The following is a 41,264-nucleotide window of genomic DNA, read 5'->3' as shown; positions in this document are numbered from 1 at the left end:
AGATGAAAGTATAACTAAGATTGTTGAAAACGGGAAGAAGCATGTTGTTGAGAATTTTTCACTTGATAAAATGGTAAATGCTTACTTTGAGATATATAAATCATTATTAAATAGATCTTAAAAAATAATTAATATTAGTATTTTTTAAGAAAAATGAGGAGGAATATTTGGATAAAATTGCACTAGAAGGCGGAAAGCCTCAAAGAGAAGATTTTTTGGTTTTTGGAAAACCTAGAATTGAAGAAGATGAAATTGAAGAAGTAGTTAAAACACTTAGATCTGGATGGATTTCAACAGGTCCGAGAGTAAAAGAGTTTGAAGAAAGGTTTTCTGAGTACGTTGGTATAAAAAACTGTATTGCTCTTAATTCGTGCACGGCGGGTCTTTTTCTTGCACTTTTTCTTGCAGGTATTAAAGGCAAAGATGAAGTTATTACTACCACACTTACCTTTGCATCAAGTGCGAACGTTATAGAGCATTGTGGTGCAAAACCTGTGTTTGTTGATATAAAAGAATCAGATCTCAATTTTGATGAAGATCTCATCGAATCGAAAATAAATGAAAATACTAAGGCAATAATTTCTGTGCATATGGCTGGAAATTCTTGTAATATTGAGAAGATTAGTACTATTGTAAAAAAATATAATTTAATCTGGATTAATGATACAGCCCACGCTATTGAAACAGAATGGGATGGCAAAAAAATTTCTCATTATGGAGATTTCTCAAGTTACAGCTTTTATGCTACAAAAAATATTACTACAGCTGAAGGCGGTATGTTGGTTGTAAAAGATGATAACCTCTATGCGAGAGGGAGAATATTATCACTGCATGGTATATCAAGAGATGCTTGGAAAAGATATTCTTCTGAAGGTTTCAAACATTATGAAGTTGTTGAGCCTGGATTTAAATACAATATGACCGATATTCAAGCTGCTTTAGGCATAAAGCAATTGGAAAAGATAGAGAAATATTGGAAAATTAGAAATGAAATTGCAAATATGTATATCAAAAAATTTTCGGAAGTTGAGGAAGTAGAACCTATTGAATATTCATTTGATAGAAGAAGACCTTCTTATCACCTTTTTATTTTAAAACTTATTGATAATAGCATTTCAAGAGATTTTATGATGGATGCCTTGAAACATGAAAATATTGGAACTGGAATACATTATTTGCCGCTTCATATGCAAAGATATTATAAAGAGAAATACTCTTTGAAAGAAGACAACTTTCCTATTGCTACAAAGATAGGCAAACAAATCTTTTCTGTTCCGATAGGTGCAAATATTACAGAAAAAGATGTAAATGATGTGGTTTGTGCTATCAAAAAGATTATTTATTTTGCTAAGAAAAAGGTATTTTGATATTTTAAACTAGAAAGGAATATTTAATGTTTTCTAAGATCAACAATTTCTCTCTAAAATTTAATACTTCAAAGAAAATTTTGGTCATTGGTGACATTATGCTAGATGAATATTGGTTTGGAGATATGGAAAGGATTTCTCCAGAGGCACCAGTGCCAGTTTTAAAATATATCAATAGTGAATTTAGACTTGGGGGGGCTGCAAACGTTGCAAAAAATTTAACTGCTTTGGGAGCAAATGTTTCAATTGTTGGAATTGTAGGGGATGATGCCCAATCCAGCAAGATTAAAGAGCTTCTGTGTGATTCAAATATAGATACTTCAGGCTTGATTGTTTCTAAAAAGAGACCAACAACAAGAAAACTTAGATTAATTGCAAGGAAGCAACAAGTTTTGAGAGTGGATAGTGAAGACTCAAGTAATATTGATAACGATGAACTTGAGGAGGTAATAAAATCCTTAAAGGAGCAGATACTTGATTCTGGTGCTATAATAGTTTCCGATTATAGAAAGGGAATTATTACTAAAGAGATAATTGATTTTTTAGTAAATTCAATTGATGATAGAATATGTGTAGCCGATTCAAAAGCCAAAAATTATCTATTATTTAAAGGATTTACGACAGTTGCCCCGAATCTTAAAGAAGTTGAAGCTATTTTTGATAAGAAATTAGTCAGTGAAGAAGATATTGTTAGTTGTGGTCGAGAACTTTTAAGGCTTCTTGGTAGCAAAGCTGTGCACATTACAAGAGGGGCAGATGGCATATCTCTTTTTACTCAGGATCTAACTGTGAATTTTCCCGCTTTTTCGAGCGAGGTATATGATGTGACTGGTGCTGGAGATACCGTTACAGCAGTTTTGACTTTATCTTTAATGTCTGGTTTTGATATGATACATTCAACATTTTTGGCAAACGTTGCTGCTGCAATAGTTGTGAGAAAAGTGGGAACGTCGACTACTAATATTCATGAGATAGAAAGATATCTTAGAGAAGAGGAAATTAAAGATTTATATAATAAAATTGTTTTAAATTCTCAAACAAATGGCTAAATTTAAATATTTTATAAGTATAGACAAGTTTGAAAGGGAGTTTGAAATTGAAAAAAATTTCAGATATTTTTAGAACCTTTGATGAGATATTGCCTTTAGTAGAGGATAAAAAAGTTGTCTTTACTAACGGATGTTTTGATATCATTCATGAGGGACATATTAGACTTTTTGAATTTGCCAAGAGTTTGGGAGACTGTTTGGTTGTAGGGATAAATTCTGATAGTTCAGTACGAGCCTTGAAAGGTAATTCAAGACCGATAAATAGTGAATCAAGTAGAGCCTATACGGTAGCCTCGATCAGGTTTATAGATTATTGTTTTATATTTAATGAACTTAATCCAATATCTTTAATTGAAAGATTAAAGCCCTTAATTCACGTAAAGGGTGGAGATTATAAAATTGAAGAATTACCTGAAACTGAGGTAGTACGTCATTATGGTGGTAAAGTAGTAATATTTCCATTTTATAGAGATTTTTCTACGACAAATATTTTGAAAAAGATAAAAAGCCTTTGAAAGAGCTCTGTTTATTTGCATTTAGTTTATAAATTATTTATGATAATAAGGAATAATTTATTTCTGAGGTGATAATGAAAGTTTTAATTTTTGGTGGAACCGGATTTATAGGTAAAAGAGTTGTAAAGTTGTTGCTTGAGAAAGGAAATAGGGTGATTATCTTTTCTCATAAAAGAAAACTTTATGAAGAAAAGGGCGTCGAATATATAAACGGAGATATATTAGATAAAAATGCTATAAAGGAAGCTTTAAACTTAGACCCAGATTTAGTTATTAATCTTGTTGGTATAATTAGAGAGATTCCAAAAAGAGGAATTACTTTTAAGGCAATGCACTTTGATGCTGTAGAGAAATTAGTAAATTCTTTATTAGATTTTAATAACAACATCCCTCTGATACAAATGAGTGCTAATGGGGTTGAAACTGGAAAAGATATTACTGATTATTTTAAGTATAAATATAAAGCTGAAGAAAAAATAAAATCTAGCGGTTTGAAATATGCAATTATCAGACCATCAATTGTAATTGGTGAGGACGAAGGTATTGTAAAGGATCTTTCTTCTATTTTGAAATTTGGTATATTCCCTTTACCAAAGATTAATGTAAAATTTTCTCCAATTAGAGTAGAGGTAGTTGCGGAGAGGATTGTAGGAATAGCAGAAGATATTTTGAAAGGTAAATTAGAATCAAATGTAATAAAGTTATGCGGCGAAGAAGAGATGAATTTTAGAGAACTTATTGAGTATATAGCAAGTATTAATAAAAAAAAGGTTATCTTTATTCCAACCCCTCTACTTTTATTTAGAATAGTAGCCTTTTTGGGAGACAAGTTTAGCTTTATACCATTAAACACAACTACTTTAAAAATGCTTCTTCAAGGAAACATTTGCTCAAATAATACAAATTATGTAAGATATTAAAAAATTTAGTTCATTTGAGGAGGTATATTATTTGTGGAAGAAATTTCAAAGTTTAAAATTACGAGAAGAGGATATGGTCTTGACGAAATTGCTTTAAGGCCAACAGAACGGACTATTGATCCAGAAGATGTTGATATATCTGTTAAAATTGGTTGCTATGAATTTGATATTCCTGTTATTGCTTCGGCAATGGATTCTGTAGTAAATCCTCATATTGCTGTTGAACTTTCAAAGTATGGTGCCTTAGGCGTAATTAATCTACAAGGTATTCAGACGAGATATGATGATCCAGTTCCTGTTCTTGAGGAAATTGTTGCTGCCTCTACGGATGATTTTGTAACTGTTATGCAAAGACTTTATGAAGAGCCTATTAAACCAGAATTAATAGTAAAAAGAATCCAGGAAATAAAATCTCAGGGTGGAATTGCTGCTGTATCAAGTGTTCCACAAATGGCTGCTGAATTTGGTCCAATCGCAAAGGATGCTGGTGCCGATATATTTGTTCTTCAAGCGACTGTTATTGCTCCTAAACATATAAGTAGTAGGGGTAATGTTTTAAATATAAAGGAATTTTGTTCTATGATGGAAATACCTGTAATTGTCGGAAATACAGTTGGATTTTCCTCTACTATTGGTCTTATGAGACAAGGAGCGAGTGCAGTTTTAATAGGGGTAGGGCCTGGCGCCGCATGTACTACGAGAGGAGTGTTAGGCATCGGGGTTCCTCAGGCTACTGCTATAAGTGAAGCTGCAGCTGCAAGGGATATGTTTTTTAATGAAACTGGAAAGTACATACCTATAATTGCAGATGGAGGTATGGTAAATTCAGGTGATATGATAAAGGCTCTTGCTGTTGGTGCTGATGCAGTGATGATAGGTTCACCTATAGCAAGAGCTCAAGAAGCTCCTGGTATGGGATTCCACTGGGGTATGGCTACGCCTAATGCTGTCTTACCTAGAGGTACAAGAATAAGAGTTGGTACTGTTGGTACGCTTAAAGAAATACTTGTTGGTCCGGCTAGGTTTGATTACGGTTGTCACAATATAGCAGGGGCTATGGTTTTGTCATTGGCAACTCTAGGGGTAAAGACTATTAGAGAATTACACAATGTTGAAGTAATTGTTGCACCATCTCTTCTTACTGAAGGGAAGGTTTATCAAAAAGCTCAAAAGCTTGGGATGGGTAAATAATGTCCTCGGATAAAGACTTTATAGCAGTTTTAGATTTTGGTTCGCAATATAGTCAGCTTATAGCAAGAAGAATAAGAGAATGTTCTGTTTATTCAGAACTCTTTCCTCCAACTATAAGTGCTCAAGAGCTTAAGAAGTTAAATCCAAAGGGTATCATCCTTTCAGGAGGACCAAGTTCTGTTTACGATGAAGATGCTCCAAAGATAGATCCAGAAATATTGAATATTGGCATACCGATTTTAGGTATATGTTATGGTATGCAACTTATTTCGCATCAACTTGGTGGTCAAGTAGAACAGGGACAAAAACATGAATATGGTAGGACAAAAATAAAGTTTGAGGCTAATAATTTACTTTTTAAAAATGTTACAAACGAAATTAACGTATGGATGAGTCATGGGGATGAAGTAAAGGTTTTACCAGAAGGATTCTTCTCTCTTGCTGTTACTGAAAACGAAAAACTTGCAAGCGTGTATTCTCCTGAAAGAAATATTTATGCAGTTCAATTTCATCCTGAGGTAGCTCATACGGAACAAGGACAGATAATTATAAGAAATTTTGTGTTTGATATATGTAAAGCCAAGCCTACGTGGTCGATGACTACTTTTATACAGGACTCTATATCTCAAATTAAAGAGATGGTTGGTAACCAAAAGGTTATATGTGCGCTATCAGGTGGGGTAGATTCTAGTGCTGCTGCTGTTTTGGTACATAAGGCTATTGGTGATAATCTAACTTGTTTTTATGTTGATACTGGACTTATGAGAAAAAATGAAAATAAAGATATAAAAAGAATCTTTGATGAGCAATTCCACTTAAATGTTAAGTTTATAGATGCCAGAGAAAGGTTTTTGACAAAGCTGGAGGGAGTCGCAGACCCAGAACTTAAAAGAAAGATTATAGGCGAAGAATTTATAAGAACATTTGAGGATGCAATAAAAGGAATGGGAGATTTTGATTGGTTAGTACAAGGAACTCTTTATCCTGATGTAATAGAAAGCGCTGTAAGCGTGGGTGGCAAGGCAGTAAGGATCAAATCTCACCACAATGTTGCTGGGCTACCTAAGGATATGAAATTTAAGCTTCTTGAGCCATTTAGAAATTTGTTTAAGGATGAGGTAAGAAATCTTGCCCTTAAACTCGGTTTGCCAGAAGAAATTGTATATAGACATCCATTTCCCGGTCCAGGTCTTGCTATAAGAATTGTAGGGGAAATAAGTAGGCAAAAATTAAGAATTTTAAGAGATGCTGATGCAATTGTTAGAGAAGAGATTTTTAACGCAGGGTTGTATAGAGATGTATGGCAAGCCTTTGCAATATTGTTGTCGATAAAAAGCGTAGGTGTTATGGGTGATAGACGCACATATTCATATCCAATAGTACTAAGAATTGTTTCGAGCGAGGATGCTATGACTGCAGATTGGTCGAGAGTTCCATATGACTTGCTTGACAAAATCTCTAGAAGAATTGTAAACGAGGTTGAAGAAGTGAACCGAGTTGTTTATGATATATCTTCTAAGCCTCCAGCAACAATAGAATGGGAATAATGGAAATAAGTTTAATTCTTTTATTAAGAAATATTTTATAATATAGATATGTTTATATATCTTAATGTAGGGAGTAGAAAAAATATGTGTATTTTAAAGGAATTTAATATATGAATAAGTTTATTCTTAGTTTTTTTGTACTGTTTATACTAGTTTCTTGTGCATATGCACAAGAACAGACTCCAGTAAGTGCTTCAAAAATATTAGATGCAGATATTAGTGTTGCAAAAGATTTAAAAATTATCGTTGATGGAAAGGAAGTAAGAAGTGACGTTCCTCCTGTGGTTAGGTATGGGTTAATTTACGTTCCAGTGAGATTCGTATCAGAAGCACTGAATGCGACTGTAACGTGGGATGAAAGGCATAGAACTGTCAAAGTTTCGTTGGGCGACAAAAGCATAGAATTTTATATTGAAAGCTCGCAAGTTAGCGTAAATAATAAAGAAGAGAGAATGCTCGCTCCGGCTTTTATCTATCAAGATAGAACGATGGTGCCACTTGAGATTACAGCGCTTAACCTTGGTGCAAGTGTGGAAAAGATTAATAATACAATAAATATCGGGCTTAATAAGGGGCAGCAGCAAAATCAGAGTGCCGTGCCTAACAATGTATCTCTTAATATGCCAAATCCTCCAGTAATTGAATATGGGATACCGTTATTGTGGTTTATGGGTGTTTTATTCTTATTTTTTACAATTTTTAAAGAATGGTTAAAAAAAAGGAATTCTTAAACTTGTAAAGATAATTAATTTTTGCTATTAGTATCATATTAGATTACAATTTAATTTGGTGAAAGGTGAATTTAAATATGAGAGAAGCGAGTTTAAATACAAAAAAAACTTTCTTGTCAGGATTTGTGAAGGAAAGAATAGACCTTGTTATGATATTCTTTTTGCTCTTAATAGTAACTCCTTTAGTTTATTTTGTTGCGCGGAGTACTGTTTGGGCAGCAATAGTTCCGGTTGGTGCTGGATGGGCTGGTCTGATTTCAAAAGAGACGCCACAGGAAAAACTTATTACAATGGGCGGAGTAGCTCAAGGTTTGGGGCTAGTTGTAACTTTGTATGGTTTGGGACAGGTTATTGGACCTGCTATTGCTGCACATAATGTTGAAATGGTAGGGTATGGTGTTTCTATTAAAATTGAGGCGACAATTACTGGTCTTTTAATATCAGTAATTTTGTCTGCTGTTTCAGCTCGACTTAGTTAAAATGGCCTCATCTAAGAGACGTATCACGTTCCTTATGCCCTTTATCGATTTTGCATTTATGTTGGTAATTGTATTTGTTGCTTTGTTATCTATTGCTTATTTTAAACCTCAAGAAACTTCACAAAATAATCTTGAACAACAACTTCAACAAAGTCAAGAAATGATTGCAGCTCTTGTGAAAGAAAATAATATGTTAAGAAGTAAGCTTCCAGTAAAAGAACAAAATGTTTATGAAAATCAAAACCAAATTACTCAAGGGGAAAGGCAAAAACTTTTGGCACAGATCGAGCAGCTGCAAGCAAAGGTTGCAGAACTACAAGCTAAAAATGAAGTCCTTCAAAAAGAATTGAAGGGGAAATTTGGTTCAAGTGAATATATCGATATAAGAAAATAACTAAATTTAAGGGGTATGAGATATTATAAAATTTAGAAATTTAAACAATAAAAAAATATGCGAATTTTTGTTTGTTTTTCTTTTCTTCACTAGTATCATTAATTTACATAATTTTGCATATGCTGATGTAGTAAATCTATCTCAGGAGATTATTCAAATTTGGGAAAAGAAAGCAGATGATCTTTCTTACAAATATTTTTATTCATTTTCGAGAGGTAATTTACCGAAATTAAAGCCTCTTTCTGAAGAAGAGTCTCTAAAGGCTATGTACATACTTGGGCATGCTCAAGATGTTCCAAAGGAACTTTTTGCTGCTTATCTTAATGCTGAACAAAGATTAAAGGATGAATCAGTGCCTATTGATGATCCTGGTTTTGAAAATGCCTTAAACAATATTGTGAATAAAAGGCTTCTTCATTTTCTCGATATTAGGAGAGCATTAGAAAAGGTTGACTATTTTCCAGATCTTTATAATGTAAAAGAAACAAGTATCTATGGTTTAGATTTTTTGCCGCTACAAGTTAGAATGATAAGATTTGCCTATTCTCAGATTGAAATTATGAATAAGGGTGTAAGTCAGGCTCAAAAGTACTATCTTTTGACACTTTTAGACCAAGATCCTCCCCCTGATTTTAATTCTTACAAAGTATTTATTGGTGATTTTTTTAAAAAACTTAGCAAGGTATATTTGATGTGAGCGCAAATTCTATGATTTTTAAAAAATTTAATATTAAGTTTTTTGGCATATTGTTTTTTGCAGTATTTATATATTTTATTTTATTCTCTCAAAATTTTGCTGGGGCTGATCCAGAAGATAATATAGTATTCAGAACTCAAAATGGCATAGTTGTTGTTTTTGGAACGGCTAGTGAATTATACTCTTTGGAAGATTCTTATAAAAAGGATGCAAAGAAAATTGAAAACATCTATGATTGGGTTAAAAAAGCTTATCCCAATCTCAAAGTAGAGAGATATAGTCTCTATATGTCTTATAAATTTGGAAAATGGGGGCTTGATCTTCAAGTTAGGGAAGCAGAAATAATGGGCATAATTCCTGATATTGAAGGACTTTCTCTTGGTGATGCAAAAATGATACTTGAAAGAATGGGCTTTGAAATTTTGAATAGTCTAGAGCAAAATCCAGTTAAAAAGAGGGCAGTTTTCCTTGAAGGGACATCTGCTAAAGACAAAATACATATCTTCTTTGAAGGATTTATTTATCAAGGGTCATGAGATTTAATACTGATATAAATCTTAATAAAAAGATAGCGTATTATAGGAAAGATAATAATATTTTTGACTTTATAGCCCTTAAAGAGAAATTATATCAATTGAGCTTATTGTTATTAAATAAAAGGAAATACTTTTTGGGATCTTTTTTGCGCAGATTAAATTTTTTTAACTTTAATAAGAATATTTTTACATGTACGTTCTTTTTCCTTGCTGTTAGCGTATTTATGTCAAACAACTTTTCTTATGCGAGTGTAAATATGATTATGGATACAGATAGCGCAAAAAGCGGTCAAATTCTCTTAATAGATGGAAAGGTGTACACATATCAAGACAAAGAAGCTAAAACTAATGTTACAAAAACTATAAAGATTGGAAACGAGACAATTGAGATAACTTATAAAAATTTACAAAAACCGGGTAAAAGTTTTATGGTACCAGTTGGTGTAACAGATAAAGCTCTTTCAGAAGGGGCAAGAATTCCTGTACTTATGGCTAATGGTAAAATTGAATATATTACTATTCCTCGTCAAAGAAATACGTTGTTTCCTAGCAACATATATTTACCTGTTGCGAAAGCAGGAGAAATTGGCAGTCCACCTGGAAGACTTGTTTTGGGAGTGGTTCCAATAATTACTAAAAGGTTGAATATTACATGGTCAGATACTGCCAATCAGGGTTTTGTTATAAATTTTGACTATTCAGGACAAGTAGGTGGTTCGATTTATGATACTACGAATAGACTCCATAAACAGGACTATTCTTTTTGGGCAAACTTTAATAACACTCATATAAGTGATCAATACATCCTTGGAAAGGCTGATCCTACTGTGGGTTATATTGAGCAACATGTGCCAATTGAATCTTATAAAGGTGATTTGTCAAAAATTGGAAACAACGTAATTACAAACGTTTCTTCTGATATAAGATTAGATTACAGTAAAGCAAGAGAAAGGAGGACTTTAATTGGAGCTAATTTTGATTGGGATACCAAGAATGCTCATTATGAGTGGGGATACTTTGATAGCATAATGTTTACAAAGCCTCACTTTGCTTGGAGATGGGATCTTTATAAATCCAAGGATCAGGATAATCCTGAATATCTTGGTTTTTATGGAAGACTAGATAATTTTGATTTTACTTCTCAAAGGGGAAGTGTAAACAGTTTTTCTTCAAATACGGGATCATTTACTGGCGGTTTTGAAAAGATTGGTGCAATGGTCGAATGGGATAATTTTATAAAAAATACTTATTTGCGAGTTGGAAGTATTCATTTGGATCCTAATGATGACTTTTATATGAGGGCAGATAGATATCTGAATACAAATATTGAATACGAAACAACCATTGGTAGACCAGTAATACTTGGTATAAATTCAAATAGATTTGGCGGTTACGCATATTCCTCATATTATACTGTAGGTAGGAATTCTTGGATTAATTTAAGGCTTGATCTTGATTATTACCTTGGTAAAAATTGGATAATTCGTTTTAGGGGACTTGATGACAATCTACGGACAGGTGGACAAGCAGTTGACCCTTTTTGGGAGAGAAGAAATATATATATTATGAAATATGCAGATATCTTAAGTAAAAAAGATATTTTAAACAGGCTTGGTCTGGATTTTGTATTTTCAGAAGTTGAGTTTTCTAGAAGTGAATCTGGGGCTCCCTTTGATACGAAATATTATATTGGTTTTACAAAAACTATTCCAATACCATATCCATGGATAAGAATGAGCCAAGGATTTAGATTTACTATAGGCTTGGCTGCAACGCCAATAGAATTTTACATGGTAAATCAAAAAAATACTAGTGGAAATGGTAGAAGCTGGTCATTTGGTGCGACTTTAAGTATTTTGTCGTTTTAAAGGTTTGTTTAAATATTATGGAGAAAAAGAGATTATTGATAGCTATTACAGGACCTCAGGGTGCGGGAAAAAGTGAAGTATTGAACTTTTTAAAAAGTTTAGGATTTGAAGTGTATTGTGCTGATACTGTAGCCAAAAAAGTTTTCTATGAAAATTTTCAAGACATTTACGATATGTTTAAGGCTTATTTAAGCAAAGAAAAAAATCTTGATATTAACGTACTTAGAAGAGAAATTGCTTTAATTATTTCTAAAGATAAGCTGATGAAAAAAAGACTTGAAGATTTTATGTGGCCCAAGATAAAAGAATGTTTAAAAAAATTACTAAATAATAAGGAGAAAGTTGTTTTTGTTGAAATTCCACTACTTTTTGATGCTAATATGGAAGAAAATTTTGATATTATATGGATAGTTGACGCTCCTTTTGATGTTAGATTGAAGAGATTGATTGAAAGTAGAGGATATAGTGAAGAAGAGGCAAAAATTAGGATGAATATGCAATGGCCTCCCTCCAAATCAAAATCGATAGAAAAATGTAAAGTTCCTATTTACTACATTGATGGTAGTAAAAACATAGAAGAAGTCAAAAAGAGAGTATTAGAGCTTTTAAACTCTCTTTAAATGGTATGCTTCCTCAAAAGAAGGGAAAGTTGAATTTATTACATCAAAGTGATATCTGTTTAAAGATTCAATTATAGTATCTTTTATATTTGCATACTTTCTAACAAACTTAGGAACTTTATTTGGATTGATACCCAAAAGGTCTTGCCATACTAGTACCTGTCCATCTACAAATCTGCCTGCACCTATACCAATAGTTGGTATTCTTAATTCTTTTGTAATTACTTCAGAAATCTCTTCAGGAATTGCTTCTAAAAGAACACAAAAAGCTCCGCATTCCTCAAGTTTTTTGCTAGCGCTTACAATTTTGTCTGCTTCTTCTTTCGTATTTGCTTGGATTTTAAATCCACCAAATTTAAGTACGTGCTGAGGAGTTAGACCAATATGGCTCATAACTGGTATGCCTATACTACTTAATCTTTCGGTAACTTCAGGTATAGGATATTCAAAACCTTCTATTTTTACTGCATCAGCACCTGCTTTTATAAGCTTTCCTGCATTTTCTATTGCGTCTTTTATATCAATTTGATATGAAAGAAACGGCATATCTGCAACAATCATCTTGTTTGGTGCACCCTTTTTTACGGCTTTAAGGAAAATTAGCATTTCATCTATTGTTACGTTAAGGGTATTTTCATGACCAAGCATTACCATGGCCAAAGAATCTCCAACAAGTATGACATCTATTTCTGTCATAGAAACTAACAAAGCACTTGTATAATCATAAGCTGTAACCATTGAAAACTTTCTTACACCTTTTAATTTAGTTATATCAGGTGCATAAAGTTTTTTATCCATAATGCTTTTCTTATAGAAGCTTTCTACCTATAGACTTTATAGTGATAGTGGGCATTTTAGTTTCTCTTTCCTTTTGATTGGCACTCAGGGCAAATGCCTATAATATCTATGTTTATAGATTCAACTTTAAAGCCCTTTAAATCAAAATCTTTCATATCAAGTTTATACTCATCACTTACATCAACTATTTTCCCACATTTTGAACATAGGAGATGTGGATGGACTTTTGTATTTGCGTCGTAATGAGCTATACCTTTGAAATCTATTCTTCTTATTTCACCATCTCTTTCAAGTTGGTCTAATGTCCTATAAACTGTACCAAGACCCATCCTTGGCATCTCCTTGGTTGCGTTTTGATAAATCCAAAGCGCATCCGGGTGTGATTTTGTGTTTCTTAAGATTTCTATTATAAGCTTTCTTTGTGGTGTCATTCTCATTTTACTTCACCCTTATTCTATAATTAATTAACTGGCTTTTTTAGTCACTTTAAAAACTTGCCTACAAGAAAACACTCATCAGATATATTTTATCACAAACTTAAGTAGGAAAAATTATTTTTCCTTCTCTAAAGACACCTTTTCAAAAGAGTTCTCTTCTTTACACTCAGGACATTTTTTCGGTTTACATCTACTTTCCTTTATATAACCGCACTTTTTACATTTGAAGATTGCCATCCTTTTTCACTCTCCTTCATTATTAATTCTAATAATTAATTTTATATTATATCACTTTAATAGACTATTTATGTTAAAGTTTAATTAAAAAATTCTATCTATTTATAAACAATAATGTAATAGGTTTTTCTTGAATAGATATTTATTCTTAAAGAAACCTCTTAGAATAATTATGTATAGTTTGAAAACTATATCAAAATATTTATGACCAGTAAACAATGATCATCTTGCTCTTTTAAAAGTTTCTATTAATCTTGTTGCTGATTCTATATAATGTTTCAGTGGACGATGACCTTATTTTCTTAAAACAAAATAAATATTTAGTATAAGATTATTTTAAACTTAAAAATTTATAATTAAAAAAAGCTAAATAGAATTGAGGTGAAATATGGATCAGACAATGGGTTTGGGGCAGACATTTTTTGGATTGTTCCTTGCATTTGTGCTTGGTACACTTATAGGGGTTGAGCGTCAATGGCGACAACATCCTGCAGGCTTGAGGACTAATACGCTGGTTGCCCTTGGGGCTGCTATATTTGTTGACCTTGGGCTTCGTATGGGAGGAACAATTAATGATATAAGAGTAGTTGCATATGTTGTTTCTGGAGTAGGATTTTTAGGTGCAGGTGCTATTATGAAAGAGGGTATAAACATAAGGGGTATAAACACTGCTGCCACTCTTTGGTGTTCTGCGGCAGTTGGTGCCTGTTCTGGAGCCCAACAGTGGATGCCAGCTGCTATGGCTACTATTTTTGTCTTGCTTGCTAACACATTTCTAAGGACAATTGTTGGGGCTGTAAATAATTTACCTATATTAACTGCAAACGATTTTATTATCTCTGTTTGTGCTGGAGTAGAGCACGATAATGAGGACAAGGTTTTCAACATAATAAGAAAGCTTTTGAGACAACTGGGATATTCTGTAAAAAATATGAGAATAGAGTCGTCAAAAGAAGGTGAAAGCAAAATAATATTTAATATTTTATCAGGCGATATAAATGAAGATGATCTAAAGGATCTTCTGGAAAGGCTTAAGCATACAAACTACGTAAAATACGTTAATTGGAGCCAGAGGGCAAAAGAACAATAGTAATTCTCTAATTTTTTATTATATGAATAGATTCTGGGGAAATATAGACGCTTGTTATTTTGCCTATATTAATTTTATGCTTTCTGATTGTTTCCTGAAGAGATATTGCTTTAAGAGAAATTTCGCCATTTAAAAAAATTTTATAGTAAAAATCAGTTTGAACAATATCGTCAACTTTAAGTCGTAGTAAGTTTTGATGTTTATCGTTTTTCTCTTCTAGTTCTTTTAAAAAGACAATGTCTTCAGATCTAATACAAAGAAAAACTTCTTTGTTAACTGAAATCTCTTCTTTTGAATATATTTCGAGTATAACTTGTTGATGTTTTGCTTTAATAGAGTATAATTCTGAAGATATCCTTTTGACTGATATTATTATGGCAGGAAATATATTTTCTATCCCTATAAAATCTGCTACAAAAACAGAATTCGGTTTTCTAAATATTTGATCCTTCTTACCTACCTGAATTAGCCTTCCATCTTTAATTATTCCAACAAGATCTCCCAAGGTAAATGCTTCAACGTGATCGTGGGTTACATAGATTGCGCTTAAAGAAAGCCTTTTTAGAATATGTAAAAGTTCATCTCTCAAATTTTCTCTTGTTCGGGCATCAAGGGCTGACATAGGTTCATCAAACAAGAACATTTTAGGGTTCGTAATTAAAGACCTTGCTAAGGCAACCCTTTGTTTTTCTCCACCGCTTAAGTTAGAGGGGTATCTGTCCAAAAGGTTTTCAATGTGAAGCATTTTTATTATCTCTTCTGGATCTAAATTCGTTTTCTTATATTTTTTTGAAAATTTAATAGGGGAGAGTATGTTCTCTTTAACTGTCCAGTGAGGGAAAAGCGCAAAATCTTGAAACATAAAGCCTATCTCTCTTTTTTCTACTGGCAATGTGGTGATGTTCTGGTTATCAAGATAAATATGGCCACTAGTGGGTGTGTAAAAGCCTGCAATAGTTTCTAATAAAAGCGATTTACCTGCGCCGCTAGGCCCTAAGATTGTCAAAATCTGACCTTTTTCTAATTCAAAAGATATATTCTTTAAAAGAAAATTTTCAATTTTTGCTTGAATATTTGAAACTTTAAGAAAGCTCACTGTATGTCTATGATCTCGATTTGTTAAAATTGGTTAAATAGCGAAATAGTATAAAGGTTGAAATAGTAACAAGTAATAGCAATAATGCGGCGGCAGAGGACTGTTTTAAGCCACCTGTGAGAAAGAGCTCATAGATTTTTACAGGCGCCGTTTCTGGGTGATATGCTAGTATAATAACTGCTCCAAATTCGGCAATAGATCTGGCGTAGGTAAGAACTATACCGCTTAAAATATATCTAAAGGCGAGCGGGAGAGATATGTAGAAGAAAACTTGACTATTTGAGGCTCCGAGAGTTCTGGCGGCTTTTTCTATTCTTATATCAACGCTTTCAAAGCCTAATCTTGCAGAATTTACCATATATGGCAAGCTTACAAAGAGCATTCCAACTATTATTCCAAATATGGTTCCCCAAAAGCTAATTCCAAAATTTTGTGTTATGCGACCTATTGGGCCTGTTCTGCCAAAAACAAATAACAATGCAATACCTGCAACTGTATGAGGAACAGCAAGAGGAAGATTTACTATAGCCTCAACCAGTGATTTATAGGGGAATTGACTTCTTGCTAGGATGTATGAAAGGGGGGTTCCAAAAATAGCGGCTATAATTGCAGTAATGAAAGATGCTTCTAAACTTAAAAATATTGAGTGAGTAACGTCGGGCATTTGAGCTGCTTTTAAAACAAGATCGATTGGTTGTTCAAATAGCATTTCTAAAAGAGGCAATAGAATAAAGCCTAAAATTACCATTGCGAACAACCAAAAGCTTAGAAACAACCAGTTAAAATGTATCCTCTTACTGTTCAACATATTTTTCATATTGTTATTTTGGCCACTCACTTACAAATTGTTTGAGTTCGGCTGGAACCTTAGATATATCATTTGCATATGGTTTTTCTATAACTCCAAAGCCATTTTTCTTCATTATTGCTTGTCCCTCTGGTCCAAGCAAAAACTCAACATACTTTATAGCCCATTCAACATTTTTAGAGTTATTTGGAATTGTTATGGCATATATTATTGGTTTTCCTGAGAGTTCTCCATTCTTTGTGTCTACTACTGCCTCCTTATAAATGTTTGAATATTTTGGATCGCTAAGGTTTATTTGCGCTGGCAATTCTAAGTATTTTAAACGGTGTTGGAGTGCATCAGATTTGTAAATGGCAAGATAATCAATTTGACCAGCTTCAAGTGAGCTTAGTAATTCTGTTTCTGTATCTCTGATATTCTTTTCTGGTGCGTTTGCAAGAATCTTTTCGTAAATGGATGGATCTTTGTAATATTTACAAGCAAGTTTTAACATTTGAAGAGTTTGGTAACCTGATGGATCGGTATTTGGATTTGATCTTCCAATTTGAACGCCCCTTTCTGACAGTATCTTGTACCAGTTGTTTGAATTTATTTCGTTGGCATATTTACTTTTATCAGTATATACGAAGGTAATAGAGTTGTTTGCAAAACCAATATACCAATCGGTATATTTTGTTTGACCATTTTCCCCAAACATATATTTTGGGATTACGTTGTAGTCAGCAACTGCAATAATATCACCTGGCTGATGTAATTCAGTAATCTGTTTTACCATCTTTACGCTTCCGCCAAATTGGGACTTTATTGAAATATTCGGATATTTTTTTTCAAAGGCTTCATCAATTTCTTTAAATGGTCTTGCTAAAGTACCAGCTCCGTAAAGGTATAAATTTACTTTTTCTGTTTGCTGATTAACACCCTTGTTAGAAATCGCACACCCTGCGATAAAGATTGTAGCTAATAACAATACAACGATTGTAGCAATACCCTTTTTCAAATTAAATTCACTCCTTTTTATCTAAAATTATAAGCTGATATTATATTTCTATCCTCCCTTCTATAGGAAAAATTTTGTTTATTTAGAATTTGTGGTATAAATAATTTAGATTTGAGAAAATAGGATAAAAAGGAAGAAAAGAAACCTGAATATAAAGCTAACAAACAAGATAGATTACGCATAAAAATAAAATGCCTCCTTTCCAATAGGGGGCTGCCCAGTTTCCCGAACAACCGTTAAACGGTTCTTTGCCATAGCACAAAAGCCTTAGGACAAAAGAACTCGGAGTAATAATGATTTTATAATAAGAATAGTTTTTTGTAAAATTTTATATTTAGTTTTATTTTAGTTGAAATTTTAACCTTTGAAAATTTATGGATTGATAATTTATTAAGACATTAAAAAAATCCCTACTATAAAATTTATTGTAGGGATTTCTGATACTGGGATAAATTTTAAAAGTTTATAGGCCTTATAAAAGCATTTTTACCGGCATATTTTGCATATTTACCTAACTCCTCTTCAATTCTTAACAGTTGATTGTACTTTTCAACCCTCTCTCCCCTTGCTGGTGCGCCAGTTTTGAGATGTCCAGCACCTATTGCTACAGTGAAATCAGCTATAAAGCTGTCAGTAGTTTCACCGCTTCTGTGAGATACGAAAGTTCCCCATTTTGCGTTTTGTGCGTATCTTACTGTATCAAGTGTTTCTGTAAGGGTACCTATTTGATTTAGCTTGATCAAAACAGAGTTTGCAATATTTTCAGCAATACCTCTCTTAACAATCTCTATATTTGTTACGAATATATCATCACCGACTATCTCAATCTTTTCACCTAAAGCCTTGTTTAAAAGCTTCCAGGAATCCCAGTCATATTCAGCAAGACCATCTTCCAACAATACAAGCGGAAAATTGTTTACGATTTTCTCATAGTATTTTATTATTTTGGCAGGCTCTAACTCTTTCTTTTCTCTTCTTAAAATATACTTTCCATCTTTATAAAATTCGCTTGATGCAGGGTCTAATGCAAACCCAACCTGAGAACCAACCTTTAAACCTGCAATTTCTATGGCTTTGCTCATTAGTTCGAAGGGTTCTTCATTGGATTTTACAAGTGGAGCAAATCCGCCCTCATCTCCTACGCCTACGCTATAGCCCCTCTCTTTTAGTAGGCTCTTAAGGGATTGATAAATTTCACTGCACCACTCGTAGGCTTCTCTAAAGGTGTTCGCTCCGTAAGGAACAATCATAAATTCTTGAAAGTCAGCTCCCTGCCAGTTTGCATGAACGCCACCGTTCATAATGTTCATGCATGGAACAGGTAATGAATTTGCGTTTGGGCCACCTATATATTGATAGAGCGGAAGATTGGAAAAATAACTTGCTGCTCTTGCAACCGCAAGGGATACTCCAAGTATGGCGTTTGCGCCCAACCTGGCTTTATTTGGCGTACTGTCTAATTCTATCATTAAAGAATCGATCTGTCTTTGTTTGGTGACGTCCATGCCTATTAAATTCGGGGCAATTATTTCGTTTACATTGCTTACTGCCTTTAGTACGCCTTTGCCGTGAAATCTTTTTTTATCGTTATCTCTTAGTTCGATTGCTTCCTTGGATCCAGTAGATGCTCCTGAAGGCACTCCTGCTCTAGCAGTTATTCCACATTCTAGAGACAAATCTACTTCTACTGTTGGATTTCCTCGTGAATCTAAAATTTCTCTTGCCTTTATCGACGCTATCCTCTGTTGCATTTTATCCCTCCTAAAAAAGATATTTTAATAAGTATGAAACTATAAAATTTTAATGTCAAGTCAGAATACATTGGCTTTAGTGCATATTTGTATATCTATAAAATACACGAACAAGATGCTCGTGTTACTGTATTAATTAATTAATGGCAAATTATGGGTTTAAAATCTTTTATACAATATTTTGTAATAAATAAAAATTATTTGACAAATCGGATCTACTGTAATAAAATTTCTTATATAACTAAAATGCTTTTTACTATGAGAAAAAGGGAGATCTTATGAATATCTCTAAAAAAGAAATAGAAAGTGCTCGTGAGATATTGAAAGATGTTGCATATAAAACAGAACTAGCTTATAGCAATACACTCTCTGGTATGACAGGAAATTGCGTTTATTTAAAAATGGAAAATTATCAGCGTACTGGTTCATTTAAACTTAGGGGGGCGTACAATAAAATTTTTAATTTGTCCAAAAAAGAAAAAGAATTAGGTGTAATAGCATCTTCTGCAGGAAATCACGCACAAGGTGTTGCCCTAAGTGCTACTTTGTTAAATGTGAGATCCTTTATAGTAATGCCTTCAAAGGCTTCTATTGTAAAAGTTAAGGCTACAAGGAGCTATGGGGCAAATGTAATTTTGCATGGTAATGATTTTGATGAAGCGAATGATGCTGCTAGGAAATTACAAGAAGAGAAGAAATTGACTTTTGTTCATCCTTATGACGATCTTGATGTTATTAGAGGTCAAGGAACTATAGGACTAGAAATATTAGAGGATATGCCTAATGTAGATGTAATTGTAGTTCCTGTAGGTGGTGGAGGTCTTATTTCTGGTATAGCAGTGGCTGTGAAGCAGACTAAACCAAATGTAAAAATTATTGGTGTACAAGCTAAAAATATGCCATCTATGAAAGAGGCTCTTTTATCAGGATTTCCATCTCTTTATAAAGGATCTCCTACTATTGCGGATGGGATAGCTGTTGGAAAGCCTGGAGAGATAACCTTTGAAATAATAAAAAGGTATGTTGACGATATAGTTCTTGTAGATGAGGATGAAATTGCAGATGCTATTCTGATCTTGATGGAACGAACTAAGACTATTTCTGAAGGTGCTGGCGCAACTTCTATTGCTGCTTTGTTGTATAGACTTAAAGATTATTCTAATAAAAATATAGTGGCAGTGATAAGCGGAGGGAATATAGATATAAATATGGTATCTCGTATTATAAATAAAGGACTTGTGAAATCTTTTAGAAAGGCAAGTTTTAAAGTTATTCTTTCTGATAAACCTGGATCTTTATGGAAGTTGTTGCAATTAATTGCAGAATCTGGAGCTAACGTTTTGTCTATTTTACACAACAGAGAAAGAGGAGATATAAATTTAGAAAGTGCTGAAGTAATTATTGATCTTGAGGTATTCGATAAAGAACATATTTGTAGTATTAAATCAAACTTGGAAAGTCATCAATATGAGGTTAAACTTATTTAGTAATTTAGTGGCAAATTTTTTATTAGTTTTAATTCTTGTTATTTGAGGAAAGCCTAAAGAAGGTTGTTGAATATATTGTATTGGAGATGAACAGTGGAGAGTATATTTGATATTATAGGTCCAATTATGATTGGACCATCAAGTTCTCATACTGCAGGGGCTCTAAAATTAGCCCGTATTGCAAGGGCTATTTTTGGAGATACCCCATCTGAAGTTAGAGTAAATCTTTATGGCTCATTTGCAAAAACCTATAGGGGACATGGAAGTGATAGGGCTATTGCTGCTGGTTTCTTAGGATTCTCTACTGAAGATGAGAGAATTCCCGATGCTATTAATATTGCATTTAAAATGGGGGTAAAAATTGAGTTTGTGTCTTCGAATATTTTTGTAGATCATCCTAACACTCTTGAATTTGAAATGGTAGGTAAATCTGGTTTAAGTATAACAGTGCAGGGTATATCCGTTGGAGGCGGAAATGTAGTAATTAAAAAAATTAATAACTACGAAGTTTATTTAACAGGAAACTATGAAACTTTAATCACTTGTCACAAAGATCATCCTGGAATAATTGCTAAAATAACTCAGGTAATATCAAGTAAAAATATAAATATCGCATACATGTATGTTTCTAGGTTGGAGAAGGGCAAAGATGCAATGATGACAATAGAAACTGATGATTACATTAGTTCGGATATTTATGATATTTTGTCAAGTTTTTCTTATTTAAATTTTGTGAAGATAGTACATAAGATATAAAGGTGGGTGTGACCTATGAGATCCTTTTCTACAATATCAGATTTAATTTCACTGGCTAAGGAAAATTGTTCAAATATTTCTGAAATTGTTTTATCATATGAAACTCAAAAAACACAAAAAAGTAAAAAAGAGATTTTAGAAATTATGAATCAAAGGTTAATTGTAATGAGAAATTCAATAGAAAAAGGTAAAAAAAATAATAATTATTCTATAAGCAAAATGGTAGGTATGAATGCATCAAAATTTTATAGCTTTATAAGTAAAAATTCTTTTTTGGGGAAAATTGTAGAAAAAGCAATTTGTTATGCTTTATCGGTAAGCGAAGTTAATGCGTGTATGGGTTTGATAGTTGCATGTCCTACTGCTGGTTCTTGCGGAATTTTGCCAGGCGCTATTTTATCGGTGTCGGAAGAGATAGGCTTACCTGATGAAAAAGTTGTGTTAAGTCTATTTACTGCTGCGGGAATTGGTATGGTAATTGGTAAGAACGCATCTTTAGCAGGAGCTGTGGGAGGATGTCAGGCAGAGTGTGGCTCTGCCTCAGCCATGGCAGCGGGTGCAGTGTTGGAGTTATTAGGAGGAACTCCTGAACAAGTTGGTCATGCGATAGCTCTAGCTTTGAAAAATTATCTTGGTCTGGTTTGTGATCCTGTAGCTGGTTTGGTTGAGGTGCCTTGTGTTAAAAGAAATGCTTTTGCTGCAATACATGCACTCGTTGCAGCTGAGCTTGCTTTTGCAGGAATTGAAAGTATTATACCGCCTGATGAGGTAATCCTCGCTGCTTATGAGATAGGGCGTTTAATGCCTAAAAGCTTAAAAGAAACGTCAGAAGCAGGGCTTGCTAAAACACCTACTGGCAAAAGGATAGAGTCTTTGATGAACGCGTAACAAAAAGGTATTATTCAATATTGGTTTGTCTGTGTAATGTCTGTGTAACTTAATTTTGTTGTTATAAGTTTAACTTAATATAAAAGGAGATGATTAGAGTCTTGCCAAAGTTAAATGTGGTTTCTACTGAAAATGCACCATCTGCTGTAGGTCCTTATTCTCAAGCGATAATAGCCAACGGATTTGTTTTTGTTTCAGGTCAACTTGGAATAGATCCAAAAACAGGTAACTTTGCTGGGTATGATACGAAAACTCAATTTGATCAAGCTTTGAAAAACCTGAAAGCTATATTAAATTCTATCAATTTGGATTTAGACGATGTAGTTAAAACAACGGTATTTTTGATTGATATAGATGAGTTTGGTTTGATAAATGATATATATGCTAACTATTTTAAAAATATTTTACCAGCAAGATCTGCTATAGAAGTTTCAAAATTGCCAAAAGGAGCAAGAATAGAGATTGAAGCTATAGCAAGCTTTTAAACTTAATAAATTATTAATTTAATTAAAATTAAAAAAATGCTGAAAGGAGTTTAAAGATGTCATCTCAAAGTTTGTTATCCTGGAAACAGGAATACGATAGGTTATCAAAAAATGATAAAATAGCTTCTTTATATTCCCCCTTTTTTAGTGATGATTATAAACTAAATACTCCTCCACAAGAGGCGATAATTGATAGTAACGCTATTGATGTGTTAATGAAAAAGGATCAAAAACAAGTCAGACTTATTAAGCGAGATGATGGTTTGTTTTTTAAGATTTATTCCCTTTATACAATACCCTTATACGAAGTATTGCCTATTCTAAAGAACTTGGGATTAAATGCTGTTTACGGCAATTTTTACGAAATTATTGTAAATGATAAGAAAATACTTATACAAAAATACAATATAGAAGGTGCTACTTCAAATATCGGCGAAAAGGCAACAATTGTTCAGGAAAATTTTATAGCAATAATTAACGGTGTGGTTGAAAATGATGAACTTAATACTCTCGCAACAAAAGAATTTTTAGATTTTAAACAAATTGATTTATTAAGAACGATTTGTAATTATCTAATGCAGGTAGATTTCAGTATAAAAAGAAAATCTTTGTATACAACTTTGGTAAAGTATTCACATTTATCTAAACTCTTCATCGAGTTGTTTGAACAAAAGTTTGACCCAAGTATAGAAAAGGGTGCAAGAAAAATTAATGAGGTTTCGAGCCAAATTAGAGGTTTGCTTGAAAATATAAATAACATACAAGAATACAAGATTTTAAACTCAGTCTTAAACGTGATTGATTCTACAATCAGGACAAACTTTTATAGGGAGAAACTTTATCACTATATTTCTCTTAAAATAGACTCTTCCAAAATTATTAAAATGCCATTACCAAGACCTATGTTTGAAATATATGTTCATTCATATTTGATGGAAGGTTGTCATTTAAGAGGAGGTAAGGTAGCTAGAGGTGGAATTAGATGGAGCGATCGAAAGGATGATTTTAGGCTTGAAATACTGGAACTTATGAAAACACAAATGGTAAAAAATGCAGTAATAGTGCCTGTTGGTTCAAAGGGCGGATTTATAATAAAACAGTCTAACGGTGATGTCCAAGAAAAAGCCATCGAATCATATAAAACTTTAATTAGAGGGATGTTAGATATTACTGATAACTATTCCGTATCAAATGAAGAGTTGCGACCGGACAATGTGGTTTGTTATGATGAATTTGACCCATATTTAGTTGTAGCTGCAGATAAAGGTACAGCAAAGTTTTCTGATATTGCAAACGAAATTGTTCAAGAAGAATATAATTTTTGGCTTAAAGATGCCTTTGCTTCTGGTGGCAAGTATGGTTATGATCATAAAGAATTGGGTATCACTTCTAAAGGGGCTTTGGTATGTGTAAAAAGACATTTTAGAGAACTTAATATAAATTTAGATAATAGTGTTATTTCTGTTGTTGGTGTGGGCGACATGAGTGGGGATGTTTTTGGAAATGCTATGGTTGAGTTAAAGAATATTCAGCTTAAAGCTGCTTTTAATGGTAAAGAGATATTTGTAGATCCAAATCCTGATATTGAAGTTTCATATAAAGAAAGAAAGAGGCTTTTTGATAATGCCCTCACTTGGAGTTACTATAATAAAGAACTCATTTCGAAGGGTGGTTTTGTATGCGGGAGAGATGAACGTTCAATAGTTTTGAGCCAAGAAGTAAAAAATTTTCTTAGAACTGAAAAGGATAACGTTTCTGCAGATGAATTGGTTAAACTAATACTTAGTGCAAATGTAGATCTGCTGTGGATGGGTGGTATTGGTACATATGTAAAAAGTAGCAGTGAAATTCATGAAGAAGTAGGAGATAAAACAAACGATAATGTTAGAATAAATGCAAACGAAGTGAAGGCTAAGGTTGTTGGTGAGGGTGCAAATCTAGGCTTTACTCAAAAAGCTAGAGTTGAATATGCCCTTTTGGGCGGAAAAATAAATACCGATTCATTAGATAATTCTGCGGGCGTTGATTTGTCTGATCAAGAAGTAAATCTTAAAATCTTGCTTAACGATTTGATGAGGTCTAAAGTTGTTAAAGATCTGAATGAGAGAAATAAGATACTAAAAAAACTTACTCCTGAAGTGGTTCAAAGAGTGCTTGATCACAACTATATGCAAAGTTTAGCTGTATCTTTGGACGAGATTAGATCAAGACATGAGCCAGAAGTATTTTTTGAACTAATAGAATTTTTGAAGAGTAAAGAGTTGTTTAATGAAACTGAATATAGTTTCCCAAACAAGAAAACACTTGCAGCAAGAGTTGATTCGCACATTGGATATACAAAACCTGAGCTTTCTATCATGTTATCCTTCTTGAAAATGTTTATTTATACAAGTCTTTTGAAAGAGGTAAATTTTGACAAGCATTTGATTGATAAGTATGCTTTGTTATACTTTGCTCCTTCTACAAGGCAGGTATACAAGGATTTTATTGACAAACATTTGTTAAAAAAAGAAATAGCTTCAACCTACATTACAAATTTAGTAGTTAATAGCAATGGAGTAGGAGCAATAGCAAAGATCAATATGTTAACTGGTTTGTCTTATACAAGTATTATTAAAACTTTAATCTTTATTTACGATTTACTTGATGTTCAAAATATTAGGAACGAAATCTTTTCATATGAAAATAAACTAGAACAGAGTTTTATTTATCAAACTATTATTGATATTTTTTACGCGATAGAACGTTTTGCTATTAATCAAATATATTTGTTTGGTGATTCAATAATAGAATACGTATACAAACAAGAGATGTTAAACTATTTAGACTACTACAAAGAAAATGCAATAAAGGATGGTATATTTAAGTCAAAATTTGAAAACAAACTCAAAGAATTATCGAAATATTTTAGCAAAGACCTTTCAGAAAGAATTGCCTATAATTACTTTATTGATGATTTTATATTAGCTTACTATATTACAAGAAAAACTGATAAGAATTTTATTTTGGCAATTGAAACTATTGAAAAGATAAAAGAAAAGTTTGGTATTCAAAAGACAATTGATTATGTTAATTCTATTCGGGTAATTAATGAGTGGGATAGATTTGCTCAATTTTCAATGATAAAGAAATATGTATTATTTGTAGTAAGGCTAGCAATAAAAATACTAAGTGATTTTAATGGGAATTTAGAAGCACTTGTGACCGCAAAGAGACAAATATTTGAAGATTACAATAATAGATTGAATACTGTTTCTAAACTTTCTGCAAACAATTTACATCCTGTTTTGCTTTTGTATGATAAGTTGGAAGAACTTTTGTAAGAATTTGAAAATTAAATAGGATTTTTAATCAAATCCATCGTGTTTTATGGAATTGAGAGGTATAGAATGATAACTAATGATATAATTCTACAAATTTTAAGAGATTCTGTTAAACCAGCACTAGGTTGCACAGAACCAGGCTCAGTGGCATATGCTGTTTCAAGGGCAAAGGAAATACTCGGTGAAGAGATTTCTAAATTAACTATATCTGTAGATAAAAACATTTTAAAAAATGGCATGTTTGTTACAATTCCAGGAACGAAAGAAAAGGGCATTGTCTTTGCTGCTGCTCTTTCTCTGGTATGTGGAAGATCTGAGTATGGTTTAGAAGCATTAAGAGATGTTAATGATTCAGATATAGAGAAAGCTAAAGAAATCATAAAAAATAAAAATAATGTTATTTCTTTAGAACTAAAAAAAGATATTGAGGGGCTTTATATAAAAATTGAAGCAGAGGGCTACTCTCATAAATCAGTTGTAATTATAGAAAACAGGCACGACAATATAGTTTTCGAGAGTAAAGACGATCTTGTCACCAAGTCTGATAAAGTAACCAATAAAGTTCCCAATAATCATATAAAAAATAAAATAAAGGATTTTTCTATTTATGAACTTATAGATTTTGTGGACAACGTTGAAATTGAAAAAATAGAATTTATATCTGATGGTATAGAGATGAATAAAAAAATTGCATATGCTGGTTTGAAAGAAGATGTTGGAGTAGGTTTTGGAAGATTTATTAGAGAAAAAGTCGTTGATACTGAATCTTTGGCTGTTGCTTTGACAGTTTCGGCATCAGAAGCAAGGATGGCTGGTTATCCTTTGCCTGTTATGAGTAGTGCTGGATCGGGAAATCACGGTTTGGTTGCAATAATACCAATATCAATTATTGGCGAGCAAAGCGGATTTAATAAAGAAGAAATTATTAGAGCTGTGGCTTTAAGTCACTTACTTACTTCTTATGTAAAATCCTATACTGGAGTGTTATCTCCTCTTTGTGGTTGTGGAATAGCTGCTGGTGCTGGGTGTAGTGCAGGCCTTACTTATTTACGGGTAAAGAATAAAGTTAAAAAAGTTAAAATTGTAAATTCAATAAAAAATGTACTAGCGGGATTGTCGGGCATGATCTGTGATGGAGCTAAAATTGGGTGTGCATATAAACTTTATCTTTCTTCAATATCTGCAATTGAAGCCTCAAATATGGCTATAAACGATATTGTGATACCTTCAGATAATGGAATTTTAGAAGATAAAGCTGAAGATTGTATAAGAAACCTTGGGAGAATTTCCACGGAGGGAATGAAAGATACAGATGATACTATATTAGATATAATGGTAAATAAGCGATAGTGACTTCTTTGAAATTTTGTGGTATATTTCTAAATTTTGAAATATAATAATTAAAATATTACCAGTGAGTTTGGAGGCTAGATGTCTACTGATGAGAGAAAGGTAATTTTTGATAACCTGATAAATATAGCTGATTCTATTAGTGAAATGTTTGGGAAAAATTGTGAGGTAGCTGTTCACGATCTAAGGACGCCTGAGAAATCGTTAATTCATATTGCTGGTGATATTACTCATAGACAAACTGGTGCGCCAATAACTGATCTTGTATTAAAGGTATTAAAGAAAAACAAGGACAAGGCAAAAGATATGATTGGATATAAAAGTGTTACAAAAGATGGCAGAATATTAAGATCTACTACAAGCTTCATTAGAGATAAGAAAGGAAAGATAATTGGTGCTTTTTGCGTGAACTTCGATATTACTGAATTTATAGGAACCTATAATGTTTTTAAAGATCTTTTGGAAAAGGGTTCAGAATATGATAGAAATGAAACTTTTGCAAAAAATCTCAATGAAACGATTGAAACCCTTACACAAGAAGCTATTTTGTCCTTTGGGAAACAACCGTCAAGCTTTTTACCAGAAGAAAAAATTAAATTTGTTGCATTTCTAGAGGAAAAGGGAGCTTTCCTCATAAAGGGATCTGTTGAATATGTCGCATCTATATTGGGGCTTTCTAAATTTACAATATATAGTTATTTGCAAAAGGTTCGCAGCAGTACTAATTCTGATGATGACTGATTTTAACTTTATGTAAATTATTTTTTAATGAACAAGTAGCTAAAAGTTAATCATATTCTACTAATTCTACTAAAGTTTTAAGAACATTTGAGAGGGAGAGGGTATGGTTTTAAGGAAAGAATATATTTGTAGATGATTAGAGCTCTAATAAATTCTTAATAAGATAAATTTAAAATCTCAAAAGATTTATTCAAAAAACTATTTGTGAAATTTTAAAAATCTGATATATTAAAAATCTATATTAAATAAAATTGTAAATATTTTAGAAAACTGAGGGTAAATTATATGAAGCAATTCAATAAAGAATTTCTTAAAGATACTTGGGAGATAATTAAGCCATACTGGAAATCAGAAGAAAAAAAGATTGCTTGGTTTCTCTTAATTGTAATAATTTTTCTGAACCTGTTTTTAGTTCTTATAAATGTTCTTATAAATCTTTGGTACAATGAATTTTATAATGCTCTTCAGGAGTTGAATGCTCAGGCTTTCTGGGTGGCTATTCTTCAATTTTGTGTTCTAGCTTTCTTCTACATTGTGGCTGCAGTATATTCTTTGTATTTAAACCAGATGCTTCAGATTAAATGGAGAAAATGGCTTACAAATAATTTTTTAAAAAAATGGTTAGACAAAAAAATTTATTATCACCTTCAGGTTTTTAACAATTCAACTGACAACCCAGATCAGCGTATTAGTGAAGATCTGAATCTTTTTGTGTCTCAAACACTGAATTTATCGCTAGGGTTACTTAGCTCAGTGGTCACTCTTGCATCATTTGTAGGTATTTTGTGGACGATATCAGGCTCAATTTCATTTACAATACTTGGTAATCAAATTTTAATACCTGGTTATATGCTTTGGGCGGCTATCTTTTATGCAATTGCTGGTACATGGATAACTGCATTTATCGGTAGGCCATTGATAGATTTGAATTTTAATCAGCAGATGTATGAGGCAAATTTCAGATTCAATATGGTTCGTATTCGTGAAAATAGCGAAAGTGTAGCTCTTTATGGGGGAGAAAAAAAGGAACACAATCATCTTATGCTCAACTTCAAAGATGTATTTGAGAATTACTGGAAAATAATGGTTAGGCAGAAAATGCTTGGATGGTTTACTTCTGGATATAATCAGATAGCAATAATATTTCCCATATTAGTTGCATCTCCTAGATTTTTTGCTAGGCAAATTCAGTTGGGTGGTCTTATGCAGATCGCTCAGGCATTCGGACAGGTACAGTCTTCTTTATCATATATAGTTAATAGTTATCCATCACTCGCAAGCTGGCACGCTGTGGCAGATAGGCTAAGAACTTTTGAACACAACATTAGTTTTATTGAAAAACTTCAAAAGGAAAATAATAGGATATTAATAAGTCAATCTGAAAGTTTGAAAGTGGAAAACCTTTCTATTCTTTTACCTGATAACAAAACTCCACTGATAAGCAATTTGAATATGTCTCTTAACAAATCTGAGAGACTTCTTGTGGTAGGTAGCTCCGGTATAGGAAAGAGCACTTTAATAAGAACTCTGGCTGGTTTATGGCCATTTGGAGAAGGTAGGATTTTTATTCCACCAAAGGATAGAATTCTTTTTCTGCCACAAAAACCTTACCTACCAATAGGAACTTTGAAAGATGTTTTGATCTATCCAAATGGAGATCCAAATATAAGCGACGACGTTTTAAAAGAACTACTTTTTAGCTTAAATCTAAAGCACCTGGTAGATCGTATATTAGAAGTAAATATGTGGTCACAAACTCTCTCTATTGGCGAACAGCAATATCTGGCTTTTGGTAGGATTTTTCTACAAAAACCCGAATGGATATTTATGGATGAGGCTACAAGCGCACTTGATGAAATGTCTGAAAGAATGTTATACGATAGGTTAAAGGTTGATTTGCCAGATAGCGCTGTGATAAGCGTTGGTCATAGATCAAGTTTATTATCATATCATAGAACTAAATTGACAATTTTAGGAGAAGGAAAGTGGAATTTAGAAAGAATAAATCTTATAGATGCAGATAAATCTCTTATAAAAGAATAAACCTGAGACTATAAATTTTGGTAAATAATAACAAATATTATTTTAGTCTAAAATACGCGTAATTTTTCTAAATTTATTTATAATTTATACTTTTTCTCTATCTCTAAATAATCCGGAAGCCCAATAAGGGAATTGAATCTTTAAAACCTGCATCTGCATATTTTGTAGTCCTATATGTTGCGTCTTCAATGACGCTGACAGCTTTAAAATCTGTTCTTGCCATTATCACTAGATCTGGATCTTTCTTTGATTCGACTGCAGCCTTAATTTTCATACAGTGTTCATCAACTGAGATCAGCCTTTTTCCTTTCATATGTCCACATCTTTTTGGCCATTCCTGCTTTTCAACTATTTTTGCGTTTAGGCATCGTAGACGCCTGGCAGTTCTAATATATCTGGTGAATATAGAAGCTCTCTAAACATGGTTATAACTCTTTTTGACTTTGTTTCCTCCTGTAGATTTTATAAATATTTTATAAATATAATAATATATAAAATTATATACCTAATTGCTTGTTCATTAATTATTTTTATTGATAACTGCTTACTTACTAATTTTTATATGTAAGATTTTTTATTGACAAATAGCACGATAGCCTTACAATAAATTTAATGTTATAAGCTTTATTTAATCGTCTTTATAATTCTTAAGGAGGTTCGACGATGGGGGAAATTAAAGAAAATGCAAAAGAGAAACAGTCTCAATCAAGCATTGCAGCCAGGTTAGAAAGACTTCCTCTGAGCGGTTTTCACTGGAATTTTTTGTGGATGATAACTGCTGGAGAGTGGTTTGATACTCTTATTCTTCTAAGTTTAGGGATACTTGTAGCTTTACTTGGCATTAGTTTTGGCTATCCGTCTGGAAAGGGTCCTATTGTTTTAATTTCTTATGCCTTTTTTGGAATGCTTTTTGGCGCAATTATTCTCGGCAGGCTTGCTGATATTTTTGGTAGAAGGACAATGTACTTTTTTAATTTGTTAATTTTTGGAATTCCTCTAATTGTTGCTTCATTTTTAAATGATCTTAACACTATATTAATATTAATATTTATTGCAGGTATGGGAATAGGCGCAGAAGGAGTTCTGATGGATACATTTATAAGCGAAGTGATGCCCAGAAAAACAAGAGGTAAACGGCTTGCTCTGGCTTATACAGTAGTTGTAACTTCTGCACCTATTGGCGCATTGCTTGCAACAATTTTAGAAAAAAATATGCCTCATGATGCCTGGAGGGTTTTTCTCTTGATTGCTGGCATTGGAGCGCTGGTGGTTTGGGTTACAAGGTTTAAGATGATCGAGTCCCCAAGATGGTTGGTTAGTAAGGGCAAATACGAAGAAGCAGATAAGCTGATGTCTAAAATTGAAAACGATATTATGAATGAAAAGAATCTAAAATCTTTGCCAGAGCCAGAAATTAGGGCTGAAGCTAAAAAAGAGACATCAAGATATTTTGATCTGTTTAAGCCTGGTATCGTGGGCAAGACAATTATGATGTTTATTTTTATGTTTTTTCAATCTGCTCTCTTTTATGGATTTACAGCATTAGTTCCATTGTTTTTGGGCACCAGGGGAATAAACCTAAATCAGATCTTTGCGTTTACCTTTGTAGTATATTCTGGCTTTTTAATTGGAAGCATATTTAACGTTTTTGTAATAGATAAGATTGAAAGAAAGTACGGCTTGATAATATCTATTATTGCTGTAGGGGTATTTGGGGTTTTGTTCGCATTTTCAGGAAATATCTACTTAGCATTGTTTATGGGATTTCTTACTACATTTTCTCTTTGGAATATGTCAAACTTTTATCATCAATATAATGCAGAAATTTTCCCAACTCAAATCAGGGCTAGTGCTACAGGAACTTCTTATGCATTGAGCAGATTTAGCTCTGCAATTTTGCCAACCTTTATAGGCACGATCATTTACAAAGAGTACGGTATTGGCGGGGCATTTGGTGTGTTATGGTTTTTTATAATAGTTCTTGTGTTAGACCTTTACTTTTTGGGGCCAAAAAGTACTGGCAGGAAACTAGAGGAAATTAAGTAAACCTCTTTAAGCGAACAAATATATATAAAGCCCTTCAACTAAAACAAAGATAACTTTGAGAGTTGAGGGGCTTTATACCTTTACACCCCTTTATTGAGATTCTCGTATTCTTTATATTTAATCAGCTCGTATAATTCCTGTCTTGTTTGCATTTTGGAAATTATCTCTTTTTGAGTGCCACTTGTTAAAATATTTTTAAATCCTTCCAAGACAGTCTTGTTGGAAAGTCTTAGGGCAGTTACTGGAAAGATTACAAACTTGTACCCTAACTCTTTAAATTTTTGGATACTGATATAAGGTGTTTTTCCAAATTCTGTCATATTTGCTAGCAGGGGAGCACTAATCTCTTTTGCAAATAACTTAAACTCATCTTCTGTTTCAAGAGCTTCTGGAAATATCACATCTGCACCAGCTTTTAGATATAGTTTAGCTCTTCTTATTGCTTCCTCTATTCCATATATGGCTTTTGCATCGGTTCGAGCAATTATTATAAGACTTTTCGATGATTTCCTTGCTATAGCTATCTTTTCAATCATTGTTTCGGCATCAACTATCTTTTTGTCAGCCAAATGGCCGCATTTTTTTGGTAAAACCTGATCTTCTATCTGAATAGCTGCTCCTCTTGCTTCCTCTATTTCTTTTGCTGTTCTAGATACATTTAAAGCTTCTCCAAAGCCCACATCTACATCTACAATTAAGGGTAAATTTGATGCCCTATAAATATATCGCGTCATCATTGATACCTCACTTAACTCTATCAAGCTTAGGTCTGGTAATCCAAGACTGGCGCTAAGAGCCCCGCCTGATAAATAACAGCACTGAAAACCTGCCTTTCTTGCAAGAAGAGCGCAGATAGGATTGTATACTCCTGCGACAGGTATTATGTCATTGTCTTTCATTAATCTTTTTAGGGAGAGAGAAGGGTTTATTTCTTGGTCTTCAATTAGCCAGGTCATTGTTATATTCTCAGGCTATTAGATATTTCTGAAATATTTTCACACTTATCCAGGTTCATTATGGTATCTATAATGTTATCTTTTTCTGATGGGCTTAAAATCGATTCAGTATTATCTTTAAATTTCTTAATTACTTCATCATCGGTCATCTTGTTTTTTGAATGACCACGTGGATACATTATCTCTTTTGAATAAGTTTTTTTATCTCTTGTGTTGAGCGTTATGCGATTCGGAATTCCTTCAGGATATAGTTTAGTAAGTTCTACATCTTCCTTTATATCAATCTATATCAATCTTCTTGAGGATGCTTTTGATAGATGGATTATTTAATTTATTTTTAGAAAAAGAATCTTTTGAGATAAATCCATCTAAGATACATGCTGCAGTAATGTATTGGAAACTGTGATCTGCAGTTTCTTTTGTTTTCGGGTTCCATTTTTCTGGATCCTTTGCGATAATATCGTATGCTGCTTTAAATGTTTCAATAGTGATGGAGTCAATATCGTCTGCTGATTTTATATATTTATGGAGTTCTTTGGAGATATCTACTGCGCCTTGAGCATGGTATTCTACGGGATAAAATTTTATATATGTATCTAAAATTTTTCTCGGCGAATCTATATTAAATAAAGAGCCCAAAGCTCTGTCATCAAACGCATTCCCATCAAGTAATTCTTTAAAAAAACCCATCTCGCCTTCAAAGGGTTTATTTGGTCCTGTTATACCACAAGATGCTTGAAGTGTACCGAAGATAGCATTTCTTACAGAATTGGCTGCTGCTGCGCCTTTCCACATGGATAGCTCTCCCGAACGTGTCTGCCTCATTGAAGAGTTTGGAACTATAGTAATAGAGATGGCGTTTTCTATTACTTCTTTTTTAAGCTCGAGCATCCTGCCTAAGCCACAAACTGTTCCAATTGAGATATAATTCACATGGTCCCATCCATACTCTCTAAGACTGGCTGCGTCACATAAACTTACAGCTATTTCATAGGCAACAGCTATCGCTTCAATAAGTTTTTTGCCGCTAAGTCCTTTCCATTCAGCTACAGACCATAAACCTGGTATCATATCGCTTGGATGAAGGGGTTCCTTCGAAAGATATGTATCGTTGAAATCTAAATATCTCACGAGAACACAGTTTGCAAATGCTGAAATTTCAGGAGTTGTCTTAAAATTTAGACCAAAAAGGCTTGCGCCATTTTTATATTCGAACATATAATCATAATTTCTTGCTGCTTTTGAGGTATCTTCATGAAAAGCCAGATACATTACTCCAAATGAGTCGAGTATTCTTCTCTTTACTTCATGCGTTGTTTCTGGTGAGATGTCCTTAACTTTTACTGCATAGTCTGAAAACAAATCATTATATTTGTCCATTTCAACACCCCTAACAATTTTTAATTAGAAACTTATTTATTCATCTCAGAAAAATATTTATATATTGATGCATACCTGAAGACAGCATGCTGTAATTTGCTAAAGGGGAGCATTATAAAGAAGGTTATTACTGTGCTTAGATGAATTATAAATAAAATTGGCATAAATATTGTAGATCTGAAAAGTAAAACTAAAAAGCCAGTTAGAACAGACATTAATAATATCATTATAAAATTTATATCCATTGAATTTATATTCTCGCTATATGGTATCCTATCCATTTTAGTTCTCAAATATAGCAGTCCAGTTAGCCCTAAAATCATTAGGACTCCGCCAATAGTGCCAAATATCACTGGTAAGCTTGTAAAAGAATATGGTGGCGAAATATTTAAAATATGACCCATAAATGCAGCTATTAAAGTCGATATGAACGTTATTATGAATCCAAACAATACAAATTGGTGGTAAATCTTCCTTGAAAAGCTGTATTCTTCATCTGGATAGTTGCAACCAAAGCTTCCTCCATCAAGGAATTCTAATAAAATTACGCTTTTTAATGAACTTATATGGTTAAAGAGTTTAAAGAAATCGCTTTTTTTTATATCAATATAATCGCAATAATCAATTAAGTCTTTTATGTAAATAGTTAATGATATTGTGAATGGAATAAGTATTGTGATAATTAAAAAGTTTTCAGGTAAAACACTATAGAATGATGTATTTTGTTCAAAGAGACCTTTTAAGCTCAACTTCCCCGTGTATATTATTGACGAGATAGTATAGAAAAGAAATGAAATTAGAAAAATAGCAATGCTAAAGATATGTGGCTTTTCAATGATCTCCTTTGAGAATTTTGACTTTTTATAATTTTTATAGGTTTCTAATCTTAGTGTCCCAAAAATTTTTGGGATATTTATATCAAAAGTATGAGGTGGGGCATATTGACAGGCATAATAACAACCCCTGCAGTCGTGACAAAGATTTGCCAGATAGATTATGCTATTGTCAGAAAAGGTTCTTCTAAATTCTATTGCCTTGAAAACAGGGCAAATGTTTTCGCAATATCTGCATGCGTTGCAAATATTTAGTGAAAATCTTGCATCCTCAAAATCTTTATCAAACATTTGCAGCTTCCTTTCCAGCCGTAATACCAAAAACAGTACCAATAGTAAGACCTGTTCCAGCCATATATCCCTTGCTCAATATGTTCCCAGACATAATCTCTCCAGCAGCAAAAACGTTTTCAAAGGATTCGCCATCTTTTGTCAAAATTTGAGAATTTTTGTTTACTTTAACTGATAAATATGTGAAAGTAATGCCAGGTCTTAATGGATAGGCGTAAAATGGTGGTTTATCGATAGGCAGCGCCCAATGGCTCTTGGGAGGTTCTAAATCTATAGTTTTACAATCGTCTAAGATAGATGGGTCGAATTTTCCTGATGACAAGTGATTATTGTAATCTTCTACGGTTTTTATTAAACTCTCAGAATTGAGGTTAAGTTCAGCACAGAGATCTTTTAGAGAATCGGCTCTGAATGCAGGAAAAGCGGACGGCATAAAAAGATTTACTACCTTAGAATCAAAAATAACATATCCTATCTGATCAGGTTGATTAATCAATATGTGTCCCCAAATAGCATATCTTTTGGGCCATATATCTTCTCCTTCATCATAAAATCTTGCGGCATTTTTGTTTACCACTATGCCAAAGGGTATACAGTCTAACCTGGTGACGATGCCGCCATCAAATTTTGGTGCTCTTGCATCCAATGCCAACATATGGGCATTTTTTGGGTCTCCAACAAGCATTGCATTATTTTCTATTAGAATCTTGAATAAGTTTCCTTCATCATATGGAGTCCCTCTGATAATTAGATTGTTTGCTGAGTCTCCCCAAATTTCTTTCAACTGTTCAATATTGCTCTGAAATCCACCACATGCAAGGACTAAGCTTTTTGCGGTTATTTCATGAAGACTATGCTTGTAGTTGACTACGACTGAATAAAATTTCTTGTTTTTGAACTTTAAATCGACTACAAATGCATCATAAATAATTTTTACGCCAACTTTTTGGCAATAATGGTAGTAGTTATTAACCATGGACTTGCCACCGCCAGAGAAAAAAGCAACGCTGTTAGCCAGGTGAAGAGCTCCTTTTATAGTGGGCTGGAATTTACATCCGTGATTTTGCATCCAGAAGATGATGTCTTGGGATTTCTCTGCACAAAATTTTGCCAATTCTTTATTTGTTTCGCCCTTTGTTACTTCGAGTATGTCCTTGTAAAAATTTTCTGCTGTGTATGAGCCACTGGTGTATTGATTCGGCTTATCGTGAGCATACCTGATATCTCTGGTATGACGGCTATTTCCCCCCTGTAAAATATTGGAGATCTTTCTAGCAGCAAGACCTTTGCGCCGTTCTCTGCAGCGCTCATTGCAGCGCAAAGGCCTGCATTTCCTGCTCCGACTACTATAACGTCATAGTCCATAATATCCTAATTAGATTAACGCAATTCAACGTCTTTTGTCTCCTTTGACAGCAAAGCTGAAAGCATAACTAAAACTTCTCCAAATATTATAAAGGCACTCCACATATTTGGGAAATTAGAAGAGGAAATTTTAGTGAATACTAAAAGTATAGCCGTTCCCCAATTTCCAAAAATAAATCCAAAATTAAACGAGATGCCTACTGCAGTGCTTCTAATATGTGTGGAAAACCTTTCAGACAGATAAGTAGGCGTGACTCCATATAATCCAGCTGAAAAAAAGCCTAATATGCTTGCAAATATAGCACAATATGTGAAATCATTAGTTTTTGAGATGATCTGAGCAGAAAACAATGAAACTATCATTGCTATCAAAGAAAATGTTATAACTGTTCTTCTTCTGCCGATAAAATCACTTACAAAACCAGAAAAAAGATATCCAATTACAGCTGCCGTTAGCGCTATTATTACTACGTAAAGCGTTTGTGGAAAAACGAATTGCTTTCCCAAAGCTAAAACGGTAGGGAAAAACCCAAGAGTTAGCCCATAAATCCAGGACATTCCGACCATAAAAAGAATTCCTGTAAGAACCTCTTTCAGGGTTTCGCCATTTTTTAAAATTTCAGTTAAAGGCATTTTCTTAGTTTTACCCTCTTCTTTTGCCTTTTCCCATTTTATAGATTCTATCATTCTGTACTTTACAACAAGAAGTGCAATTACTGTTAAGACTATTGAAGACCAGAACATCCATCTCCAGCCATAATTTGCAAAGCTCTCTTTTGGTATTGCGTAGTGTAAAAATAAAAATAGTATTGCTGCAACTAAGAAACCTACTGCATATCCTGCTTGTATTGCTCCCCCCCAACGTCCTCTTTTATTTTTTTCTGCGGATTCTACGATGATAACTGCGCTATTGCTGTATTCACCTCCTGCAAATATGCCAGTCAATACCCTTAGAAATGTGAGTGATATTGGAGCCCAAACTCCTATGCTATGATAGTTTGGCAAGAATCCTGTAAGAAATACAGAAATTCCTAATCCAGCTACTGCAGCAAATATTGCTTTTCTTCTGCCAATTTTGTCTCCAAGAATGCCGAATAGAATTCCGCCTAAAGGTCTACAAACCAGTGTAATGGTATAAATGCTCCACACTCCAATAATGGCTATTGCAGAACTCTTTGGAAAAAACTGAGGTGCGAGAATCGGTATTAACAAGAACATCATACTTAGATCAAAGCCGTCCACCATCCAGCCAATAAACGCGCCTGGATAGACACTCCAGGGGTTAATCTTTTTTTGATCAGCTTCCATTTGTCCCATCCACCTCCCAAATTTATTTATTTGTGTTAACAAATTAATTTAGATATTTATATATCTTAAGTTATATCCAATTTATGTTCAATATGTTAAAAGCAAGGCAGCACAATAATCGTTCTGATAATTTATGTATCTTCTTTAAATATAAAAAATTAAATATTAACTGAAAAAGTTAAGATAACTTTAAGAACTTTAACCCTAAACACTTGTGATAAAATAAAAACAAATAAGATTTTTTTTGAGGGAAGGGATGTTTTTAATTAAAAGGAGGTAAGCAGTGAAACCTATTTTTTTTAAATCGGCACAAAGCTACGAGCCGCAAAAAGATTGGAAACGAACAAGCCTTTGTAACCAGGACTCTATATCCATAGAACATTTTGTGAAACCCCCGCATCACGCTTCTCCAGAGCACTTTCACGTTAACGCCCAAATTTTAGTTGTGCTAAAAGGCAAAATGTCTGTAAGAAACCAGGACAGCGAAGTAGTGTTATCAGAAAACGATTGCGTATATATAGAACCAAACGAAATACACACTGTGGTAAATTTATTAGATGAACCCTCAATAGGTCTTGACATCTTTGTACCTGGAAGAGATTTTAGTTTTTGGCTAAATAAACTATAAATTCTCTAAAAATATTTGATATGTATATATATATCAACTGGTAGATAACCTTTATTGATTCTTTAAACTTCTTCAGGGGAATGCGAAGTGTAATAGGGGAGTTGAAAAATGCCTATAGTTCTTAACTTCTTAGCCTGGATGCTGCTTAAAAAAATTTGAATTAAAAAATAAATTTCTAAATTTGACAATCAAAAATAGTATTGTTACAATATTCAAACAATTCTAACAATTTTAAAGGAGGAGAAAGATGTCCACAAATCAAAACGGGAAGTTTTTCTATCCCTCTGATGAGTTAAAATCCAAATTAAATGTAAAGAATTATGATGAAATTTACCAGTATGCAGCAGAGCATCCCGAATCATTTTGGTCTGTAATTGCTTCAGAATTAAGTTGGTTTAAGCCCTGGGACAAAGTATTAGAGTGGGAATATCCATTCGCAAAATGGTTCGTAGGCGGAAAGACTAATATTGTCTATAACGCGCTCGATAGGCATGTTAATACCTGGAGAAGGAATAAATTAGCCCTTATATGGGAGGGTGAAAATTCTGAGGTAAGAACTTATACCTATCTTCAGCTACAAAGAGAAGTCAATAGATTTGCTAATGTATTAAAAGCTATGGGAGTTCAAAAAGGAGATAGGGTAAGTATTTATCTACCCAGAATTCCTGAACAGATGATTGCAATGCTTGCTGCTGCAAAAATTGGTGCAATTCATACATTGGTATATGCAGGTTTTAGCGTTGAAGCTTTGAGGGATAGAATCAATGACGCAGAATCTAAAATAGTGGTTACAGCTGACGGCGGTTTTTATAACGGTAAAGTTGTACCACTAAAAAATATTGTTGATGAAGCGGTTTCTAAATGTCCAAGTATTATTTCTGTAATTGTAGTAAAGAGAACTGGTGCTGATGTGGACATGACTCCTGGAAGAGATCTTTGGTATCATGAGTTAATGGCGCTGCCTATTGCCTCTCCGAAGTGTGATACTGAAGTAATGGATGCTACAGATCCACTCTTTATATTATATACCTCAGGAACTACTGGAAAGCCTAAAGGTGTTGTACACTCACACGGTGGTTATATGGTAGGCACATATATAACGACTAAGTGGGTTTTTGACATGAAGGAAGAGGATACACACTGGTGTACGGCTGACTCTGGATGGGTTACAGGACACAGTTATGTAGTATACGGTCCCCTTCTTAATGGTGCTACTACTGTAATGTATGAGGGGGCACCAACTTATCCGCTACCTGATAGGTGGTGGTCAATAGTAGAGAGGCATAACGTTACTATCTTTTACACTGCTCCGACTGCTATTAGAAGTCTTATGAGATATGGCTCATCTTGGGTAAATAGAAGAGATTTATCAACTTTAAGAATTCTAGGCAGTGTTGGAGAGCCAATAAATCCTGAGGCGTGGCTGTGGTTTTATAAAGTAATAGGGCAAGAAAGATGTCCCATAATGGATACGTGGTGGCAGACAGAAACAGGAATGCACATTATAACTCCTTTGCCTTGTACTCCTTTGAAACCAGGTTCTGCGTCTAAACCGTTTCCTGGCATAGTTGTAGATGTAGTAGACGAAGAGGGAGAAAGTGTAAAGCCAGGTGAAGAAGGCTTCCTCATCATTAAAACTCCATGGCCTGCAATGTTGCAAACAGTTTATAAAGATCCTGAAAGATATAAACAACAATATTGGAGTAGATTTCCTGGAGTTTATTTTGCTGGTGATTCTGCCAAGAAGGATGAAGATGGTTACATTTGGATAATTGGCAGAGTAGATGATGTAATAAAGGTTGCAGGATATAGATTGGGTACTGCTGAGATAGAAAGTGCACTTGTATCTCATCCTGCAGTAGCTGAGGCTGCAGCTATAGGAAAACCTGACCCCTTAAAAGGTAATATTATAAAAGTTTTTGTCATTCTTAAATTCGGTTATGAACCCTCTGAAAAACTTGCACAAGAACTTAAAAATCATGTTGGACATGAATTAGGTCCTATTGCAAAGCCTGCAGAAGTTCAATTCGTAGAATCATTGCCTAAAACAAGATCTGGTAAGATTATGAGAAGAGTTTTGCGCGCTCAAGAATTAGGGCAGCCTATTGGAGATTTGTCTACCTTAGAAGACTAAGTTTTATTTTATATTTAAGTTTTAGATTTTGATACAAATCAAAAAAGAAAGCTTAGTGCTTTCTTTTTTGATTTGTAAGTAAAATTATATTATAATTTAAGAAAAAATTTTAAGAGGTGGTT

General features: G+C 33.3%; 40 protein-coding genes and 1 riboswitch. Of the genes, 25 read left to right on the top strand and 15 right to left on the bottom strand.

Translation table 11 applies throughout. The features are described from left to right. The first annotated feature begins 167 nt into the window (after positions 1-167). From ACWIUX_RS04055 to coaE, 13 genes are all read left to right on the top strand, one after another. Positions 168-1,367, top strand: a complete 1,200-nt coding sequence (locus ACWIUX_RS04055) for a DegT/DnrJ/EryC1/StrS family aminotransferase (protein WP_448589445.1) — start codon at positions 168-170, stop codon at positions 1,365-1,367. Between the two features lie 26 nt (positions 1,368-1,393). Continuing rightward, entirely contained in the window at positions 1,394-2,416 is a 1,023-nt protein-coding gene (gene rfaE1 / locus ACWIUX_RS04050; RefSeq protein ID WP_448589444.1) for a D-glycero-beta-D-manno-heptose-7-phosphate kinase, read from the top strand. 47 nt (positions 2,417-2,463) lie between these two features. Further along, on the top strand, positions 2,464-2,931 hold the full coding sequence (rfaE2, locus tag ACWIUX_RS04045) for a D-glycero-beta-D-manno-heptose 1-phosphate adenylyltransferase (protein WP_448589443.1): 468 nt from the start codon (positions 2,464-2,466) through the stop codon (positions 2,929-2,931). A gap of 74 nt (positions 2,932-3,005) precedes the next feature. After that, the gene (locus tag ACWIUX_RS04040; protein ID WP_448589442.1) at positions 3,006-3,851 is read left to right on the top strand and encodes an NAD(P)H-binding protein; all 846 of its coding nucleotides are present in this window, start codon (positions 3,006-3,008) and stop codon (positions 3,849-3,851) included. A 33-nt stretch (positions 3,852-3,884) separates the two neighbouring features. Beyond that, positions 3,885-5,042 (top strand): GuaB3 family IMP dehydrogenase-related protein, encoded by a 1,158-nt coding sequence (locus ACWIUX_RS04035; protein ID WP_448589441.1) that lies wholly within the window; start codon positions 3,885-3,887, stop codon positions 5,040-5,042. Then, complete coding sequence (guaA, locus tag ACWIUX_RS04030; RefSeq protein WP_448589440.1) at positions 5,042-6,589, top strand: glutamine-hydrolyzing GMP synthase; 1,548 nt, start codon at positions 5,042-5,044, stop codon at positions 6,587-6,589. Before ACWIUX_RS04035 ends, guaA begins: the two co-directional genes overlap by 1 nt. A gap of 110 nt (positions 6,590-6,699) precedes the next feature. Next, the gene (locus ACWIUX_RS04025) at positions 6,700-7,320 is read left to right on the top strand and encodes a stalk domain-containing protein (RefSeq protein WP_448589439.1); all 621 of its coding nucleotides are present in this window, start codon (positions 6,700-6,702) and stop codon (positions 7,318-7,320) included. Between the two features lie 77 nt (positions 7,321-7,397). Continuing rightward, on the top strand, positions 7,398-7,799 hold the full coding sequence (locus ACWIUX_RS04020; RefSeq protein ID WP_448589438.1) for a hypothetical protein: 402 nt from the start codon (positions 7,398-7,400) through the stop codon (positions 7,797-7,799). A 34-nt stretch (positions 7,800-7,833) separates the two neighbouring features. After that, complete coding sequence (locus ACWIUX_RS04015) at positions 7,834-8,193, top strand: hypothetical protein (protein ID WP_448589437.1); 360 nt, start codon at positions 7,834-7,836, stop codon at positions 8,191-8,193. Positions 8,194-8,260: 67 nt separating this feature from the next. Further along, complete coding sequence (locus tag ACWIUX_RS04010; RefSeq protein WP_448589436.1) at positions 8,261-8,890, top strand: hypothetical protein; 630 nt, start codon at positions 8,261-8,263, stop codon at positions 8,888-8,890. An 11-nt stretch (positions 8,891-8,901) separates the two neighbouring features. Continuing rightward, positions 8,902-9,426: a hypothetical protein gene (locus tag ACWIUX_RS04005; protein WP_448589435.1), complete on the top strand. Its 525-nt coding sequence runs from the start codon at positions 8,902-8,904 to the stop codon at positions 9,424-9,426. Positions 9,427-9,572: 146 nt separating this feature from the next. Beyond that, positions 9,573-11,294, top strand: coding sequence for a hypothetical protein (locus ACWIUX_RS04000; protein WP_448589434.1), 1,722 nt, complete (start codon positions 9,573-9,575; stop codon positions 11,292-11,294). A gap of 35 nt (positions 11,295-11,329) precedes the next feature. Then, on the top strand, positions 11,330-11,914 hold the full coding sequence (coaE, locus tag ACWIUX_RS03995) for a dephospho-CoA kinase (protein WP_448589433.1): 585 nt from the start codon (positions 11,330-11,332) through the stop codon (positions 11,912-11,914). Here the strand turns inward: coaE and panB are convergent. From panB to ACWIUX_RS03980, 3 genes are all read right to left on the bottom strand, one after another. Next, positions 11,900-12,712, bottom strand: coding sequence for a 3-methyl-2-oxobutanoate hydroxymethyltransferase (gene panB / locus ACWIUX_RS03990; protein WP_448589432.1), 813 nt, complete (start codon positions 12,710-12,712; stop codon positions 11,900-11,902). The two genes, coaE and panB, sit on opposite strands and share 15 nt — an antisense overlap. 56 nt (positions 12,713-12,768) lie before the next feature. Next, positions 12,769-13,149, bottom strand: coding sequence for a Fur family transcriptional regulator (locus ACWIUX_RS03985; protein ID WP_448589431.1), 381 nt, complete (start codon positions 13,147-13,149; stop codon positions 12,769-12,771). Positions 13,150-13,263: 114 nt separating this feature from the next. Then, on the bottom strand, positions 13,264-13,386 hold the full coding sequence (locus ACWIUX_RS03980) for an RCKP-type rubredoxin-like domain-containing protein (protein ID WP_448589430.1): 123 nt from the start codon (positions 13,384-13,386) through the stop codon (positions 13,264-13,266). A gap of 388 nt (positions 13,387-13,774) precedes the next feature. Between ACWIUX_RS03980 and ACWIUX_RS03975 the strand changes: the two genes are divergently transcribed. After that, positions 13,775-14,476 carry an MgtC/SapB family protein gene (locus tag ACWIUX_RS03975; protein ID WP_448589429.1) on the top strand — a complete coding sequence of 234 codons (702 nt, stop codon included), beginning with the start codon at positions 13,775-13,777 and terminating at the stop codon, positions 14,474-14,476. 7 nt (positions 14,477-14,483) lie between these two features. On the opposite strand, the gene ACWIUX_RS03970 is transcribed toward ACWIUX_RS03975, so the two are convergent. The 4 genes from ACWIUX_RS03970 to eno form a co-directional block, all read right to left on the bottom strand. Beyond that, positions 14,484-15,572 (bottom strand): ABC transporter ATP-binding protein, encoded by a 1,089-nt coding sequence (locus ACWIUX_RS03970; RefSeq protein ID WP_448589428.1) that lies wholly within the window; start codon positions 15,570-15,572, stop codon positions 14,484-14,486. Positions 15,573-15,579: 7 nt separating this feature from the next. Continuing rightward, positions 15,580-16,389 carry an ABC transporter permease gene (locus ACWIUX_RS03965; protein ID WP_448589427.1) on the bottom strand — a complete coding sequence of 270 codons (810 nt, stop codon included), beginning with the start codon at positions 16,387-16,389 and terminating at the stop codon, positions 15,580-15,582. 4 nt (positions 16,390-16,393) lie between these two features. Further along, entirely contained in the window at positions 16,394-17,377 is a 984-nt protein-coding gene (locus ACWIUX_RS03960) for an extracellular solute-binding protein (RefSeq protein ID WP_448589426.1), read from the bottom strand. Between the two features lie 179 nt (positions 17,378-17,556). Further along, a riboswitch (molybdenum cofactor riboswitch) is annotated at positions 17,557-17,677 on the bottom strand. Positions 17,678-17,832: 155 nt separating this feature from the next. After that, a complete protein-coding gene (gene eno / locus ACWIUX_RS03955; protein WP_448589425.1) occupies positions 17,833-19,128 on the bottom strand; it encodes a phosphopyruvate hydratase in 1,296 nt (431 codons plus the stop codon). Between the two features lie 278 nt (positions 19,129-19,406). On the opposite strand from eno, the gene ilvA reads away from it, so the two are divergent. The 8 genes from ilvA to ACWIUX_RS03915 all read left to right on the top strand — a co-directional run bounded on the left by ilvA (position 19,407) and on the right by ACWIUX_RS03915 (position 30,201). Further along, entirely contained in the window at positions 19,407-20,615 is a 1,209-nt protein-coding gene (gene ilvA, locus ACWIUX_RS03950) for a threonine ammonia-lyase (protein WP_448589424.1), read from the top strand. Between the two features lie 93 nt (positions 20,616-20,708). After that, entirely contained in the window at positions 20,709-21,371 is a 663-nt protein-coding gene (gene sdaAB, locus ACWIUX_RS03945; protein WP_448589423.1) for an L-serine ammonia-lyase, iron-sulfur-dependent subunit beta, read from the top strand. Between the two features lie 15 nt (positions 21,372-21,386). After that, complete coding sequence (sdaAA, locus tag ACWIUX_RS03940) at positions 21,387-22,259, top strand: L-serine ammonia-lyase, iron-sulfur-dependent, subunit alpha (protein ID WP_448589422.1); 873 nt, start codon at positions 21,387-21,389, stop codon at positions 22,257-22,259. An 89-nt stretch (positions 22,260-22,348) separates the two neighbouring features. Then, positions 22,349-22,744, top strand: a complete 396-nt coding sequence (locus ACWIUX_RS03935; protein WP_448589421.1) for a RidA family protein — start codon at positions 22,349-22,351, stop codon at positions 22,742-22,744. Positions 22,745-22,800: 56 nt separating this feature from the next. After that, positions 22,801-26,067 carry an NAD-glutamate dehydrogenase domain-containing protein gene (locus tag ACWIUX_RS03930; protein ID WP_448589420.1) on the top strand — a complete coding sequence of 1,089 codons (3,267 nt, stop codon included), beginning with the start codon at positions 22,801-22,803 and terminating at the stop codon, positions 26,065-26,067. Positions 26,068-26,133: 66 nt separating this feature from the next. Beyond that, positions 26,134-27,417 carry an L-cysteine desulfidase family protein gene (locus tag ACWIUX_RS03925; RefSeq protein ID WP_448589419.1) on the top strand — a complete coding sequence of 428 codons (1,284 nt, stop codon included), beginning with the start codon at positions 26,134-26,136 and terminating at the stop codon, positions 27,415-27,417. Between the two features lie 81 nt (positions 27,418-27,498). Further along, positions 27,499-28,158 (top strand): helix-turn-helix transcriptional regulator, encoded by a 660-nt coding sequence (locus ACWIUX_RS03920; protein ID WP_448589418.1) that lies wholly within the window; start codon positions 27,499-27,501, stop codon positions 28,156-28,158. Between the two features lie 285 nt (positions 28,159-28,443). Continuing rightward, on the top strand, positions 28,444-30,201 hold the full coding sequence (locus ACWIUX_RS03915; protein WP_448589417.1) for an ABC transporter ATP-binding protein/permease: 1,758 nt from the start codon (positions 28,444-28,446) through the stop codon (positions 30,199-30,201). A gap of 103 nt (positions 30,202-30,304) precedes the next feature. Here the strand turns inward: ACWIUX_RS03915 and ACWIUX_RS03910 are convergent, their stop codons facing one another. Beyond that, complete coding sequence (locus tag ACWIUX_RS03910; protein ID WP_448589448.1) at positions 30,305-30,592, bottom strand: isocitrate lyase/phosphoenolpyruvate mutase family protein; 288 nt, start codon at positions 30,590-30,592, stop codon at positions 30,305-30,307. Between the two features lie 272 nt (positions 30,593-30,864). Here ACWIUX_RS03910 and ACWIUX_RS03905 point away from each other — a divergent pair, with 272 nt between their 5' ends. Continuing rightward, positions 30,865-32,247 (top strand): MFS transporter, encoded by a 1,383-nt coding sequence (locus ACWIUX_RS03905; protein ID WP_448589416.1) that lies wholly within the window; start codon positions 30,865-30,867, stop codon positions 32,245-32,247. An 80-nt stretch (positions 32,248-32,327) separates the two neighbouring features. Here the strand turns inward: ACWIUX_RS03905 and prpB are convergent, their stop codons facing one another. From prpB to ACWIUX_RS03870, 7 genes are read right to left on the bottom strand one after another with little or no spacing between them, the layout of a single operon-like run. Next, positions 32,328-33,203: a methylisocitrate lyase gene (gene prpB / locus ACWIUX_RS03900; RefSeq protein WP_448589415.1), complete on the bottom strand. Its 876-nt coding sequence runs from the start codon at positions 33,201-33,203 to the stop codon at positions 32,328-32,330. A gap of 2 nt (positions 33,204-33,205) precedes the next feature. Further along, a complete protein-coding gene (locus tag ACWIUX_RS03895) occupies positions 33,206-33,427 on the bottom strand; it encodes a hypothetical protein (protein WP_448589447.1) in 222 nt (73 codons plus the stop codon). Positions 33,428-33,482: 55 nt separating this feature from the next. Next, positions 33,483-34,583 carry an MmgE/PrpD family protein gene (locus tag ACWIUX_RS03890; protein WP_448589414.1) on the bottom strand — a complete coding sequence of 367 codons (1,101 nt, stop codon included), beginning with the start codon at positions 34,581-34,583 and terminating at the stop codon, positions 33,483-33,485. Positions 34,584-34,615: 32 nt separating this feature from the next. After that, a complete protein-coding gene (tcuB, locus tag ACWIUX_RS03885; RefSeq protein ID WP_448589413.1) occupies positions 34,616-35,707 on the bottom strand; it encodes a tricarballylate utilization 4Fe-4S protein TcuB in 1,092 nt (363 codons plus the stop codon). Then, a complete protein-coding gene (tcuA, locus tag ACWIUX_RS03880) occupies positions 35,700-36,929 on the bottom strand; it encodes an FAD-dependent tricarballylate dehydrogenase TcuA (RefSeq protein ID WP_448589446.1) in 1,230 nt (409 codons plus the stop codon). The genes tcuB and tcuA overlap by 8 nt, the downstream gene beginning before the upstream one ends. Next, positions 36,845-37,072 (bottom strand): FAD-dependent oxidoreductase, encoded by a 228-nt coding sequence (locus tag ACWIUX_RS03875; RefSeq protein WP_448589412.1) that lies wholly within the window; start codon positions 37,070-37,072, stop codon positions 36,845-36,847. The genes tcuA and ACWIUX_RS03875 overlap by 85 nt, the downstream gene beginning before the upstream one ends. Before the next feature lie 15 nt (positions 37,073-37,087). Continuing rightward, positions 37,088-38,380, bottom strand: coding sequence for an MFS transporter (locus tag ACWIUX_RS03870; RefSeq protein ID WP_448589411.1), 1,293 nt, complete (start codon positions 38,378-38,380; stop codon positions 37,088-37,090). A 283-nt stretch (positions 38,381-38,663) separates the two neighbouring features. Here ACWIUX_RS03870 and ACWIUX_RS03865 point away from each other — a divergent pair, with 283 nt between their 5' ends. Together ACWIUX_RS03865 and acs are read left to right on the top strand one after the other, a co-directional pair. Further along, positions 38,664-39,008, top strand: coding sequence for a cupin domain-containing protein (locus ACWIUX_RS03865; RefSeq protein ID WP_448589410.1), 345 nt, complete (start codon positions 38,664-38,666; stop codon positions 39,006-39,008). Between the two features lie 247 nt (positions 39,009-39,255). Then, a complete protein-coding gene (gene acs / locus ACWIUX_RS03860) occupies positions 39,256-41,142 on the top strand; it encodes an acetate--CoA ligase (RefSeq protein ID WP_448589409.1) in 1,887 nt (628 codons plus the stop codon). The last annotated feature ends 122 nt before the right edge of the window (positions 41,143-41,264 follow it).

It is taken from the genome of Thermodesulfobium sp. (assembly GCF_053498235.1).
This window is presented reverse-complemented; position numbering and strand designations above follow the sequence as displayed.

Bases quoted from the DNA above. Each gene is read 5' to 3' on its own strand.
- ACWIUX_RS03975 (WP_448589429.1), top strand. From the start codon at position 13,775: ATGGATCAGACAATGGGTTTGGGGCAGACATTTTTTGGATTGTTCCTT.
- ACWIUX_RS04020 (WP_448589438.1), top strand. From the start codon at position 7,398: ATGAGAGAAGCGAGTTTAAATACAAAAAAAACTTTCTTGTCAGGATTT.
- ACWIUX_RS04015 (WP_448589437.1), top strand. From the start codon at position 7,834: ATGCCCTTTATCGATTTTGCATTTATGTTGGTAATTGTATTTGTTGCT.
- prpB (WP_448589415.1), bottom strand. From the start codon at position 33,203: ATGACCTGGCTAATTGAAGACCAAGAAATAAACCCTTCTCTCTCCCTA.
- panB (WP_448589432.1), bottom strand. From the start codon at position 12,712: ATGGATAAAAAACTTTATGCACCTGATATAACTAAATTAAAAGGTGTA.
- ACWIUX_RS04040 (WP_448589442.1), top strand. From the start codon at position 3,006: ATGAAAGTTTTAATTTTTGGTGGAACCGGATTTATAGGTAAAAGAGTT.
- sdaAA (WP_448589422.1), top strand. From the start codon at position 21,387: ATGAGATCCTTTTCTACAATATCAGATTTAATTTCACTGGCTAAGGAA.
- ACWIUX_RS03870 (WP_448589411.1), bottom strand. From the start codon at position 38,380: ATGGAAGCTGATCAAAAAAAGATTAACCCCTGGAGTGTCTATCCAGGC.
- ACWIUX_RS04025 (WP_448589439.1), top strand. From the start codon at position 6,700: ATGAATAAGTTTATTCTTAGTTTTTTTGTACTGTTTATACTAGTTTCT.
- ilvA (WP_448589424.1), top strand. From the start codon at position 19,407: ATGAATATCTCTAAAAAAGAAATAGAAAGTGCTCGTGAGATATTGAAA.
- ACWIUX_RS03875 (WP_448589412.1), bottom strand. From the start codon at position 37,072: ATGGACTATGACGTTATAGTAGTCGGAGCAGGAAATGCAGGCCTTTGC.
- ACWIUX_RS03985 (WP_448589431.1), bottom strand. From the start codon at position 13,149: ATGAGAATGACACCACAAAGAAAGCTTATAATAGAAATCTTAAGAAAC.
- ACWIUX_RS03980 (WP_448589430.1), bottom strand. From the start codon at position 13,386: ATGGCAATCTTCAAATGTAAAAAGTGCGGTTATATAAAGGAAAGTAGA.
- ACWIUX_RS03935 (WP_448589421.1), top strand. From the start codon at position 22,349: ATGATTAGAGTCTTGCCAAAGTTAAATGTGGTTTCTACTGAAAATGCA.
- acs (WP_448589409.1), top strand. From the start codon at position 39,256: ATGTCCACAAATCAAAACGGGAAGTTTTTCTATCCCTCTGATGAGTTA.
- ACWIUX_RS03905 (WP_448589416.1), top strand. From the start codon at position 30,865: ATGGGGGAAATTAAAGAAAATGCAAAAGAGAAACAGTCTCAATCAAGC.
- ACWIUX_RS03925 (WP_448589419.1), top strand. From the start codon at position 26,134: ATGATAACTAATGATATAATTCTACAAATTTTAAGAGATTCTGTTAAA.
- tcuB (WP_448589413.1), bottom strand. From the start codon at position 35,707: ATGTTTGATAAAGATTTTGAGGATGCAAGATTTTCACTAAATATTTGC.
- guaA (WP_448589440.1), top strand. From the start codon at position 5,042: ATGTCCTCGGATAAAGACTTTATAGCAGTTTTAGATTTTGGTTCGCAA.
- ACWIUX_RS03890 (WP_448589414.1), bottom strand. From the start codon at position 34,583: ATGGACAAATATAATGATTTGTTTTCAGACTATGCAGTAAAAGTTAAG.
- ACWIUX_RS03915 (WP_448589417.1), top strand. From the start codon at position 28,444: ATGAAGCAATTCAATAAAGAATTTCTTAAAGATACTTGGGAGATAATT.
- ACWIUX_RS04005 (WP_448589435.1), top strand. From the start codon at position 8,902: ATGATTTTTAAAAAATTTAATATTAAGTTTTTTGGCATATTGTTTTTT.
- ACWIUX_RS03920 (WP_448589418.1), top strand. From the start codon at position 27,499: ATGTCTACTGATGAGAGAAAGGTAATTTTTGATAACCTGATAAATATA.
- ACWIUX_RS03965 (WP_448589427.1), bottom strand. From the start codon at position 16,389: ATGAAAAATATGTTGAACAGTAAGAGGATACATTTTAACTGGTTGTTT.
- eno (WP_448589425.1), bottom strand. From the start codon at position 19,128: ATGCAACAGAGGATAGCGTCGATAAAGGCAAGAGAAATTTTAGATTCA.
- ACWIUX_RS03930 (WP_448589420.1), top strand. From the start codon at position 22,801: ATGTCATCTCAAAGTTTGTTATCCTGGAAACAGGAATACGATAGGTTA.
- rfaE1 (WP_448589444.1), top strand. From the start codon at position 1,394: ATGTTTTCTAAGATCAACAATTTCTCTCTAAAATTTAATACTTCAAAG.